A 48049-nucleotide genomic window follows, 5' to 3' on the forward strand; every position below is an offset into this window, starting at 1 on the left:
TGTCCCCCTGTCTCCTTGTCCCCCTGTCCCCCTGTCCCCCTGTCCCCCTGTCCCCCTGTCCCCCTGTCCCCCTGTCCCCCTGTCCCCCTGTCTTCTTTGTTAAGGTCGAGTGAGCAATTTTGTTAAAATGCCTTAATGCCAGAAAAACAACACTACTTAAAAACAAAACCTGGATGGTCTTTGGAACAAAAAGATCCTCGGTTCATCCAACTTATGATGCCGCTGTGGGAGTGGCTGTATCGCTACTATTTTCGAGTGGAAACTAGTGGTTGGGAAAATATCCCCCAGTCCAAGGTTTTAATTGTCGGTTCCCATAACGGGGGACTGGCATCTCCTGACATGTATATGGTAATGTATGACTGGTTTCTACGATTTGGTGTTGAGCGACCAGTTTACGGTTTAGCGCATCCTTACTTTTGGCAGGTTCCGCTAACAGCAGAACTGGCAGGGAGGTTGGGAGCAATCATCGCTCATCCGCGAATGGCGATCGCTGCTTTGCGTTCTGGAGCCAGCGTACTTGTATATCCTGGTGGAGCGCAAGACCTTTTTCGACCACACAATCTGCGCCATCAAATTCACTTTGCTGGCAATCAAGGATTTATCAAGTTAGCGCTGCGCGAACAAGTACCGATTGTGCCGATTATTTCCGTCGGTGCCCACGATACGCTGATTGTGCTGGCTGACTTATACAAAATTTTAGAGCAATTGCATGAATCGGGGATGCCTTGGCTATTTGGGCTAGATCCAGAGGTATTCCCGATTTATCTAGGGTTGCCTTGGGGATTGGCGATTGGTGCTTTACCTAATATACCATTGCCTGTAACTATACATACGCGAGTTTGTCCACCGATTGTCTTTGAACGTTACGGTCGGGATGCAGCAAGCGATCGCTCTTATGTTAACGCTTGTTATGAGTTAGTCAGAAGTCAAATGCAGCAAGAGTTAGATGATTTAGTCAAAGTCAGCACTGCCTTTTGATTGGCAAATTAACAGTATAAATATTTACTGTTAATTCCTAACTCTTAACTCCTAACTCCTAACTCCTAACTCCCGACCTTTTAAACTGACACACTTTGTCGCACCTCTATCGGTTCCCCTGTCAAGCTAAAGGCTCGAACTTCGGTAATTTTCACCTTGACTAACTGTCCTTTGAGTTCAGTAATATCACCAGCGAAGAAGGTGAGACGATTACCGCGTGTGCGTCCCATAACTTGAGTTTTATCTTTCAGGTTTTGGTCTTCTACTAACACTTCTTCGATGCGTCCGAAATAACGTTGCGATCGCTCGTAAGCTTTAGTGTTAACTAAATGATTTAGTCTTTGCAGGCGATCGCTTTTTACTTCTTCACTTAATTGATTTGTCCACAAAGCTGCTGGTGTCCCAGGACGTGGCGAATATGCGGCTGTATTCAACAAGTCAAAGCCAATATCTTCTACTAATTTCAGCGTATTTTCAAACTGTGCTTCTGTCTCTCCTGGGAAACCGACAATTGCATCCGCACTAATTGACGCATCCGGCATATATCGGCGAATTGTATCAATTATCCGGCGATATTTCTCTTGAGTGTAACCCCGCGACATCGCCTTTAACACGTCGTTATCCCCAGATTGAAAGGGGATGTGGAAATGTTCGCACACCTTGGGCAATTCAGCACAAGCTTTAATTAAACGCTCAGTGAAATAACGGGGATGACTGGTAGCAAATCGTAAACGCTCAACTCCCGGCACATCATGAATGTAATATAGTAAATCTGTCAACGTGTGTAAATGGCGACCTTCTGGCGTGGTTCCTGGCAAGTCTCTGCCGTAAGCGTCAATATTTTGACCGAGTAGAGTGACTTCTTTGTAACCAAGGCGTCCTAGTTCTTCGATTTCGGCGCGAATTGCTTCGGGTGTGCGCGATTGTTCGATACCGCGCACGTTAGGAACAACGCAGTAAGTACAGCGTTCGTTACAGCCATAAATTACATTCACCCAAGCTGTTACTTTGCTATCACGGCGCGGCTTGGTGATATCTTCGATAATGTGGACTGCCTCTGTTGCTACAACTTGATTGCCGTCAAATACCGACTCTAGCAACTCTTTGAGACGGTTAGCGTGTTGCGGTCCCATTACCAAGTCTAATTCTGGAACTCGTCGCAACAGGGTTTCGCCTTCTTGTTGAGCAACGCAACCGGCAACTATTAAAGTTAAATCCGCTTTTTCGTGCTTGCGTTTTGCTTGTCTACCGAGATATGAATATACTTTTTGTTCAGCATTATCGCGGATACTGCAAGTGTTGTAAAGAATTAAATCAGCATTATTTGGATCTTCAGACCACTCAAAGCCCATGTCTTCTAGGATGCCAGCCATGCGCTCTGAGTCGGCTTTGTTCATTTGGCAACCAAAGGTGGTGATGTGATAGCGGCGTTCAGATGTGGTCATAGGGAATTATCTAATCAGTTTAATAGTATATAGGCTTTATCTCAATTCTATTAAAGTATAGAAATAAGTGCGTGGAGTTGGGCGATCGCCCTCAGGCTGGATATTGCATTCAAGGCATCTGAGCAGATCGAGGACAAAGGCGTAAAGTTTTGTGAATAAATTCCGGGTTTTTGAGTAAAAGTCTGAGGGTTTGCCCGATATATAAATAGAAACTGATAACTTTTATTCCGTAAAGTTTTGACCATTTGATTAGTGTTGATTTTGATTGCTCAATTAGCTAAAAGTTAGCTTCACTCTTATTGCTTTGGAGCAAGGAAATTTTCATATGATTCCAAGTTGGAAAAGTTGGAGTTGGAAATTAGGGCTAGGAATAGCTGTAGTTACGAGTGCGATCGCCTCATGTGGATATTATGCTGTAGCTCAGGACACGGAAACACCCTTTGACATACAGATAAAAACACCGCCGTTGTTGCGGAAAGGGGGTTATCACCCCGACCCGGGGGGGCGGAAGGGAAACTTATTACAGTTAACATCTATAACATCAGATGCCCCTGTGAGCAATGTATATGTACGCATCAAAGAAACAGGAAAGATTTCAGATCCCTACACGATGAATCCGGGAAATCCAATTCCTCTGGATATGAAAACCTGTTTTAAGAATACAGTCAGCGTTCAACTTGTTGGCACGGTGAGCAACCCAATAGCTTCTGAAATTGGAATTATTGGTGAGCAAACAGTTGCAATTGCTCAGTATATTCCACCTCCGCAGGAGATGACCTTTACAGACGATGGCATAAACTACACAATTGAATACCAAATTGTACCGTCTGGTTGTGGCGCTGGCGATCGCTCATCAATGTAACATTTGAGGCAATGAACATCGTGAGACAGTACATTCTCGGCTTTTGGATTGTTAGCGTTAGTTTCTGTTGTCTGAGCGTCACAGAGCCTGCTGTGGCTCAACAACAAATAGTCCCAGATACAACTTTACCAATTAATTCCAACGTCAAATTAGAAGGCAATACCTTTAATATCACTGGTGGAACTCAAGCTGGAAGCAACTTGTTTCACAGTTTTAGGGAGTTTTCTGTCCCTACTGGTGGCACTGCTTTCTTCAACAACGCTCTTGACATTCAGAACATTATTAGTCGGGTAACGGGTGGGTCAATCTCTAACATTGATGGTTTTATTCGCGCTAATGGCACTAACGTATTTCTGATTAATCCTCAAGGAATCGTCTTTGGTCCGAATGCCAGTTTAAACGTTGGTGGTTCCTTTGTGGCGACAACAGCCAATGCCATCGGGTTTGGCAATCAAGGTTTTTTCAGTGCTTCTGCGCCGAATAATCCGGCATTATTGACGATAAATCCTTCTGCTCTTCTATTCAATCAAATAGGAAATCAGCCAATTAAGCCTATTGAACAAAGGGGTGTTTTATCTGTTAATAATCGTAATTTGTTGTTGGTGGGCGGTGATGTTACCTTGGATGGCAAAGGGTTAACTGCTCCGGGTGGTCGAGTCGAGTTGGGAGGAGTCGCGGGAACCGGAACGGTAGGACTCAATATGGATGACAATAATTTCCGTTTGAGTTTTCCTGATAGCGTGGCGCGAGCCAATGTATCCCTGACAAATAGAGCTACTGTTAATGTAACTGGACAGGGTGGGGGTAGTATTGCAGTCAATGCCCGGAATTTAGATATTTTGGGAGGAAGTAACCTTTTAGCTGGGATAAATTCAGCTGGTACTCGTGCCGGAGATATCACGCTCAATGCTACAGACAAAATCACAATTGCAAATAGCTCTATCTCTAATAATGTGGGTAATAGTTTTTCTCAACCTATTGGCAATAGCGGCACTATCAATATTAATACCGGGTCGTTGTCGTTAAATAATGCCCGCGTCAGTTCCAGCACCTATGGAGTGGGAAATGCTGGAGGGGTATTTGTACAAGCTAATAATTCTGTAGATATTGCCAATAATAGTTTTATCGCCAGCGATGTGAATCCTGAAGCCGAGGGCAATACTGGCGGCGTTAATATCAAAGCCGGGTCTTTTTCCTTAACTGATGGCGCTAACTTGAGTGCCAGCATTTTAGGAAAGGGAAACACCGGTGGAGTATCTTTGCAGGCTAATAATTCTGTAGATATTGCCAATAGTACTATTGACACCAAAGTAGGCGATAACGGAGCGGGCAGTGGTGGTGAAATCAACATCCAAGCCGGAAAAATCTCCTTAACTAATAGTACTCTCGACACCACTATTACTGGACAAGGGCGTGCTGGTAACGTGATATTTGATGCTGAAAATACTGTCTCTTTTGACAAAAGCTTTATTGCCAGCGATACCTTCAAACAGGGGAATAGTGGCATCATCAAGATTAATACGGGGTCGCTGTCCTTAATCAATGGTGCGGAAATATTGTCTAGAACCTTGGGAGAAAATAACGGGGGCAGTATTCAAATCAACGCTTCTGATGTGAACATTTCTGGTGTCAATCCAGAGCAAGGAAATTTGATTAGTGGGTTGATTACTAGTAGTGAAGAAAATGCTACTGGTAAGGGCGGTGATATCAGTATCAATGCTGATAACTTGAGCGTATCAGATGGAGGAGTTGTCAGTGCTAGAAGTGGAAGCGCTGGTTCTGGAGGCAATATTAAAGTTGACACTAATACTCTTGATTTGACTGGTGGGGGTCAACTTGTTACTAGTGCCTTTAGCAGTGGCAGTGCAGGTAACATCACCGTCAATGCCAATGAAAGAGTTAGTATCTCTGGCAGCAATCCTACCTTTCAAGCGCGGGTTGACCGATATGGTACACGATTAATTGATAATGATAGTCCTAACAGTGGCTTGTTTGCTCGCGTTACAGGTACAGGTAACGCAACAGCTAGCGGTGGCAACATTAATGTTACATCTCCCTCGATTTTTCTCGACAAACAGGGAACAATCACAACTGCAACTACATTCGGTGAAGGTGGAAATATCACTCTGAATGTGAGAGACATCCTACTACTGCGTAATAATAGCAGTATAACTACCAGCGCAGGTACTGACGAGGCTGGTGGAAATGCCGGTAACATTACTATCAATGCTCCTAATGGCTTTGTCGTTGCTGTCCCTAATGAAAATAGCGACATCACGGCAAATGCATTCACCGACAAAGCCGGTATTGTTAAGATTACATCCTCTGGGATTTTTGGGCTGGTGCCACGCACTCGTGCAGAATTAGTCAGGCTGCTGCAACCTAAGGAATCATCTGAATTAGACCCAGGTAAGCTGCAAACAAGCGACATCACGGCAATTTCTCAGCAAAATCCTTTATTAAGCAATACTGTAGAATTAAACACCGAAATAAACCCAAGCCTTGGTTTGGTTGTCTTGCCCACAAATCCAGTTGATGCCTCAAGTTTAATTGCTTCTGGCTGTGCTGCTGATGGGACACAAGACAATCAATTTATCGTTACCGGACGCGGGGGTTTACCTCCTAGTCCGGATGAATTTCTTACCAATGATGTGGTATGGCAAGATACGCGGCTTTCATCCGCAGTGGAGAAGGCAGGGAGCTTAGAAAATGGAAATATTAGCAAACAAAGGAGCGATCGCATCACCCAATCAATTAAGAAAGCTTCTAATGCTATGAAGATTATTCCTGCTACTGGTTGGGTATTTAACAATAGGACGGGTGAAGTTACTCTTATTTCTAATGCGTCGGTGGCTACTCCTGACAATTTGGTGTCTACTCCTGCTATGTGTCCTAAACAGTGAATACTCCTTTGAAAGTGGGAAGATTACCGATTAGACATCTCCATAAATTATGTAGAGACAATTCATGAATTGTCTCTTAGCTTGGGTTACGTCTGTGTCATAATTCATTTTCCAAGATGTCTATTGTAAAAATCGCCACAGAGATGTTTGAAAAAAAGGTTTCCTGCTTTTTAGAACTAACTTATAGAGTAAAAGCGATCGCCTTCGGGTTAAAATTGTAGTCTGCGCTTTAGCGCTAAAGCGCCAACTACAAAATTCATGCCTCAGGTTCAATACCTGCTGCTCGTAGTTGCGCTGCTAATCGTTCAGCGCGTTGTCGTTCTTGTTCAGCGCGTTGTCGTTCTTGTTCAGCCTTTTCTAAACCCCACAGCAGCAAATTCCCCTGCTCATCCCACCACCGCAACCAATAACCTGTGCGGTTTTCCCGTTCTCCCTGCCATATACCGAGAAATAGATTCATTTCTGCGATCGCGTAACGGTTATTATTATCAGGCTGTTGTAGTTGATACTTGCCATCGTCTAAGCGGTAAACTTCAAGTGTGCCTGTATCCGGTTCAAAAATGGCATAGTTCGGCACTTTGAGAACTTGTTCGTAAAATAACCATTTTCCCGGTGGATAAGTCGGTTTGACAGAATATTCTCCACCTTCTATATCTGAGAGAAATTCTATCACAATTACCGGAATATCTCCTTGTAATTGGGGAGTGTAGCTGCGTTTCACTTCTTCTCTAGAAACGCGGATATTCGCCACATATCCCCAATCTGGAGCTTTAATGACCATTTTGCCATTGACAGTAGCACAAATGCCGTAATTTGTTGTAATTAATGCTGTATTTGGCAGTCTTCCGGCTATTTCCAAGCTTTGTGTTAAAGCTGCCGCGAGAAGAGGTTGATTGATATTATCCACTGGTTCATTTGGTAATACAAAATCATCAGGTAATTTTTCCCAAGTAACTTGAAATTTGTCTGTAATGGCTATCATATCGATTTTGGATTGGGTAATAGGGAATGGGTAATGGGTAATAGGGAATGGGTAATGGGTAATAGAAAATAGGGAATCGGGAATAGAAAATCGGGAATCGGGAATGGAAATAACTACCAATGCCCAATTACCCAATTACCAATTACCCATTACCAATTTTCCTCTAAGCTGGTTTCCAAGTACCGTGGAAGCTGTGAGGAATGACGCTGGGTAATCTGAGTTTACAAATCGGTTCTTCGTCTAGTCTATCTGCATTAAATACCCAAACTTCACTATTATTAATATTGCCGTCGTAGACAACTGTTATCACCCAAGCTTGATTTGGATTTTCCGCATCTTCAACGTAAATCGGTTCACTCGGATAGCGATTTTCTCCACAATCGGAAGACGTTAATTTTTCGGCTTGATGGTCGAAACGAGCGATCGTGTTTAATATTTCTTGACTAATATCTGTTCCCTGCCGAAATGTGGAAAGATAAGTATAGCGAGAAGCTTGTCTCTCGTTTTGCGGTGGTACGCTCGGAAATTCGCAGTATCTATCTAATATTTGCTCAATTGCGGTAACTTTCCCAGTTTGGGGATTAAGTTGCAATCTTGATAATGAACTCTTTGCGGGTGTATGAGTTTCTCCTGTGGCTACTTCTTTGAGATACTGGTTAGTCTGAAAGTCTTCATAACGAGCGATATCTACATTCACCAAACCGCTATCATCAATATAGCCGTTGCTAAAATGCCATTGATACCAAGGTTCAGTTTCACTGCGACTGACTAAGCTTAATGTTTCGCGAGCAAAAACTAATATTTGAGTTCCTAATTGAGGTTTCCATTCCAAAGCATCGCTGTAGCTGCTTAATCCTATCAATACCGGAAGAGGATTCATCCGCACTGGGGGAATGCAAAATATTAAGTATTTCCCAGCTAAAACAAAATCATGCAGCAATGGTGTACCATCAAGTTGAAATTGCGATTTTTGAATTATTTTGCCAGTGCTTATGCTCTTATAAATATTCAGCGTCGCATTTAATCCGGGGGTAACACCAAAGTTAAAAATCTCCCCTGTTTGTAAATCGCGTTTGTAGTGTGCAGAATAACTTAAACCCTCAGTTAATCCACTTAAATTATCTTCGCCGAAAGTTTCCAGATTTTGCAAATCCAAAGCGTGAGGTTTACCACCTTCCCACAATGTTAAGAGTTTATCTGGCAGTGCTAATACTGAGGTGTTAGCAGCATTTTTAAATTGTTTCAACCATGTATTCCAAATTGCCCCAGGTGCAGTCATCCCATAGTTAGCGAAAAGCAGTTGATTTTTTGCTTCTTCTTCTTTGTAACCAGCAGTTTGCACGTAGCGATAAACACCTGTCGCACCTTCCGAGGTGAAATATACGGCAAGAATTGCCCCATCCCCATCAAACCAATGTCCCATGCGGATATTACCGCGTTCTAAGCGTGCAGGACCGTTACGGTAGAGTGTACCGCGCAATCCGGCGGGTATTTTTCCAGAAATAACTTGCAGTTGGGTGGGAGAAAATTCTTGTGCGGGTTGAGCGATCGCACCTGCCCAAGCTGGCTTTGTTGACTTAAAGTTAATTGTATGCATATGATTCAATGCTAAATACTATGTCGTACCTTACATTTAAGCAACGATATCGAGAATTTATGGCGAAAAACCTCACTCGTAAAGCCGAATTTTTAGGCTTTAAGAAATTTACTCAATTAAGTTTGAAACTAGGCTGAAGTGGATGTATTACTCAAATTTTTATATTGCAAAGCTTGACCAAGGAAGATTTATATAGTACAAATATACTATATAAGATTTAACACATTGTACCTCAACGTCAGTAGGAGAGTAAAATTAATGAAGCTATCTAAGGTGGACTTGAGCAGTTTAATAGCGATCGCTCATTCTGAAGGATACTTGCAATTATTACTTGACCGAGGCGATGAGTTAGAATTTGTAGAAATTCCTGCACCTATACAAGCTTACGACGGACTGCAAGATTTAAACGAAATTATCGCTGATTCTCCTGCACTGACCGCAGAAGAGGAATCAATTGCCATGTTAAGTGTGAATTCATCAATGGCTGCATCTATAGGATACGACAAAAACGAACAACTATTGCAAGTTGAGTTTCACAACGGCGCAGTTTATCAGTATTCGGGGGTAGAAGCGGATACTTGGCAAGATTTACATGACGCTGATTCAATTGGCAGATATTACAATCACGAGATTAAAGGCAGATATGAGTGCGATCGCATAGATAACACAGAATATTTTGATGATTGTTGCGATTGAACACTCTTATTGGGCATAGGGCATAGGGCATGGGGCATCGGGTATGGAAAAAATCTTTTATTCCCAGCCCATTGCCCATTGCCCATTGCCCATTGCCCCATGCCCCAGTTTAACTTAACTTAAATTTGTGCTTGAGCTTCTTGGATATCGTTTTCTGCTTGCTCCCAAATAGCTGAACGGACTTGATTTAATTGAACGAATTTTTGCGTAAATATATTAGAACTTTCTTTCAGCTTATATTTTTTAGTTAACGGAACATTTTTTATTTTAAAAGAATCAGGTATCCATAAGACATTTCTAAATTCTATAATCCCAGCAGATAAAGAATTCTGGCATTTTCCTTGCTGGCAATATTGCCAAACAATTAAAGCATCATTATATCTATTTAAAGCACTTTTCAACCCTTTAGCACTGGGATGATTTTTTGTAACTGGAGCTTCTTTGAGAATATCAGTAAATTTTTTATTTAAATTCTTAACTTTGTTTGCATAATCTTGATATTCAGTTCTACTATTAAGCGAATCAGCAAATGTAGAAAATAGCTTCACCAATGGCTCTAGAAATCTCGAACCAATTAGATAACGAATACCCTCTATTTTATCTTGATAGATTAATATAGTATCTTGACTTTTTTGGCTAACAGTTGTTCCTGGGGGAATAGTTTTTATAAGTTTAATAGCATCTTTAACTTTTGATTCTGCTTCATTTAAAGTTTCTAAACTTGGGGAATTCCGAGTCAGTTGATCGGCTTCATTCTTCAAATCTTCGGCAAGATTAAAAGCGTTAACGGCTGTTTGTTCTTGCTGAAGTCTTTGGTTCACTTTTGAAAATTGATTTTGATAAATTTTTAGCGCTTTTTGAGATTGAGGATAAGTATTTACATCATTGGGAATAGTTTTCAATAAATCGATAGAATTTTCCAAATCTGAGCGCATACCCTCCCATTCTTGAACCGAAAAAGTCATTTCATCATCAAACAAAAAAGCTTTTCTACTCAGCCTTTTTGCTTCAAAAAAGTTTTCTTTAGCATTAACGGTTTTTATACATGTAGAAAAATTATTCAATTTGGTTTGGGCTTGTTGATAACTTAAACCTGGTATATTTGGAACGCTGTATAAAAGTCTGGTTGCTTCATTAACTTTTTTTGAGGCATCTAAAAAATTACTATTTGCAGAAATATCAGTTTGACATGCCTGTGCCAACAAAGCTTGAGATTGCTGAATTTTTTTCTCTTGTTCTTGCTTAAATTTAATCCAGCCAAGCAAGCCACCTGTGAATATAAATATTGAAATAAATCCAACTAATACAAGCTTCTTATTTGGTATTTTATTGTTATTGTTTTCAGCAATATTCATAGTTTTTATTTTTCTTGCGAATGATGGGATAGAGAAGTTTGATCCGGAACGTCTCTACTTTTTTCTTGGGATTAGTGCAAAATATAAAAGTCTCTATTTTAGATTTAAGAGTAAATGGTGCGTAAGTTGTCAAAAAGTACACAAATGTATAAAAACTACCTCTTGCCAAGACTGCATCAAAAAATAACCTGTCAAAAATGCCCGAAACATCTTCTAGGTAAGGATTCTGAGGAGTGCCTAGGCGTAGCTCGTCGCAGACATCGCGGGATTTGTGAGAAATGCGGGGTAGGCGATCGCATAAGTCAATTTGTTGTGCTATATCTCAAAGATGCTTATTTCCTTACATGCAGCAACAATTCGGAAATGAAAGTACCCGTGCGGGAGCTTTGGCATTATTAAGGCTTATTGAATAATGAGTATCAAAATTACGCCAGCATGGTAATCTTATTCCGAAATAAAAAATGTTTCAATAAATCTAGTATTTACCCATAAGGAAAAGCAGTAATGTCTAATTCTGGCGTTAGAGTTATTGATTTTGAGTCAATAGAACCCACTGTTGTACCACCTTTTCAAAATCGTTCGGGTGGTTTAGGAGAACTGTTTGGAGGTAGGCTGACGCGGGTGGTAAGCCGTTTTGACATAATGGAAAATATTGGCGACCAAGCAAAACCGCTGGAATTTGGTCAACGTAGCCTCGATCCATAGATAATTATTTTGCCAATAATCCACTAACCCAAACATCTGAATTTAAGGGAATTGAAGGAACAGCAGAAGATGACAAACTTTTTGGCACAGCGTCGGATGACTTTCTACTAGGTAATGAAGGATGGGATGTGATAATTGGCGATGCAGGTAATGATTTACTTTTCGGTGGTGCTGGTTCGGATGTACTTAATGGTTATGGAGCAAGTTTTGTTTCTGGAGAAGTTGATGTTTTAATAGGTGAAGATGGCGTAGATATTTTTGTTTTGGGTGACCCCTATCGAAGTTACTATAACGACCAAAACTCAAGCACATCGGGAACTGGTGATTATGCCTTAATTGCAGATTTTAATTTTAATCAAGACTTTATGGTTCTAAAAGGTAAATTTAGCGATTACATCTTTAGACCAAATGAAAATAGTACAGGACTATCAATCTTTTTAGACAATGATGGCGTTGTTGGTTATAGTTTCAATGATGAACTAATCGCCAAAATGGATGGTGTAACAAGTATTAGCCCAGTTGACATTATGTTTGTTTGAGTCAATCGATAATTTTTACATCGTCATTTAATGTCTCAGGACAAGCCGCTTTCCTACGCACCTGACTTCACAAGCAAAAATTAAATGCAACAATCACATTAATCTGTGGCAAGCGAGGCAACTAATTCTTGAAAGCGTTTGTCTTGTGCAATCTCATCAAAATCTATGTCGGTTTCTGCATCTTGCTTATAACTTGGATTCAAGTCAATTGAGAAGTGCAGATTTTCTAAGGCTAATTCAACTTTTCTTTGCAGCGCGTAACAGGCTGCTTTGTTGTAATATGCATTAGCATAGTCAGGTTGAATTGAAAGCGCTTTATCGAAGCATAAAAGCGCTTCTTCATCACGTCCTAACCTAACTAAAGCATAACCTCGGTGATTCCAAGCTTTGTATGAATCTGGCTTTAACTCTATAACTTTATCAAAAGAAGCGATCGCTTGCTCATATTCTTCCAACTCTTCTAAAGCTAAACCTCGATTAAACCACGCTACTGCGTCATCTTTTTTAAATTGCGTGGCTTTATCAAACGAGATAAAAGCTTCTTTTGGCGATCGCAAATTTCCCAAAGCAACACCGCGATCGCGCCATGCTTGATGATAATCTGGTTTCAGTTCTATTGCTTTGTCATAACAGGCGATCGCGTCTTTGTATCGTTTCACCTTTGAATTAGCAATACCTAGCTTAAACCAAGCTACAGCTTTCTCAGGCTCGATTTTTATTGCTTTGTTGTAAGCTGAGATCGCGTCTTCATAGCGTTTTTCTGATAAGAGAACATCTCCTTTTTCCAGATAATCATCAGCAGTTAATTTCAGCCGAGGAGATACAGATTCTTCTAATACTTCTGGCTGTTTAGAAGAGTGTATTTTCTCTTCAACTGCACGATTTACGGCTTCTTGAATTAATGGAGGGGAACTTTCCGAAACTTGCTGTATAATTAACTCTTTTCTTTGTTCAGCATTTATCTGTAATTTAGAAAGTTTAGCTACATCTTTTTCTAATTTATCTAGCTTTTTCCTGATTATAGACTTTTCTTGTTCTGCATTTTGTAATTCAGAAATAAAATCTAAACCTGATTTTTCTAACTTATCTATAATTAACTCTTTTCGATGTTCAGCATTTTCTTGAAATTCTAAATACGTTTTTTCTAACCTTTCAACATATTTATTTTTTTGCTGTTGCGTTTCTGATTGCAATTCGTCTTCTAGTTTTTTCAGATTCTCCAGCGTTACATCTTTTTGCTGTTGCGTTTCTGACTGGATTCCTAATACTTGAGATTGCAATTCGGCTTCTAGTTTTTTCAGATTCTTTAACGTCAGTTCCTTTTGTTGTTGCGTTTCTGACTGGATTTTTGATATTTGAGATGTAAACGTTTGTAAATTCTCCAGCATCACATCTTTTTGCTGTTGCGTTTCTGACTGGATTTTTAATATTTGAGATTGCAATTCGGCTTCTAGCTTTTTCAGATTCTCCAGCGTTACATCTTTTTGTTGTTGCGTTTCTGAGTGGATTTTTGATACTTGTGATGTCAATGACTGTATGCTTTGTAAATTTTCCAGCGTTACATCTTTTTGCTGTTGCGTCTCTGACTGAAATCTTGATACTTGAGATGTAAACTCTAACCCGATGTTTTGTAGATTTTCCAGGATGCGAACTTGTTGTTTTTGAGCATCTAACTGTAATTCTGAAAGTTTATCTGTGCCCGCAGATTCTAACTTGACTAAATTCTCTAACGTTATATCTTTTTGTCTTTGAGCATTTGACTGTAACTTAGATAGTTGAGAAGCAAAATCAAATTCTAAATTTGCTACTTTTTGTTGAGTCGATTGAATTTGAGCTTCTAATTGTGCTAATAAGTTTTCTTTTGATACTAATAATTCTGATGTAAATCCAGAAAAAGTATCTTTTTCTAATTTTATATTTTCTTGTAATGCTGCGGCTTCGGCTTCTAAATCATCGGTAATATCTTTAACTTGTTGTATAATATTTTCAGCTGATTGTTTAACAGAGATTAACTGATTTTGTAATTGTTCAACTTGCTGTAGCTGTTTCATCGCTCGATCGACGATCGCACGAATTACAGCTTGACGAAATAGCCAAAGTGAAGCGATCGCACTCACTGGCAGTAAAGTTAATATAACTAGCCAGACGTTGCTTTGGATAGTTCTACGACTTAAAGCGCGATCGACTTCAGATTGCACTTGCTGTTGAATTCGCACCTCTTCTCGATTCGATATAGTCGTTGGCGTTTGCTGGGGAGACACCTGTGACGCAGGTTGACTTCTAGCAACACCAACAGACAGCACAAAAGTGGAAAAAATAACAGCGCTTCTCAAGACTAAAGCAGAAACGCGCCTAGAGCAACCTTGAGTTAATTTTTCTAAACGCGCTCCAGGCTGATTGCCGCAGGCTAGGTTAGAGTAGACGAGCTGCTTTTTGCTCTTCATACAAACCATCCGTATCCATCGGTGAGTTTTTTTAGTGGCGAACCTATCTCTAATCTAGCAGTCCTGATTGAAGCATCCCAATTTTGTCACCGACACCCGCGCATAGTGTGGCGTTGCGCGTACCAAGTCCGCCTGCGCGGACTAAAATCATGTTAGCCTGCCTCCGCAGGCTTTGTTTGTATAGCCCCAGGCTTCTAGCCTGTAGGGTCTTTTTCATTTTTGCGTATATTATCGTTCATCCTTTGAACCATAAAAAGTATCAAAAGCATCAAAAGCCAGTCCTAAACCCCAGCCCAAAATAGACCAATAAGCCCAATTTAAGTTACCATCTGTCATAAAATCGATCACAACTAAGAAAGTATTAATGATGAGATACAAAAAAAGATGTGTCTTAAATTTGCGGCGACGACTATTACTCATATTACTTAATGCCTGCGTTGCGAGTTGTTTTTCTGATTCCTGCATTAACTGTTTTTCTGCTGAAGCGATCGCTTCTTGAGATATTCCCAAATCTGCCGCCATTTCTAACAATTCCTGACGGGAAAAATCTCTACCTTCCGCCTTTTGTGTCATGGCTAGCTGGAGAATTTGTTGTACATCTTCTGAACGATACGAATTTGACATGTGGGGAGTGGGGAGTGGGGGGAGTGGAGGAGTGGGGGAGTGGGGGAGTGGGGGAGTGGGGGAGTGGGGGAGTGGGGGATTAATGACCAATGCCCTATGCCCTATGCCCTAATCCCTAACTCTTTTACCTTTTTTTGATTTAAAATTTTGTGCCTTATGCAGCCATCAGTTCTCAGATAAATAAAAATATGCAGCGCTTTCTATTCAACTGTTTTACTTTTTACCTTTTCTTGCACTTTGGCAATGATTTTACTAACCTTCTCTGCATCAGGAGATTTCAGCCGTTGTAATATTTCCAAAGATGGCTGTAAATAGTTTATTGCAGTCACAAAATCTCCTTGCTCTTGTGCTAAATATCCTAACGACCACAAAGTCATCGCCTTACCGTGAACATTACCAATGCGTTCATTAATTTCTAAAGATTTTTGGAAGAGTGCGATCGCTTCATCCACATCCCCCCGATTTGCGTAGATAATTGCAAGACAGTGTAACGTCGCTGCTTTCCCTTGAAGATTACCAATGCGCTCTTTTATTTCCAAAGACTGTTTATAAAGAGCGATCGCTTCATCCACATCCCCACGATTAGCGTAGATAATTGCAAGACAGTGTAACGTCGCTGCTTTCCCTTGAACATCACCAATGCGTTCAAATATTTCCAAAGACTGTTTATAAAGAGCGATCGCTTCATCCACATCCCCACGATTAGCGTAGATAATTGCAAGACAGTGTAACGTCGCTGCTTTCCCTTGAAGATTACCAATGCGTTCAGTTATTTCCAAAGACTGTTTATAAAGAGCGATCGCTTCATCTATTTTCCCCAAATCATCATAAAGATAACCTAAATTGTGGAGAATACTGGATTTTTCTTGAGCTAACTCTTGCTTCTCATCAACCAAATATAAAGCTTTTCTGAGAGAATCTTCTGCTTTTTTTACTTCTCCAATGCTGCGATAGACAATTCCTAGCTCTTCTAAAATATTAATGCACCCACGTATATTAGTTGATGCTTGATGATTATTATCCGGGCTGTATTCCATTAACAAGCGCTGAAGTAAATCAATGCGCTCTTGTCTCTCTGCTAATTCAAAACTTTCTCTTATTTTTTCAGAGTCAAGCGTTTGTTCAATAGCGTAATTTTTGGTATTTTCATCTGTTTGAAAATGAAAAACTCCTGCTCTCCAAGCCCAAAAATCTGGGGCGTATTTTGCCAAGCGAGTCAGGGCATAATTTGGTAAAAATAATAAAATAGGATGAGGAACGCTAGTTGTAAAAGCATCGCGGACAAAGTTTAGGTCTTGCAATACAGGGGGATATTCCCCAGACATTCCTATTGATTTTTCTAAGCCGATAAGAATTACAACTAACTTTTTATTATCTTCAATTTTTATTCCAGCTAATTCTTCAACAATTGCATCACGCAGAAACCGCAATTCTTTAGAAAAATTCAAGATTTTAAATTGTATGTCTTGACATTGCCGATGATTCTGTAGGATTTTAATTAAAGCATCTCTATCTTTAGCAAAGTTGATTTCTACAAAACCGATTGTTAACTTATCATCAGCAAAATCGATAAATGTCAGCAGTTCTGCTAAGGACTGCTGATTAAGCGTCAAAAACTTTTCTTTCTCTGAATTAAACTCAGGGATTTGCTCTAATGAATTGTAGGGCTTCTTGGAAGGCATTGCTTTGCCTCACAGTAGGGTTAATATAATTCCAGCGGGTTTTGCCGTTATATTCAAATACCCAAAGACTAAACAGCATCAACCGTCCAATTTCATCTTTAGGAACATCTTTAGTTAAACACACTTGGGCTAATTCAGAATAAAGTTCTGTCGGGATACTCCGCTCAAAGTTAAATTGCTCTTGCTTAATCGCATAAGTAACATCATCGGTAGTTACTTGATTATGTTTCCGAGTTGCTGCTGTGAGAAAAGCTTTTGCGGTTATTCGCATTAATTGACGTACATGACCACCGCTAGCTTTGACTAATTCGAGCAAATCTTGACGCGATTCAAATACAGCGTCTATGTCAACTCGTTGCTCTATCAAACTCGCAACCGCTTTTATGCCTACATCATTATATTCTAAATCGCAGCGTTGCCGCTCTAATTTATATATATTTACCATTGGCACAATGTTGGGTGTGTCGAAGGCGTTACTTAAATTTTTTTCGGAATAAACTACAGAAATTGGTGCTGTCAAAACAATCGTACAATGTAAGCTCTGCAATTGTTCCGAATAGTCAAAAAATAAATGATTGGCAACATTGGGCGGAACCCGATCCAAGTTATCAAATATAATTAGAAATCCCTTTTCATATTCCGGGTATTTTTGCCTTAGTTTAACGAAAGCATCACCCAATAATAAATTAATATCCGCTTGCAAACGCCCAATATCTTTTTGCAATAATTGGCGAATTATTTGCTTTTGTTTATCAGCTCCTTTAATTTGCGCTTGAATTTTTCCTAAAAGCTTAGAAATAAAGGGAATTTGTCCTCCGGCTTCACCACTGGCACTGATACTAACAGACCTTTCAACTGTTTGTTCTGTTTCTTGAGTAATTTCTTTAAACCAAGTTTCAAAGTTGTGTAAAAGTTGAGCGTCAAACTTTAAATTTAATTTATTTAGTTCATCAGCAACTTTTTTAAGAATTACCAAATATAAATCTGTGTATTCAGCATCCAAAATATCAATTTCCGCATCCGCTTCGATATAAATTACTTTGTATTTAACTTCCCAACGTTTCTGAATCTTCCTTAGTTCGGTACTTTTACCACATCCCCGATGCCCAGTAAACAATATGCTGCAAAATTCTGCGGGTTCGAGAAATTCTAACTGAGTGTTAACACTTTCAATTGCTTCTGTGTTGCGAACCTCTGACAAGTCTACATAATATCGCTCAATATCTGCACCAACCAAGGGTCCGACATCACAAGCGCGAAACGCTGCTTTCAAAGTAGTAGCACGGTTAGGAGGAAATGAAGCCATCGGTTAAACCTAGTTATATCCAGTCCGGGTAATTAGTTATATTATCCACGCTCAAGAAGCACCCCACCCCGCGCATCCCCTCCCCTAGTAGGCTATGCATTACCGGGATCTTTCTTAACAATCACAAAAGCAGGACAGTATAAGGATGATAAGGGTCGCTAGGTCAGGAGGGATTGACAAAGGGAAGAAAAAATGTGTAGGAGGAGAGAACTAGAGGCGATCGTTAAAAGGGGTGGATGATGCAAAGGTGGGCAGCAGAGGAACTCGAACAGGCACAGTTGGGAGACTCTCGTCGCAAACAGCGATTGATAAGGATAGTGGAAGACTTGGCCAGACAACCGGGTGAAAGTGTTCCGCAAGCATCACGAACAAAAGCAGCAACAAAAGCAACATATGATTTTTGGAATTCACCATATATAAAGCCCAGTGATATCCAGTTTGCCCATAGAGAAAAGACGATACAAAGAGTTAAACAACACAACGTCGTCTTGGCAATTCAAGACACCACAGACCTCAACTTTAGTCATCATCCAGCAACCAAAGGACTTGGTTTTCTAGATAACTCAACACAAATCGGTTTAAAAGTGCATTCAACATTGGTTACCAGCACACAAGGAGTACCATTAGGATTACTAGACCAACAAGTATGGGCACGACCAGTTGAAAGTAAAGGCATTGCTAAACAGCGACGTCATCGACAGACTAAAGATAAAGAGAGCCAACGTTGGCTTGATGCCTACTCTCAAACAGAGGAAGTAATACCACAAGAAATAAAGGTAGTTACAATTACTGACCGAGAAGGAGATATCTTTGACTTAATCGCTTTTAATCGTCGTGAAAACTCTGATTTATTGATTCGCGCCACCCATAATCGAAATGTGAATCATCAAACTAAATATTTACATCAAGCGATTGCTCAAACACAATGTTGTGGGGTTCTCACACTCGATATACACCGTAATCCAGAACACCAAGCCCGGACAGCAAAACTGACACTCAAGACAGCTTGCTTCGAGATTCAGCCACCACTACACCACAAACAACGCTCAAAACTAAAACCTGTAAGCTTACAAGTGATATTGGCAGTTGAAGAAAATCCGGAACCAGGAATAACTCCAATTAGCTGGTTACTATTGACGACCTTGGATATCAATGGTTTTGATGATGTTGTACGTTGTGTACGTTGGTACAGTTATCGTTGGTTAATTGAACGTTATCATTACACCTTAAAGAGCGGTTGTTCTATTGAGAAACTACAATTAGAGACAGCCCGGAGAATCCAGATGGCATTAGCCACATATTCCATCGTCGCTTGGCGTTTACTATGGTTGACCTATGAAGCCAGAATCAATCCTGAACAAGTTTGTAATACTGTTCTAGAAACACATGAATGGCAACGCCAGTCGCCTCAAGTCGGGAAACCCGCCCACGGCGCTGGCTCGTCATTGTGTGCAACAATCCACAAAACTCCACTACCACCGAAACAACCACCTTCTTTACGGGATGCTGTACGAATGATTGCTTCCCTTGGCGGTTTTTTGGGTCGCAAAGGTGATGGAGAACCTGGAGTTAAAACTATTTGGCGTGGGTTGCGACGATTACATGATATTGCCGCAACCTGGAAATTGCTTCACTCGAATTCCCTTGATTCAGTCTCTAGTTAGCGATCGCTCTTTTTATCTCATTTCATCCATCACTACATCTTTGTTATCTTGTCAAGTCTCCCCAATCATGGATATTTTGAGAGCCTTTGTCCTGTAACTGTTACAGCTTATGTTAAGAAAGATCCCGGTAATGCATAGCCGCAAGCGGGGAGGGGACTTTTGGCGGCAGCCAAAAGAAGGTGGGGTTCCGGAGTATTATGACGGCAGCAAACGGACTTAATATTAAATAGGACTTACGCAAAATACCTCTCAAACTCTCATTTCTTCTCCTTCGGAGACGCCAAGGGCGAACGTGTCCTTCGCGTCTTTGCGGTTCGTTTTTCCATGAAGGAGTGCGTAAGTCCTGTTAAAGTCTCCATGTGCCAATTTTAGGCGATCGCTCACACCATCACCAAACACATTTTTTTCCCAAAAAAGCTTGAGCGAACATTTGCTAAGTGGTAGCGTCTAAATGGTGACACAGGAGTTGAACGGATTTCTCGAAGTATGAAACGTTTTATCAGTCTTGGCTTAATATCTACCTTTTTCGCATCTTATGGTGCGATCGCTGCACCACCCAGAAACCCAGACAAAACCGTAAATTGTGACATCTTGGTTGTCGGTGGTGGATTATCTGGGGTTGCGACAGCTTATGAAGCTTTACTTGCGGGTAGAACAGTTTGTCACACAGAAATTACCGATTGGTTGGGAGGACAAATTTCTTCTCAAGGGACATCTGCGTTAGATGAACGTCCAACCCAACGCGCAAAACAATTCTACTCTCGCGGTTATCTAGAATTGCGAAGCCGGATTGAAAAGAAATATGGCAAACTTAACCCTGGTAACTGTTGGGTAAGCGAATCTTGCTTTCTTCCCCGCGATGGACATGAAATCCTCACCCAGATGCTCAAAGATGCGGAAAAACGCGGTAAAGGCAAGTTACAATTATACCCAAACACCGTAATTAAGGAGTTGGAACTTAGTAGTGATGGCAAAATAATTAATAGTGCGATCGCGATCGAACACAAACCAACTGCTTCTATACCGCTCAACACTTATACTTTATCTCAAAGCATCGAAGACGCTTATCGCTACGAAAATACATCTAAGTTCACTAAAAACATTATTCGCTTTGTCCCCAAACAAACAAGTAAAGCAGGTAGCAATGCCCCTAATTGGTACGTTATAGACACCAGCGAAACCGGCGAAATTATCGCTTTAGCTGATGTTCCCTACCGTTTGGGTATTGACGATCGCTCTTACTTAGAACCTTCTTCTTCTAGTGCCACAAATGACCAGTATTGTCCTCAAGGCTTTACCTACACCTTTGCAATGGAGGCAACCAAAGACCCGCAACCGCAAACAATGCCTTCATTTTACCAGCAATACTCGCCATATTACAGTTACGAATTAAAGCGGCTGGCAAGTTTCCCATTAGTTTTCACCTATCGTCGGATTTGGAGTCCCCAACCAGGACAGCCAGGACAATTTGGCGGTGTCAAGTTTACAAATCCTGCACCTGGGGACATTTCCATGCAAAACTGGACTTGGGGTAACGATTATCGCCCAGGAACCGCCCAAGATAATTTAATCTACTCGCGTCAACAGTTGCAAGCTAGCGGGCAATTGCAGCCAGGAGGATGGATGGGTGGATTGCGGACAGACGCTTTACGCAAAGCTGAAGAAAATGCCTTTGGATATTATTACTGGTTGGTAGCCGGGACGACAGATTCTCAATTGGGAGATGGTACAAAACAGCCACAACCCAATAACCGCTTTCTTTCCGGGCTAAATTCCCCAATGGGCACAGTGCATGGTTTATCGAAATATCCTTACATGCGCGAAGGACGAAGAATTATCGGGCGTCCCAGTTGGGGACAACCCGCAGGCTTTATGATTTGGGAAATCGATATTTCTCGCCGCGATTACAGCGATCCGTATTACGCAACAACACTGGGAGATAAAGAATATCGCAGGTTACGAGCAGCACTTTCAGGTTTAGAAGCCGCATCCGTACTTTCCGGACAAACCCCAGCACAAAACGCTATGCGCCGGACTCGTTCCACTATTTTCCCCGATGCTATAGGTATCGGTCACTACGCGATAGATTTCCATCCCTGCATGGTGAACAGCCCACCCGAAACACCTGGTAATAAAGAACGTCCAGGTGAAAGACGCGGCGCCGGACAAGCTTATCCCTTCCAAATTGCCCTGAGAGCGATGATTCCCCAGAAAATCGACAATTTGCTAGTTGGGGGTAAAAGTATTGCTACCAGCCACATTGCCGCCGCCGCATATCGAGTACACTCATTTGAATGGTCAGCTGGCGCCGCTGCGGGAACTATTACTGCATTTGCTTTGAAAAACGCGATCGCACCTTACCAACTAGTAGACAATTTACCGCAACCAGAACCGCAACTCGAAGCCGTCAAACGTCTGTTAGAACAAAATGGCAATCCCACTGCCTTCCCCGATACCTCGATTTTTAATCAAAATTGGGAAGATTGGAAATAGGAGAATTGGGCATCGGGCATCGGGAATTGGTAATTGTTTAATGGGCAATGGGAATAAGAGATTCTTTCCAGTTTCCATGCCCCATGCCCTATGCCCAATGCCCCATGCCCAATGCCCGACTATGAACTAAACTAGTAATTTGTAGTGTAGTTTTGTAAAATCCTCTTGTATGATTACCAGACTTTCAGCAGCTGTTTACGGGATGGCGACAGCACCAACTGTAGCTCCTGAACGGTCTAGTCAAGCTACTCAAAAGCTTTATCCAAACTTTAAAGTCATTGTTTTAAATGATGATTTTAATACATTTCAGCATGTGGCTGAGTGTTTGGTAAAGTATATACCAGGGATGACACCCGATCGCGCTTGGGATTTGACTAACCAGGTGCATTATGAAGGTCAAGCGATCGTTTGGGTAGGTCCACAAGAACCAGCGGAACTGTATCATCAACAGTTGCGTCGAGCTGGCTTAACAATGGCTCCTTTAGAAGCAGCATAATCACAATGGGCAAACCTACTGATGCCAGATTAGTTTGGAATCACTCAACCCACATTCCCGGTCTTATCCCCATTTTAGAACGTCTCTGCCAGCACGAGGGACTGCAAACTGTCACACCGGGAGTGATTGGACGGGTGAAAGGTCACTGCCCAAAAATGCAATTGCGCGTGTCTGTACCGATTCGCGGAGGTTTTAAAGTAATCGCACGTCACGGTAAAACGGTGCAAGAGGTGTTTATCCTGACCACTTTGGATCAGGATAAACTCGAACAAGCGATCGCTCAAGCCATGAGAAAGTAATAGTAATTTGTCTCCAGTCACAAATAACGCTCTAACTATTCTTCAACCTGATGCACTGCAAATTTGTGTAGCGGCAGACTGAGAATGCAAGAAAATGTTAATAAATATGACAATGCTGTTGTCACTTTCAACGACATCACTACTGCTGACCATTCCGGTAAAATTACTTTCTCAATACCAAAAGCAACGCAGTAAACTAACCAGTAAGTAAAGCTCATTCTCAACAGAATTCTTTCTGTTTCTTCCCATTCATCTTTTTGTTGCTTGCGATCCCACAGAAGCAACAAACCAGCAATACAAGCCACAAAAGAAACAGCAACGACAAACTCGTGACAAATTAAGTTTACTGAATGCATGTTTGGATGTCCCAACTTTTCCGATTGTTGATCAGTCTAAAGGAATAGTCCTTTGGGATACAAAAAACTTTAACAAACTGCAATATCAACAGAGAAAAGTGTAAATAATTGAAACAAATTATGAAGCTGGGTAATGGGGAGTGGGGAGTGGGGAGTGGGGGAGGGGGAGAGGGGGGGAGTGGGGCATGGGGCATGGGGCATGGGAACTGGAAAGAATCTCTTATTCCCATTGCCCATTAAACAATTACCAATTCCCGATGCTTGATGCCCATTGCCCAATGCCCATTGCCCAATGCCCAATGCCCAATTACCAATTCCCAATTCCCCATTTTCTTTATTCACAATCTTGAGTTTCACAAGCACCAATGCTTACCCAGCTACTCGAACCGTCTTGCCAATGTTCTTTTTTCCATATCGGTGCGGTATGTTTGAGGGTATCAATCGCATAACGGCAAGCTTCAAAAGCCTCACGGCGATGAGGACAACCCACCGCTACTAAAACGCTGATTTCGCCGATTTTTAAGTGCCCAACGCGATGATAAATCACAACTCGACTCACATCAGACCAAGACGAACGAATATCAGCCGCAATTTGATAAAATACCCGCAGCGCCATCGGTTCGTAAGCTTGGTACTCCAGTGACATCACAGCTTTACCATCTGTTTGATTGCGAACCATTCCACTCATCAGCACGATCGCACCATTGGCTTGATCGTCAGCTTTAGCATAGGCTTCCTCAACAGACAACGGCGCAAAAGTAATCGCAAAGCTATCTTTAGCACTTGGTTTAATCGCAGAGGCAGGTGTTGTTGTCTTAACTGAGTTCATTTTATTTTGCATCAGTATCTACTCTTAAGTTTAAGCTTTGCTTACCTGCTGCTTAATTTAAACAGACAAGGGGAAGGGGGAGAGGGGGGCAGGGGGGCAGGGGGCAGGGGAGGCTAGGGAGGCAGGGGAGGCAGGGGAGGCTAGGGAGGCAGGGGAGGCTAGGGAGGAAACATAGTTGTTAATTGTTACTTCTTCGCTCCCCCAGCTCCCCCTGCCCCCCTCTCCCCCTCCTCCCCATCTCCCCCTCCCCCCCTCTCCCCTTATTACTTCATCTACGCTATAAATACTAAGTAGTTCAACGTAAAGCTCTAGTTTTAACAGCCTTTTTCTCAAAAAAAAAGCCAATAAATACGTAATTGATGTATCTATTAGGTGCATTTGCGGAAATTTTCCAAGAAATCTGTCATCCTCCTAAAGACATATTACTATAGGGACAGTGACGAACTTAGCTGCTGACTGTTTTAGATATCTGGATAGTGACTTGTTTGAAGCTCTTAAGCACAGTGCGATCGCCCTACTAGCTATGTCGGCAAATTAAGCGCAAGGCAAGTTTTTGGCAGATGTGTATGGCTGGAAGGAAAAATTTGAGGTTTGCAGCATTCTCAAGCCATGATTACAGCTTCCCTGCTTGTTGAAGCGAGCAACAACCATAAATAAGACAAGGGCAAGTTGTAATTAAGCAATTGTTAGGAAAATTTTATGAATACTTTAACTGTTAAAAACGAAGCAAGAAGGCTTGAGGCTCTGCATCAATATCAAATTCTCGACACTCCACCAGAAGAGGTATTTGACGATCTGGTATTTTTAGCCGCGCAAATTTGTGGTACAGCGATCGCTTTAATTAATTTCACAGACAACAAGCGTCACTGGTTCAAAGCTAAAGTTGGGCTGGATGTACAACAAATGCCTAGAGATATCGGGTTTTGTCCGTTTTGCATTGAACAAGGCGAAACTTTGGTTATTCCGGACACCTTGGCTGATGAACGATATGCTTCAGATCCTGTAGTCACCAGTGAACCCTACGTCAGATTTTACGTTGGTGTACCTTTGATAACACCAGGTGGAGAAGTGATAGGGACTGTGTGTATAGTTGATAGCCAACCACGCCAAATTAATGACGAACAGTTAGAAGCACTCAAAACTATTAGCCGTCTGATAGTTAGACAATTAGAATCCCGACGAAATTTAACTGAATTAGCAAGCATTAAAACTGACTACAAGCAAGCAAAAGAAGCACTACACGAAAGTGAATCTACCCTAGTTAGCTTTTTTGACAGCGCACCAATGATGATGGGAACTGTGGAGCTAAGGTATGATGACATCAAACATATTTCTGATAATGCCGCTAGCGCCAAATTTTTTGGAGTCACTCCCGAAGCGATAAAAAATCGCTTTGCTAGCAATATGGGTGTACCTCAAAAGTATGTACGTGAGTGGATTAATCACTTGCGTCAAGCAGCAAAAAGGCGATCGCCTGTCAGCTTTGAATATTTTCACGATGGGGATGCTAAAAAATGGCTTAGAGCAACTGTCTCTTCAATTGCTGTATGTTGCGATAGCCCCCAAAGATTTGCTTATGTAGTTGAGGATATCACAGAACGCAAACAAGCAGAACAGCAAATCCGCGAGCAAGCAGCATTACTTGATATCTCTACAGATGCAATTGTTGTGCGAGATTTATCCAACAAAATTTTATTATGGAACAAAACCGCCGAAAAGCTTTATGGTTGGAAAGCAGAAGAAGCTATGGGCGGAAATATTAATCAATTAGATAATAATTCTTTGCTGCAACAAGAAATTTATCAGGCTGTTTTGTCAAATGGAACTTGGCAGGGTGAGTTACAAAAGCATAGCAAATCAGGTAAACAAATCATCGTTGAAAGTCGTTGGACTTTAGTTCGCGATGAGCATCAAAAAGCTAAATCCATTTTGGTTGTAGATACTGACATAACACAGAAAAAACAAATAGAGGCGCAATTTTTACGGGCACAGCGGATGGAGAGTCTCGGCACACTTGCTAGTGGTATTGCTCATGATTTAAATAATATGCTGTCACCGGTTTTGATGTCAGTACCACTGTTAAAAGCAAAACTTTCAGACGAGCGCAGTCATGCAGTTCTATCGATAGTAGAAAACAACGCCAAACGCGGTGCAAGTTTGGTTAAACAAGTGCTTTCTTTTGCGCGGGGAATCGAAGGCGATTCTCCAAAGGAGACGCTGCGCGATCGCACTGTGCTTCAGCTAAAACATCAGATTTGGGAAATGAAGCAAATTATCGAGCAAACATTTCCCAAATCAATTAAAGTTCATACAGAAATTCAATCAGACTTATGGCATATTTGTGCCGATAGCACCCAAATACATCAGGTATTGATAAATTTGTGTGTAAATGCTCGTGATGCTATGCCCAATGGCGGCACATTAAACATTTCTGCAAAGAATATTTTCATTGATGAAAACTTTGCCAAAATGCAACTTGATGCGAAAGTTGGATCTTATATACTGTTGAGCGTTGCAGATACAGGAATTGGCATTAGTCAAGAAACCTTAGAAAGAATTTTTGAGCCATTTTTCACCACAAAAGAGTTTGGTAAAGGTACAGGTTTAGGACTTTCAACAGTAATGGGCATTGTTAAAGGTCACGGAGGCTTTATCACCACATCAAGTGCACTCAACATTGGCGCAAAATTTCAAGTTTATTTGCCAGCGGTGAATACAGACGCAATCCGGCAAGAAGAAAATCAAGAAATATTCACCGGACAGAAAGAATTGATTTTGATTGTCGATGACGAAGCCTCGATTCGCGAGATTACCACAACCTCTTTAGAAAAATATAACTACAAAGCAATTACTGCCAGTGATGGCATTGAGGCGATCGCACTCTACGCCCAGCACAAAAACGAAATTAAAGCCGCAATTATTGATATGATGATGCCCAACATGGATGGAGCCACCACCATTAACACTTTGAAAAAAATGAATCCCCTACTGCCTATTATTGCAGTCAGTGGATTGCCAATAAGCGAGCAAGTCTTATTAAATAAGACATATAAACACGCAGCCTTTTTGCCAAAACCCTATACGACACAACAATTATTACAAAGTTTACATCAAGTCCTTGGTTATGGGGCATAGGGCATGGGGCATAGGGCATGGGGCATTGGGCATGGGGCATTGGGCATTGGGCATTGGGCATGGGGCATGGGGCATTGGGCATGGGGCATTGGGCATTGGGCATGGGGCATGGGGCATTGGGCATGGGGCATGGGGCATTGGGCATGGGGCATGGGGCATTGGTTAGAGTTTATAATCCATAATGTTAAGGTTTTGAGCCTTAGAGGATGTCTCTTGAAGTATTTTATGAAACATCAAAAGCCTCGGAACCTAACCCACGCGGCTGTGCCTCAAGTCGGGAGACCCGCCCACGGCACTGGCTCCCCTGCCCCCCAACACTCGGAGGGAAGGAGGGTTTCAAAGCCTCTCCCCCACGGGGGAGCGGAAAGTTTGAGCGGAGGTTTCCTCCGATCAAAGCTTTCCAAGACAGAGGTTTGGAGAGGGGTTTTTGGTATATTTTAGGACTTTTCAGACATCCTCTTAGAAGCTCTTATGTTGAGCCTCGGAACACGAAACTTGATGTTCCAAACTCGAAAGTTGATGTTCCGAACTCGAAAGTTGATGTTCCGAACTCGAAAGTTGATGTTCCGAACTCGAAAGTTGATGTTCCGAACTCGAAAGTTGATGTTCCGAACTCGAAACTTCGTGTTCCGAACTCGAAACTTCGTGTTCCGAACTCGAAACTTCGTGTTCCGAACTCGAAACTTCGTGTTCCGAACTCGAAACTTGATGTTCCAAACTCGAAAGTTGATGTTCCGAACTCGAAACTTCTCCTTTTTATCGTTACAAGACTCTGCCTTGTAGTGTAACTACCGAGTCTGAAGCTCGTGTTAAATTTGGAGACAGCAGCCAGTAGTGAAGCATTCCCAGTCAGAGACTGGCAACAAGTTATCAATGCCCGATGCCCCATGCCCCCTGCCCAATGCCCAATGCCCAATGCCCAATGCCCAATCCCCAATGACTAATCTAATTCTGGTTGTAGAGGACAACGATTTAATAAGAATGCAGCTGTGCGACTTGATGCAAGAAGCAGGATATCAGGTGGCAGAAGCAAGTAATGGTTCGGAAGCGCTAGCTGCTTATACTCGGCTACAGCCAGAAATTGTGCTGATTGATGCTATCATGCCCGTGATGGATGGATTTACCTGCTGCACCGAATTACAAAAACTTCCTGGTGGGGCAAACACACCCATTTTAATGATTACCGCTCTTTACGATCAAACATCTGTAGAGCGAGCTTTTGCAGCTGGTGCGAGTGATTATATTAGCAAACCAATTCAATGGGAAGTATTGCGGCAACGAGTCAATCGTTTGGTCAAAGCTAGCCTTCATGTGAAAGCATTACGACAGCAAACAGAGGAAGCGCAACTGCGAGAAGCGCAATTGCGGATGGCATTAGATGCAGCTCGCATGGGTACTTGGGATTGGGATGTCCTGAGCAATCAAATAACTTGGTCAGATAATTTAGAAGTGCTATTTGGCTTGGAACCAGGTAGTTTTGAGAGTACTTATGCAGCTTTTATTGAATGCGTACATCCCGAAGATCGCAATTTTATCAGCCGCTCGATAATCCAAGCAATTCGGGAAGAGGCAGAATACGACATTGAATATCGCTTTGTTGCCCGCGATGGTAGCCTGCGTTGGGCAGCAAGTAAAGGAGTTGTTTTTCGCGACTCCTCCGGAATGGCACAGCGGATGTCTGGAGTGACAATCGACATCACCAAGCGCAAGCAAGCGGAAGAAAGGCTGGAAGTTTACGCTAATCGCCAAGCGTTAGTGGCAGAACTGAGCCAAAGCGCTTTAGCTGGCACAGATTTAACTGCATTAATGAATTCAGCCGTAACGCTGCTTACCCAATCGCTGAAAGTTGAGTATTGCAAAGTTTTGGAACTACTGCCTGACGGTAAGGCATTATTGTTACGGGCGGGTGTAGGCTGGCAACCAGGGTTGGTAGGAAAGGCGACCATCAGCACCGGCATTGATTCGCAAGCTGGCTACACTTTGCTCGCATCTGAACCAGTTATTGTCAATGATTTGCGTACAGAAACTAGGTTCAACAGACCCAACCTGCTGCACGACCATCAGGTAGTTAGCGGTATGAGTGTTATTATTCATGGTAAAGAGCGTCCTTTTGGCGTTTTGGGCGCACATACAACACAAACACGCAACTTTAGCCGAGACGAAGTTTATTTTCTCCAAGCTGTTGCCAATATTTTGGCTACAGCCATTGACCGTCAAAAGATGGAAGATGCACTCAGGGAAAGCGAGCAACGTTGGCAGTTAGCCGTGCAGGGTACTAATGATGGTATCTGGGACTGGAATATTAAAACTAATCAAATGTTCGTTTCAACTCGTTGGAAAGAAATGCTCGGTTTTGAACAGGAGGAGATTTCCAATTATTTAGATGAATGGTCAACACGAGTGCATCCAGATGATATCGTTCGAGTGAGACAACTTATTCAAGACCACTTTGCCAAAAAAACTCCGTTTTACATCAGCGAGCATCGAATGCGGTGTAAACATAATAATTACAAATGGATTTTGGATCGCGGTCAGGCACAGTGGGATGAAGATAGTAATGTAATAAGAATGGTTGGTTCTTATACGGATATTACTGAGCGCAAACTCGCAGAAGAACAACTGCGCCAAAGTGAAGAGCGTTTCCAGATAGTTGTCCGTGCTACTAATGATGTTGTCTGGGATTGGGATTTATTGACAAATCAGGTCTGGTGGAATCAAAATGTGCAGGCACTTGGTTATTCGACAGAAAATATCAGTTTAGATACTAGATGGTGGCACGAACACTTACACCCAGAGGATAGGCTGAGGGTTGTTTCTAATATAAACACGGCGATCGCTAGCAAAAAACAATTCTGGTCGAATGAATACCGCTTTTTGCGTAGCAATAATACTTATGCTGACATTTTAGATCGCGGTTATGTAGTTTATGACGATACAGGCAAGGCAGTGCGGATGATTGGGGCGATGATGGACATGAGCGATCGCAAGCGAGTAGAAGAAGAATTAGTCAAACAAAACATGCGATCGCAATTGTTCAGCGATGTGACTGTAAAAATTCGCGAGTCTTTAGATATTGACGAAGTTCTCCACACCAGCGTCACCGAAGTGCAACAACTGCTACACGCAGACCGTGTAGTTATCTTTCGGCTGTGGTCGGATGGTTCGGGAACGATAGTCAAAGAAGCTGTAGTTCCCGGTTTCCCGGTGCTTCAGGCACGAGATATGATTGACCCTTGCTTTAATGAACATTACGTCGAAAAATACCGCCACGGCAGAATAGGTTCTATTCACGACGTAGACAAAGCTAACATCGATCCTTGCTACTATGAACTGCTGCAATCGTTTGCTGCTAAAGCTAATTTAGTTGTGCCGATTCTCTTTAAAAATCAACTTTGGGGACTGCTAATTACCCATCAGTGCGCTCATCCCCGCAACTGGACTACCTGGGAAACAGAACTTTTACGACAACTAGCAGACCAAATCGGTATTGCTGTTGCCCAAGCACAACTTTTAGAACAAGAAACTCGCCAACGTCAAGAATTAGCTCGTTCTAATGATGAACTGCAACAATTTGCTTTTGTCGCTTCCCACGATTTACAAGAACCACTGCGGAAAATTAAAACATTTGGCGATCGCTTAAAAGCTACTTGCGGTGATGCATTCACCGCACAAGGACGCGATTATTTAGAACGAATGCAAAACGCCGCTCAACGAATGCAAAGTTTGATTGAAGACTTGCTGACACTATCACGAGTTACCACCAGAGCGCAACCTTTTGTATCTGTAAATTTAGCACAAGTAACACAAGAGGTATTGTCTGATTTAGAAGTAATTATCCAGCAAACCAGCGCATGTGTGGAAGTCGGCGAGTTAGCCACCGTTACCGCCGATCCGTTCCAGATGCGCCAATTGTTACAAAACTTAATCGGCAACGCTTTAAAATTTCATCGCCCAGAAGAAGTGCCTTTTGTCAAAATCTACACTGAAGCTGCTAGAGCGATTAACGGTTCAGAATTTTGTCAGATAGTCGTCGAAGATCGAGGTATTGGATTTGAGGAAAAGTATATAGATCGCATCTTTAACGTTTTTCAACGTCTCCACGGTCGCAGCGAATATCAAGGCACCGGCATCGGTTTAGCTATCTGCCGCAAAATTGCCGAACGTCATAACGGAAGCATCACCGCACAAAGTCAACCCGGACACGGAGCAAAATTTATTGTTACTTTACCGATGTAATTTGCTTTGCCCATTTTTTATTGCTCGCCACGGTTTATCATACCTCCATAGAGATATTTAATCATACAACACTACTTCATAATTTGTTGCGATTTAATACCAACTAGATAAAATCACCAGCGCTAAGGGGAAAATTCATAGTGAAAGGTCGGCAAACAACCGTCACAATTTTGATGGCGGATGATGATGAAGACGACTGTTTGTTAGCTCGTGAAGCATTGGCAGAAAGCCGATTGTCAAATGAGCTACGCATCGTAAGTGATGGTGAAGAGTTGATGGATTATCTGTACCACCGTGGTCAGTATACCAACGCTAAACTTGCACCGCGTCCGGGTTTGATTTTGCTCGATTTAAACATGCCAAAAAAAGACGGTCGGGAAGCACTCAGAGAAATTAAAGCTGATGTTAATCTGAGAAAAATTCCGATTGTTGTGCTGACTACTTCTAGAGCAGAAGAAGATATTTACCGTACTTACGATTTGGGTGCAAACTCGTTCATCATTAAGCCTGTCACCTTCGCCTCTTTAGTTGAGGTAATGAAAACGATAGGCAAATACTGGTTTGAAATTGTGGAACTACCACTAGAAGCAGTAGGAGGCAGAAATGAACAACAGTCCAATCAAAGTTCTTCTAATTGACGATGACGAAGATGATTATATTTTGACTCGTGATTGGTTCGATGAATTTCAGGTAGCTGATAGCGAACTCGAATGGGTAAGTAGTTATGCAAAAGCTAGAGAAGCGATCGCTCAAAATCGCCACGATATCTATCTGGTTGATTATCGTTTGGGTGAGGGGGATGGACTGGAGTTATTGAGCGAAGCGATCGCTAATGGTTCCACCGCTCCGATAATTTTACTCACCGGTAAAGGAGATAGAGAAATAGATATCGAGGCAATGAAAGCAGGTGCAGCAGATTATTTAGAAAAAAGTCAGCTGTCAGCACCTTTGTTAGAGCGTTCGATTCGCTACGCGATTGAGCGCAAACAAACAGAACAGAAAATTCGCGAACAAGCTGCTTTACTTGATGTCGCTACCGATGCGATTTATGTGCGCGATTTAGACAATAAAATTTTATTTTGGAACAAAGCAGCCGAACGTTTATATGGTTGTAGAAAAGAAGAAGCGATCGGCAAAAGAATACAAGATATTTGGCAAACAAAAAATCAACTGCAACTGCAAGAAGCCCTCAACATTTTGATGAAAAATGGCTCTTGGGAGGGAGAGTTACATCAAACAACCAAATACGACAAAGAAATCATCGTCGAAAGCCGCTGGACATTAGTACCATTTGATAACAAGTCACAATCTATTCTAGTAGTTAACACTGATATAACGCAGAAAAAACAACTGGAAGCGCAATTTTTACGCGCCCAGCGATTAGAAAGTATTGGCACTTTAGCTAGCGGTATCGCCCACGACCTAAACAACGTCCTCGCGCCGATTTTAATGACCGCACAGCTATTGGAAACACAACTGCATGATGCGCGAAGTAAGCGATTGCTGCCGATATTAGTAAGCAACGCCAAACGTGGAGCGAATTTAGTCAAGCAAGTATTATCTTTTACTCGCGGTGTTGAAGGCGATCGCACAATTTTACAATTAAAGCACTTAATATTAGAAATTCGTCAAGTTATTAAAGAAACATTTCCTAAATCAATAGAAGTTGACTGCGAAACCTCACGAAATCTTTGGACTGTTTCTGGAGATGCTACCCAGTTGCATCAAGTATTAATGAATTTGTGTGTCAATGCTCGTGATGCTATGCCCAATGGCGGAATTTTAACAATCTCTGCCGAAAATTTTATCGTAGATGAGCATTATGCTAAAATGCATCTTGACGCAAAAATTGGTTCTTATATCGTCGCTACAGTTGCTGATACAGGAATTGGCATTACACATGAAGTATTAGACCGAATTTTTGAGCCATTTTTTACCACTAAAGAACTCGGTAAAGGCACAGGTTTAGGACTTTCCACAGTACTTGGTATAGTCAAAAGCCACGGTGGTTTCATCAATGTATACAGCGAGGTAGGGAAAGGCAGCAAATTTGAAATATATTTACCTGCCCAAGAAACAGCAGAATCCCCTGAAGAAAAAGAACTAGAATTGCCACATGGCAGCGGAGAATTGGTTTTGATCATCGATGATGAACCCTCGATTCGAGAAATTACCAAAACATCCCTAGAAGCCTATAACTACAAAGCGATAACCGCTAGTGATGGCATAGAAGCGATCGCCCTTTATGCAGAATATCGCGATAAAATATCTATAGTCTTAACAGATATGCTAATGCCCTCAATGGATGGCATTACAACCATTCGCACCTTGCACAAAATTAACCCTAACGTCAAGATTATTGTCATCAGCGGACTTGCTACTAGCGATAAAATGAATGCAGCATACGATTTAGGAATCAAAGCTTTCTTATCCAAACCTTACACCGCGAAGCAATTATTGGAAACAATTAATACAGTGAAAAATAGTTAGTTGTTAGTGGTTAGTTGATAGTTGATAGTTGTTGGTTGTTAGTTATTAGTTGATAGTTGTTGGTTGTCTCCCTTGTCCCCCTTGTCCCCTTGTCTCCCTTGTCCCCCTTGTCTCCTTGTCTCCTTGTCTCCCCCACTCCCCCACTCCCCATGACACTTGAAGTTTTAGCCGCTAACACAGCTTTTTATCGAGCTTTTGAAAAGAAAGACATCGAAGCAATGAGTGTAGTATGGTCGCAGGGAACTGGTAGTCTTTGTATTCACCCCGGATGGAATGTACTGCGGGGTTGGAAGGAAGTTCGCACCTCTTGGGAACAGATATTTAAAAATACTGCCTACATTGAAATAAACACAGACATAATTACTACAGAAGTTCGCGATAATATTGCCTGCATCGTACTTGTAGAAAACGTCTTTCAAGTCATTCAGGGTAGACGAATTCAAGCACAATCAATCGCTACCAACGTATTTGAACTTCTCGGTGGAAAGTGGTATTTAATTCATCATCATGGTAGCCCGATTATGCGGTAGTGGGGTTCGGGGGTTGGGGGAGAGGGGGGGAGGGGGGGACAGGGGGAGATGAGCAAATAATTCTTTTTTCCCATTACCCATTACCCATTACCCATTCCCCATTCCCCAATTACCGAAAAACTGGGTCTAAAGCCTCGCCCTAGAAGGGCGACTTTTATTGTGTTATAATATTTTGCGTAGGGGTTTTCCACGTAAAATGATAGTTTTAGAATTCAAGGCTGAGGGGAAAACAACTCAATACGCAGCGATTGATGAGGCAATTAGGACGGCTCAATTTGTTCGCAACAAGAGTATCCGTTTTTGGATGGATAACCGAGGCGTTGGACAGAAAGAGTTGTACCGTCTTAGTAAATCTCTTAGAGATGAGTTTCCCTTTGTGAAAGCTTTGAATTCCAGTGCTTGCCAAGCTTCTATTGAACGGGCTTATAGTTCCATTGCTCGTTTCTACACGGCACATGCTTCAAGTCGGGGAACCCGCCCAACGCAGTGCCTTGACAATTGCAAGAAGTCTGTTCCCGGCAAAAAAGGATATCCAAGGTTCAAAAAAAATTCTCGCTCAGTGGAGTACAAAATTTCTGGGTGGAAATTATCTGAAACTAGGAAACAAGTTACTTTCACTGATAAAAAAGGTATTGGTGAGTTAAAACTAAAAGGGACATGGGACTTAAACTTTTACCAACTAGAACAGATAAAACGGGTTAGGCTAGTTTGTCGTGCTGATGGCTACTATGTTCAATTCTTGATTGGCGTGGATAACAAAGTAGACGCGCATCCAACAGCTTATACCATTGGTTTAGATGTTGGGTTGAAAGAATTCTACACAGACAGTAATGGGCATAGTGAACCTAACCCTAGATTTTATCGAACAGGAGAAAGACGACTAAAGTTTTATCAACGTCGTGTTTCTCGCAAAAGAAAAGGCTCTATCAACCGCAAGAAAGCTGTTAATAAATTAGGGCGAGTACACCTCAAAATAAGTAGGCAACGTGAAGAACACGCCAAGAGAATGGCGCGTTGCGTAATCCAATCTAACGATTTGGTAGCCTATGAAGATTTGAGGATTAAGAACTTAGTTAAAAATCATTGTCTCGCTAAATCTATTAATGATGCTGGTTGGTATCAATTCAGAAAATGGTTAGAGTATTTCGGGGTTAAATTTGGCAGGATAACTGTAGCAATCAATCCTGCCTACACTTCGCAAGAATGCTCTAACTGTGGCGCAGTAGTCAAAAAATCTCTATCAACAAGAACCCATGTTTGTGAATGCGGATTTGTGATAGATAGAGATTGGAATGCTGCTATCAACATTCTGAAAACAGCCTTGAGTACCGTAGGGCATACGGGAACTTGGATCTTAGATCCGAACGCTTCAGGAGATTCGACCTCTACTCATGCTGGAGAAGTCTTGTATGAGCAAGTTGGGTCTATGAATGAAGAATCCTCAGCATGACGGCTGAGGAGTGTCAATAATCCCCAATTAACTCTACCCCATCTCGTCCATCCCAATCTTGCAGGTAAACTTTGACAACCTCCTCCTTAGCAGTGGGCAGTTGCTTACCGATAAAATCAGGATGAATTGGTAACTCACGATGACCTCTGTCTACCAGCACAGCTAAACGAACCACTTCTGGTCTGCCATACTCTTGTATTGCATTCAAAGCAGCACGAATTGTCCGTCCTTTAAAAATTACATCATCGACAAGGACAACCGTTTTTCCTGTCAGGTCAATAGAAATATCACTTTTTGCCGGAGTTCGCAAGCCAATTTGGTCAAGGTCATCCCGATATAATGTAATATCTAATGCTCCTACTGACACGGATACGTTTTCGAGTGTCTCAATCTGACGTGCTAGCAATTCAGCTAACAATGCACCTCTAGAATAAATACCCAATAGTACTAAGTCAGATAAGTCGCGTGTCCTTTCGACGATTTGAGAGGCAAGACGGGTTACGGTACGACGTATTTCTTCTGCTGAGAGAATTTCAACGACTTTGGCAGACATAATCATAAACAATACCCTGAGTTGTTGATTATACCGTTTTTTGAGAGTGGGGGAGTGGGGAAGAGTTATTTAGATCATTACCTTATTAGGAGTAAAAAGAATAGAGATGTAGTTAGGAACAACCATAGTAAAAAGCAATATCGAGTTAATTGCAAAGCTTTTTGGATGTGAGTTGGTGCGATCGCATAAATCGCATCTCCTAGCAGTGGTTTATATGTAGCTATACCGCAATAGTAGTTTGTACCTCCCATTTGCACACCCAAAATAGCAGCGTAACAGCATTCACTCCAACCCGAATTAGGACTGGAGTCTTTAATCGCATCTCGCTGGCAAATCCTGAAAACATGCAATGGTTTACCTGATAAAAGCGCTAATGTTATCACTGTTAACCGACAAGGAAGCCAAGTTAAACAATCTTCTAACCGCGCACTGAACCAACCCAAATAAGTATAGGGTGGCGATCGATAGCCCACCATTGAATCAAGTGTACTACTAGCTTTGTATGCTAGAGCTAGGGGCGCTGCCCCCACAAATGGCAAAAATGCTCCCACAATTGCATAAAAAAGAGGAGCCATGACCCCATCGGTAGCATTTTCCGTAACTGTTTCCAGAACAGCTCGCAAAATTTCGGCTTCGGTGAGGTTTTCTGTATCTCGTCCTACATAATTACTTAAAATAGACCGAGCCGAAGCGATTTGTCCTGTACCTAAAGGTAGTAAAACTGATGAAGCTGCTGTTCTTAAACTCCTCAAAGCAAAACAGCTGGCAAGAAGAATACTTTCTAATATTATTCCCAATAGGGGATGCAGCCATCTCGCAGTTTGAATTATAAAAGCGCCAACAATGCCGCTACCTATTATGAGAATTGTGCCTAGTAAAATTCCCGCTATTCGCTGTGTTATGGAATTGTGACAAAATTGAAATGCGAATTTGCTCAAACGAAAAATTACCCATCCCATAACTTGCACTGGATGAGGAAAACCCGAAGGATCGCCGATTAAGTAATCTAAAGTGGCGGCAATGATTAAAATAACAGATGGTGTCATTGGTTAAGAGTCAAAGGTCACGCAGTCAACAGTTAAGAATTTTGGACTATCGACTATCGACTATCGACTATCAACTATCGACTATCGACTATCGACTAAACAATAAAACTAGCTTCTTCCCCTTGAGCTGCTTGCCAACTACGAGCATCATAATAGAGGTCTGCGAGGGTAATACTATATAAAGCTTCTTTAAGTTTTTGCTGTAGTCTTTGCCATAAAGTATATGTTACCCAATCTTCAGCAAGTGTAGTTTTGATGTCAGAATGAGGTAATTGGGTAATGCTTTCACCGACAGCTTCTAAAATTTGTCCTACAGAGATTAGTTCGGGCGATCGCGCTAATTGATATCCACCAACACTGCCGCGAATTGATTTTACCAAACCAGATCGACGCATTTCTATAAGTAATTTTTCTAAATAAGGAGCGGGGATATCTTGACGAAGCGCGATCGCTCTGACAGATACAGGGCCAATACCTGTCTGTAAGCTCAAATCTAGCAACGCTTTTACACTATAGTGTCCTTTGGTCGTTAGTTTCATTCAGCAACGCAAGAGTCAGCTTGTAAGTTGTTGGTTATTTAAGTTAGATTACAGCCACGCTCCCACGCTCCCACGCTTCCATCAAACACTAGCTATTGACACAAAGGATCGGTTTTGCTTATCATTTGCGCGTCTTGTATTATCGCACGATTGGCAAGTGAACAACTTGTCAATCGCAACAAAGGCAAAGAAACTTCAACACATATAGTGTAGCAGTGTTTCACAAACTATAGATATATCCATAACAATCTTCTTTAAGATATATTGCCCGGAAAAATATTGGAGAAATCGTAAAAATTCTGTCTATTCGTGTAATATACTTGGCTAGGCTGAGATAAAAACTAAATAATTCCCACTCTTGATTTTGAGCGTGTGAGCTATTTGTCAGCTAAAATAAAATCGATTCAAAAAGTTCAACCATTCATTTTCGATCTAAGTTGATGGCTAAACAGAAAAAAATTGAACCCCTAGTCGGTGAAGATCTGCTCCATAAAGTCAAAGAGCTAGAAAACGTTAGCAAAGAAGACAAAGCTAAGAAGTGTGGCTACTACACCGTTACCAAAAACGGTATAGAGCGCGTCAATATGATGAAGTTCTTAAATGCCCTAATTGATGCTGAAGGCATTCAGTTGGACAGCGCTCCCAGTGCCAATGGGCGTGGTGGACGTAGTGCTAGTTATAGAATTAGCGTGCAGTCTAATGGTAACTTGCTGATAGGATCGGCGTACACAAAACAGATGGGTCTGAAAGCCGGAGATGAGTTTCTAATTACTTTAGGCAAAAAGCACATTCGTCTGCGACAGGTAGACGCAGACGAAAAAGAAGATGCTGATGTACTCGAAGAAGCTACAGCTTAATAACTAGTCAAGAGTCACGCATTCCATAGTCCATAGTCCATAGTCAAAAATTCTTAACTGAAGACTTGTGACTATTAACTGCGTGACTACTGACGAATAGCTAGACCAGTTTTTTGGATTACTGGTAAATAGTGGTGAATTGCTTTGCGTGTTACTGCTAAATTGCAGGTTAAAGCAATTTGCTCTTTTTGTAGTAAACCTAAAATGCGCTCGTGGTTGTCTCGTGCTACCACGGGTAACTGTCGCAAACCTCGAACAGACATGCGGTCTAAAGCCTCAGATAAAAGTTCATCCCAGTAAGCATAAACAATTTCTCTGGTACAAATTTCCATGAGGCTTAGATTGGATATTTGCGCCTGCATTTCGCCCTGTGAATTTGGATATTCCGAAACAGAAAGGGCGCGGTTAATATTTTCTAAAGAAAGGATACCCACTAATCGCTCTTTTTCATCAACTACTAAAGCACTAGAAGCGCGATCGCGTGTCATTTCCAAAGCTGCCTCGAACACCTTCATGGTTGCCAGCAGCTTTTTTGGAGATGAAAGCATAGCATCTTCTACCAAAATTGAAGAAAGAATTTCTACTTTTTCATCTTTTAATTCCGCAAGACCGATTTGCTGTAATTTGGAGTTAGAGTTAAAAGTTGGCTTCATCCGCTCCACCAGCCAAAAACTCAAACCCACCGCCGCCATCAACGGTAAAACAATCCGATAGTCTCGCGTTAATTCAAACAATAATAAAATTGATGTTAACGGCGCTCTGACACTTGCAGCCAAAATTGCCGCCATTCCCACCATCGCGTATGCTGGGGGAGCCGCCATTTGTGCGGCGATTCCCGGAGTTAGCAAAGCCAAAATTTTGGCGTAAGCGCTTCCAAAAGAAGCACCTAAAAACATTGCTGGGGCAAACACCCCACCAACCAAACCGCTACCAGCGCTAATTGCTGTCATCACCAGCTTGACTATTAGCAGTACAACCAAAAGTGAAAGCGAAAACTTCACATCTTGAAGCATCGCTTCCACAGTTCCATAACCGATACCCAAAATTTGCGGGAATTTTAAAGCTACAGTACCTACTATTGCACCGCCAATAATCGGATGAACTGGCTGCGGAATTCGTCCCAAAAATTCAAAACCGGGAACTTTCCCCGCAAAACAGGCTTTCGCTAGAGAAATCGACTGGGTATAAGTCAAAGAAACTAAACTTGCTCCCAAACCCAAGCCAAGATAAAGTGGTAATTCCAGCGGACTGATGACTTGATAAACAGGTAAATCAAAAGCGGGTTGTGTTCCCAAACCAATTTGAGCAACCAACCCCGCTACCACCGCCGCTAACAGCACCACACTGACAGCAGAACTAGCGAAAGATGTCGCACCTAATACCACCTCTAAAGCAAAAAACACACCAGCGATCGGCGCATTGAAGCCCGCAGCCAAGCCAGCCGCAGCCCCAGCACCCAAAAGCAAACGCTGTCGCTCTTGAGATACTTGCATCACTTTAGACATCAACATACCCAAATTTGCGCCAACTTCCACACTCGGTCCTTCGGGTCCGAGGGAAGCACCACTTCCTAAAGAAACAGAAGCCGCTAACATTTTGGTTACTGGTCGTAGTTGTCGCGTGACTTCTGTTCCTTGGGAGGCGATGAGAGTTGAAAGCCCAGGTCCAAAATCTTGAGTGCGCCAGCGCATCAAGCCGACAATTAAGCCGCCAAGGGTGGGGACACAAGCTAAAGTCCAAGCACCCCTATGAGCGATCGCGCCCATGAAATTTTCTAGCATTAAGCGGTGAATTAGCTCAATCAAATAGTGAAACGTGACGACACCCATACCCGTGCCGCCACCAATTAGCACCGCTAAAAAGAGCACAACAGTTTCTGGAGATGGTTGAAAACGATTAACCAAGCGAGTTAAGCGCACGGAAAAAGTAGGAAAGGCAGGTTGTTCCGTTACCTTCCTAAGTTCGGCGGGAGGCAGGAGAGTCATTGATAGGCGGGGTAAATGTAAGAAAAAAATTAAATTTTTATGTGTTAATTCTTATTGTGAAGCATGATTTGGCATCTAGACAAGTAAAGAGTTTGTGTGTTAATTATTTAGCTTTTTTGCTTGCTTTACAAAGCTTTCGTAAAAACTTGCCACTACTTCATACTTTTATAGGGATAATGGTTGAATGGGAGAGAATTAATGGTCAATAGTGAGCAGTAGGGTGCTTTTTTAGCGCAGACTCTATTCTCTGCAAGCAGAAAATATAGTACCTGTAAGCTCACAGACGCACACCCACAGCAAAAGCAACTAGGAGTCATAACTACGCCAAATGTAGCTATACTCGTGTTGCAGCCAGAAGTTTCCAGCGGCAACTGCTCAAAACTTGGGAACTTAAGTGATGCTTAGTAAGATAAGCATCCCCCTTGTCGTAGAAATACTTGATGTGTGATTCATGACTTATGTCAAACCACACTCAGTAATTTACGAGGGTGTTCGGAAATTGAATATAGTTATTGTTATAGAGCGAGTGAGTGGACTAAGCGGACAAGGTAGATGAATACACACACCTTTGATAATCATTATGTTACTTGCCCAATTTGCCGGAGAAATGCAACGCCAAAGCCAGTTAAGACGTGCATTGGTTTATTTAGCTGTCCGTATTGCCAGGAACGCCTAGTAGTTTCTCAAAGTGGTCACTACGTCCGCGATCCGTTTATCTTGAGACAGATGATAATCTCATCATCGCTACGTCGTCAAAGCAGTCCTTTAGCTAGAATTATAAGAGATTTTATCGTCCTCAAGCGTCCTTTGCTAGCTTTAGCTGTAGTAAGTGCTATTCTTTTAGGGATGATTGGTGTCACTCAGCAAAAGACTTCCGATTCCCAAACTCTTCCAGGAACGGAGAAGGTGGAGAATAGGGAATAGGGCATGGGGGAGGCAGTGCGGTCTTGGGGTCTCCCCAAGTGGAGCACCTGCCGTCATGGGGCATGGGGCATGGGGGAGGCAGTGCGGTCTTGGGGTCTCCCCAAGTGGAGCACCTGCCGTCATGGGGCATGGGGCATAGGAAAAAGATTTGACTTTATTCTCACATTCCCATTGCCCATTGCCCATTGCCCATTGCCCATTGCCCAATTCCCCAATTCAATATGTGTCTTTTGTAATCAGTGTGAAACCTTCGGTTTCGTCAATTCGCTTCACTGATTCTAAATGGAGATTTTTCAGAGCAGATGCATCGAGTAAAAAGTAGGGTTGCTCGTTGTATTGCCAATAATATTTTAGTTCAGCACCAGAAGCGGGAATAATGTTGCGATCGCTATAAAAATTCAATGACGGGCGATTATACGGAAAAGATGTATAAATCTTTCTGACTGTGGGTTTTGCCCGCTGAATCATCACAGCGACTGGTTTAACAGGATAAGCTTCTTCTAATTCCCAAACCCAATAGTTTGATTTCATCAACAGCAGCAACGAAATATAACTTCCCCAAAACAAAATTTTCAGGAATTGTCCGTCACCTCGCTCTGCTAAAATAGCGGCTAAAGCCATAGTTATAGCTACAGCAGCAAAAATCATCTGTAAGTCAGATTTACCTGTTGTGCCCCAACTGTAATAAATGCTGCCAGCAGAAGCTACTACAGCTAGTAATGAAAAACTAGCTATCCAAGCGCGGGGATAAGATGACTGTAAAGATGGATTTTCTGTCTCTGCCAGCAGCGCACCAAAAGCTAAAGCTAAACTGGGGTAAATCGGAAAGACGTACCAGGGTAGTTTGGTTCCCATAAGGGAAATCGCTAGCAGGTAAACACCACTCCACACCAGTACGAGTTTTGCCCAGCTAAGATTGCGATTTTCCCAAGTTAAGCGTAACGCTTGCGGCAAAAACATCAGCCAGGGCCATGCGTACTTGAAAATTTCTAACAGATAGTACCAGGGTGGTCCGGAATGATTCTCAACATTTGTGTTGATGCGGTTGAGGGATTGACCCATAATACCAATGCGGGCGAAACTTTCACCATAATGTATCCACTGGGAACCAGACCAGAAAACTATCGGTATAGTGCCAATGATGATGGCTATCCACATATACCAACTGGTGAGAAGTCGTGGGGTATCCCACAGAAGAAATAAAAATGCGATCGCTCCTAATAATATGCCTAACATACCTTTAGTTAGACAAATTAAGCCAAAACCGATGCCAATGCCCAAACAGTATCGCAAATCTCGACGCGATCGCAATACACACAACATCATCACCATAAAAAAGCAGATTACCGCACCATCTAACATCGCCAAGCGTCCATGACGCACTACCGGCAACATCGTTAGATAAATCAAAGCACTGTAAATCGCTGCCCAACGTTGGCGAAATATCTCTCTACCAATACAATACAACAAAGGTACAGAAATAGCTGTTAACATTGCTCCTGGTAAGCGCGTAGTCCATTCATTTACGCCCAACAACGAATAAGTCCAAGCAATTAGCAAATGCATCAGCGGCGGTTTGTTGTGATATGGTTGACCTCCTAGCATCGGGTAAAGCCAACGCATTGAACCAGCCGGCGCACGCCAAATTTCACGGGCAACTTGTGCCACAGTACCTTCATCCCAATCTCGCAGTGGCAATTCCCCAAGATTTATGCTAAAGAGTAACATCGCTGCCAACAACAGCACTATTACCCATCCCCAATCAATCCTTTTCTCAACCACGCGATATTGTTTTTCTAGACGACTCCAGGTAAAGCTTCCTTCTTGCATAATCTAGGATAATCATTTGAAAAGCACACTTCGATTACACTCCAGACGTTTTGGAGTCTCCAATGTTGCCAACTACTTAACAACCACAGCCTTTATGAATAATTCCTAGATTTTAAATTAGCTCAAATTTGCGCGATCGTGAATAATTTTTTTTAAGAATTTCTTCTCCTTATTTTTTAAAATTATTTAACAAATATTTCCCGGAAAAAACTGATACACATAATACAATACACAATATTCTACCGAAGAACGAGGGTCAATCAATGAATATACCTGTTATTTTCGATTTGGCGTTAGGTTTAGTATTTACTTACTTAATTTTAAGTTTATTAGCCTCAGAAATTCAGGAATTGATTGCCACTGTGTTGCAATGGCGAGCCGAACACCTCAAAAAATCAGTTGAAATCTTTTTAGCTGGTGATACTGACAAATCAGAAGATGCTCATGTCATCCAACTAGCTAATGATATTTATTCTCATCCTTTAGTGAAAAATATTAACCAAGAAGCTAAAGGATTTCTTGTAACTTTACCGCGCAGACTTACTTGGGGAATTGGCTCATTATATCGTTCAGTAAAAACAGCGCGACCCGGAGGTGATAAAGATGAAACTATTTTTGGAGAGAATAAACGTAGTGGTCCTTCTTACATTCCCTCAGATATATTTGCGACTACGTTAATGGAAACCTTGCAATTACCGACAATGGTTCAAACATTAACTCAATCCAGGTTGGAAAAATTTAAAAATGCTCAATTAGCTAAAATAGAACAAGTTTTAATCGAATTGCAACAACAGACAAATAATGATGAAACCTCAGCTAATTTCATCAATACTATGTTTCAGCAATATGCAGAAACTCAAGCCGACTTTGAACAAATAAGTTGGAATTTTCAAAATCAAAAAGCTGATTTGAATACTAGCGTTACTCGTTTGGGAGAAAGTCTGGATAGATATATAGAAACTTTTCAGACAAATATGCCGAAACAGGATTTATTTGAGAAAGCACTGCGAAGAGTAAATTTTATCAAAAAAAATATTTTTGAAGATATCGAACAGGCAATTTTGTCAGGAGGTTTAAGACCTAATCTCAATGAAGTTGTCGAAACTCTTGATAAAGATAGTGCTGTTCATAATGAAATTAAAGAAGCAGCAGTTCAACAGGCAATTTCCTTAGGAGTGCTACCAAAACCTAATCTCAATGAAGCTGTCGAATCTCTTAGACGAGATAATGCGATTTTTCAGGAAATTAAAGAAGCTGTAAAAGATAAAGAAAGCGCTACAAATCAAGGAATTAGAAATGTAGTTCAAAGTATAGATTTAATTGATAAACTCCCGAAACCTGTTGTAGAAAATATTACTATTTTAGGAAAACGTGCCCAGTCAAGGATTCAAACCACAGAAGAAGGTATTCATACATTACGAAAAGAAATTGAACGCACGTTTGATACTTCAATGGAACGAGCTTCTGGTGTTTACAAGCGCAATGCTAAAGGTGTAGCGATTATGCTGGGCTTGGGTCTTGCTATTATCGCTAATGCGGATGCGTTTCACATGATTAGTAGATTATCAAAAGATTCGGCTTTGCGAGAAACAATTACTAATAATGCTGGGGAAATATTACTGAGAAATCAAAATAATCAGGCGATCGCCAATCCAGATTCTCAAGAAGACCAAGTTAATTATGCTTTAAATCAGTTGACAAGACAAGCTGATGGTGCTTTAGAAAACGTTGCTTTACCGATTGGTTGGTCTGATGTTAACTTAGACCAGCAGATTGCCTGGACACCTAAGAAAAATCAGAGTTTCCCTTTCTTGAGAATTTTATATATGATTCCTGGTTGGATTTTCAGTGGTATTGCTATTGCGATGGGTGCGCCTTTTTGGTTCGATTTACTTGGTAAATTTATTAATGTGCGTAATGCGGGGAGACGACCTGCATCTTATTCTAGAAGTCAAGTTGAGAACGATGAAAATGGGGGAGGGTGAGAAAAAGTTAGGTGTTAAAAGTTAGGAGGGGCGGGGTAACCCCGCCCGTACAGGAGGCGCGGAGTCTCCTGAATTGTTTGTTAAAAAATAAATATGATTTGCAGTTGCCAATTTTGATTTTCGCGAATAATCTCAATTTGGCGAATGAATTCTCGCAGGTAAAATCGTCGCTCTGCTTCTGATAAGTCTAACCAAAATTGGGGAATGGAAACAGCTTGAGCAACAGAACGCAAGTTGACTGGTGGGAGTGTTGCTAGCTTTGCTTGGAGTGCAGAAATTTCTGTACGGAGTTTGTATGCTCTTAGTTTTGCTGTTTCTGCATCCAAAATCCCGCTTTCTACTAAGGTGGGTAGCTGTTCGAGTATTTGTTGCTGGCGATCGCTCTTTTCTCCTAAACTATTTTTAACGGCATCTAATTGAGGAAAATTCATCTTAGCTACTGCACTCGGTAAGTCACGACAAACCGCTTCAATTGTCTTTTCTAAAATTTGTGCGTAGGGAATAGCTCGACATTTTGGGCTTTTGGTGCAGCTAATCGGACGTAAATAAAGATACTCTTTATCTGAGTTACGCTGAGTTACACGGGTAACTGTCATATGCGATTTACACTCGCCACAGATAACCAAACCCGCTAAAGAACGCGGTGCGCTTGCAGTTCGAGATGGCAAACGGCTGTTACGGCGTAAAAGTCGGTCAATTTGTGCTGCTTCTTGTTTAGTAATAATTGGCACATGTGTATCAGAAATAATTTCCCCGTTCTGATAAGCCGTATCGCCGCGATATACTGGATTTGTCAGCCAGCGTCGTCCAGTGGTGACAGAGATTTTCTTCGCATATTTTTTCGCCAGATAACGCACTGCTCCCCGCAAAGAACCGTAAAGTAGAAAGTTCTCAAAAAAATCTTTGACTACCGGGGAAGTACTACGGTCAATAATGTATTTTGCATTACCTCTGCGGTAGCCATAAGGTGCTTTACCTGGTGGTGGTGCAGCCTCCAAACGATTGCGGGCGTGTCCAATGCGGATGCGATCGCTGCGTTGCTGCCGCTGAATTTCGTGTAACAATTTGAATAAGTCAGCGCGGAGATCGATTTCCGTGGCAATTATTGCTATCCCTAGCGCTTCGAGTTGCGTAAGGCGATCGCTCACTTCTTCTACAGTATCTCCCAATTCCGCCAACCGATGAATCAGGAGATAATTTGCTCTTTCGGTTTGACAATCAGTGAGTAATTCTTGTAATTGCGATCGCTTACCCAAATCCTCATAAACTCGATCCACCTCCCATCCCCAACTATGAGGATCGGGTGAGGGTTCTAGTAAAGGGTCAGTGTAAGTGTAAGCGATAATTTTCATGGAATTTCGAGTTAAGAGTCAACAGTCAACAGTCAACAGTCAACAGTCAATAGTCATTGCTTGTTGTCCTCCTTGTCCCCCCATCCCCCCATCCCCCCCTCCCCCACTCCCCCACTCACCCCTGACTCAACTCGATAACATTCCCATCTGGATCTTGGGTAAAAAGAGCGGGGCGACCGGATGCGCTGGGTTGAAGAAGGCAATTATGATCTAATAGCTGCTGTTTTGCTGCGTCCAAGTCGGTGACAGAGAAAGCGATGTGAGGATTGCGTCCCCATTTTTCGTATTTGTTGTCTGTGGGGACGGTGGGTGCGACTATTAGGTGAAGTTGATATTCGCCGATTTGATACCACGCACCAGCGTATTTTAGCGATCGCTCAATTTTGGGCAATCCTAATACTTTGCCATAAAAGTGTTCTGATTGTTCGAGATTCGTGACGAGAATGGCTGTATGTAGACTTTGTATGATTTGCATTGTCGGTGATATGCGATCGCTTTTATTTAAATTGTGACAAGGAATGAGGATAAATATGGATGCTCAATTAACAAGTAACGAAATCAATCTTGCACGCGAGATTTTACACGATTACGACCCCGCACAGCAGGCATTAAATAACTTAGAAAAGCACAATGGCAATTTAGAGCGCTCTTTTGAGGATTTATGGACAGAAAAAAATGGTCCACCACCGACGATGAGGGGTAATAAATCACTTTGGCAAGTGACGCTGAAAGCACTGCGTAAAGAACTTTGCGGAGATGATGGTTTTCGCGGTCAACTTAGAGGATGTCTGAAAAGTAAGGAAGCTCACGTCACGGTATTCTGTCAGTAGAAAAAACACTTAAGTAGACAGCGTGACGAAAGCAATGAATCCATCTTACCCA

The 48049-nt window shown here is 41.9% G+C and carries 45 protein-coding genes; 23 read left to right on the forward strand and 22 right to left on the reverse strand.

Features of this window, described 5'->3' with window-relative positions; genetic code table 11:
- Positions 1–135 precede the first annotated feature (135 nt).
- The gene (locus tag AABK37_RS17015; RefSeq protein ID WP_432552741.1) at positions 136–978 is read left to right on the forward strand and encodes a lysophospholipid acyltransferase family protein; all 843 of its coding nucleotides are present in this window, start codon (positions 136–138) and stop codon (positions 976–978) included.
- An 80-nt stretch (positions 979–1058) separates the two neighbouring features.
- Here AABK37_RS17015 and miaB read toward each other — a convergent pair whose 3' ends face one another.
- Positions 1059–2423, reverse strand: coding sequence for a tRNA (N6-isopentenyl adenosine(37)-C2)-methylthiotransferase MiaB (miaB, locus tag AABK37_RS17020; protein WP_432552742.1), 1365 nt, complete (start codon positions 2421–2423; stop codon positions 1059–1061).
- 325 nt (positions 2424–2748) lie between these two features.
- On the opposite strand from miaB, the gene AABK37_RS17025 reads away from it, so the two are divergent.
- The gene (locus tag AABK37_RS17025) at positions 2749–3285 is read left to right on the forward strand and encodes a hypothetical protein (protein WP_432552743.1); all 537 of its coding nucleotides are present in this window, start codon (positions 2749–2751) and stop codon (positions 3283–3285) included.
- Between the two features lie 11 nt (positions 3286–3296).
- A complete protein-coding gene (locus AABK37_RS17030; RefSeq protein ID WP_432552744.1) occupies positions 3297–6188 on the forward strand; it encodes a filamentous hemagglutinin N-terminal domain-containing protein in 2892 nt (963 codons plus the stop codon).
- A 256-nt stretch (positions 6189–6444) separates the two neighbouring features.
- Here AABK37_RS17030 and AABK37_RS17035 read toward each other — a convergent pair whose 3' ends face one another.
- Both AABK37_RS17035 and AABK37_RS17040 read right to left on the reverse strand, forming a co-directional pair.
- Positions 6445–7170: a Uma2 family endonuclease gene (locus AABK37_RS17035; protein WP_432552781.1), complete on the reverse strand. Its 726-nt coding sequence runs from the start codon at positions 7168–7170 to the stop codon at positions 6445–6447.
- Positions 7171–7333: 163 nt separating this feature from the next.
- On the reverse strand, positions 7334–8767 hold the full coding sequence (locus tag AABK37_RS17040) for a carotenoid oxygenase family protein (RefSeq protein WP_432552745.1): 1434 nt from the start codon (positions 8765–8767) through the stop codon (positions 7334–7336).
- Positions 8768–9025: 258 nt separating this feature from the next.
- Between AABK37_RS17040 and AABK37_RS17045 the strand changes: the two genes are divergently transcribed.
- Entirely contained in the window at positions 9026–9463 is a 438-nt protein-coding gene (locus AABK37_RS17045; RefSeq protein ID WP_432552746.1) for a KTSC domain-containing protein, read from the forward strand.
- Positions 9464–9582: 119 nt separating this feature from the next.
- Here the strand turns inward: AABK37_RS17045 and AABK37_RS17050 are convergent, their stop codons facing one another.
- Entirely contained in the window at positions 9583–10818 is a 1236-nt protein-coding gene (locus AABK37_RS17050; protein ID WP_432552747.1) for a hypothetical protein, read from the reverse strand.
- A gap of 504 nt (positions 10819–11322) precedes the next feature.
- On the opposite strand from AABK37_RS17050, the gene AABK37_RS17055 reads away from it, so the two are divergent.
- Together AABK37_RS17055 and AABK37_RS17060 are read left to right on the forward strand one after the other, a co-directional pair.
- Positions 11323–11523 (forward strand): hypothetical protein, encoded by a 201-nt coding sequence (locus AABK37_RS17055; RefSeq protein ID WP_432552748.1) that lies wholly within the window; start codon positions 11323–11325, stop codon positions 11521–11523.
- 50 nt (positions 11524–11573) lie between these two features.
- Complete coding sequence (locus tag AABK37_RS17060) at positions 11574–12062, forward strand: calcium-binding protein (RefSeq protein ID WP_432552782.1); 489 nt, start codon at positions 11574–11576, stop codon at positions 12060–12062.
- A 98-nt stretch (positions 12063–12160) separates the two neighbouring features.
- Here the strand turns inward: AABK37_RS17060 and AABK37_RS17065 are convergent, their stop codons facing one another.
- From AABK37_RS17065 to AABK37_RS17085, 5 genes are all read right to left on the reverse strand, one after another.
- The gene (locus AABK37_RS17065) at positions 12161–14506 is read right to left on the reverse strand and encodes a tetratricopeptide repeat protein (protein ID WP_432552749.1); all 2346 of its coding nucleotides are present in this window, start codon (positions 14504–14506) and stop codon (positions 12161–12163) included.
- Positions 14507–14555: 49 nt separating this feature from the next.
- Positions 14556–14723, reverse strand: coding sequence for a hypothetical protein (locus AABK37_RS17070; RefSeq protein WP_432552750.1), 168 nt, complete (start codon positions 14721–14723; stop codon positions 14556–14558).
- A gap of 11 nt (positions 14724–14734) precedes the next feature.
- A complete protein-coding gene (locus tag AABK37_RS17075) occupies positions 14735–15220 on the reverse strand; it encodes a 2TM domain-containing protein (protein WP_432552751.1) in 486 nt (161 codons plus the stop codon).
- A gap of 110 nt (positions 15221–15330) precedes the next feature.
- Entirely contained in the window at positions 15331–16812 is a 1482-nt protein-coding gene (locus AABK37_RS17080; protein ID WP_432552752.1) for a tetratricopeptide repeat protein, read from the reverse strand.
- Positions 16769–18118 (reverse strand): ATP-binding protein, encoded by a 1350-nt coding sequence (locus tag AABK37_RS17085; RefSeq protein WP_432552753.1) that lies wholly within the window; start codon positions 18116–18118, stop codon positions 16769–16771. Before AABK37_RS17085 ends, AABK37_RS17080 begins: the two co-directional genes overlap by 44 nt.
- Positions 18119–18357: 239 nt before the next feature.
- Between AABK37_RS17085 and AABK37_RS17090 the strand changes: the two genes are divergently transcribed.
- The 4 genes from AABK37_RS17090 (at position 18358) to AABK37_RS17105 (ending at position 23070) form a co-directional block, all read left to right on the forward strand.
- The gene (locus tag AABK37_RS17090; protein WP_432552754.1) at positions 18358–19782 is read left to right on the forward strand and encodes an IS4 family transposase; all 1425 of its coding nucleotides are present in this window, start codon (positions 18358–18360) and stop codon (positions 19780–19782) included.
- A gap of 486 nt (positions 19783–20268) precedes the next feature.
- Entirely contained in the window at positions 20269–22275 is a 2007-nt protein-coding gene (locus tag AABK37_RS17095) for an FAD-dependent oxidoreductase (protein ID WP_432552755.1), read from the forward strand.
- Positions 22276–22444: 169 nt separating this feature from the next.
- Positions 22445–22771 carry an ATP-dependent Clp protease adapter ClpS gene (clpS, locus tag AABK37_RS17100; RefSeq protein WP_089129289.1) on the forward strand — a complete coding sequence of 109 codons (327 nt, stop codon included), beginning with the start codon at positions 22445–22447 and terminating at the stop codon, positions 22769–22771.
- A 5-nt stretch (positions 22772–22776) separates the two neighbouring features.
- Positions 22777–23070 carry a DUF2103 domain-containing protein gene (locus AABK37_RS17105; protein WP_432552756.1) on the forward strand — a complete coding sequence of 98 codons (294 nt, stop codon included), beginning with the start codon at positions 22777–22779 and terminating at the stop codon, positions 23068–23070.
- A 35-nt stretch (positions 23071–23105) separates the two neighbouring features.
- Here the strand turns inward: AABK37_RS17105 and AABK37_RS17110 are convergent, their stop codons facing one another.
- Both AABK37_RS17110 and AABK37_RS17115 read right to left on the reverse strand, forming a co-directional pair.
- Positions 23106–23426 carry a hypothetical protein gene (locus tag AABK37_RS17110; protein WP_432552757.1) on the reverse strand — a complete coding sequence of 107 codons (321 nt, stop codon included), beginning with the start codon at positions 23424–23426 and terminating at the stop codon, positions 23106–23108.
- A 69-nt stretch (positions 23427–23495) separates the two neighbouring features.
- Positions 23496–23627 (reverse strand): hypothetical protein, encoded by a 132-nt coding sequence (locus tag AABK37_RS17115; protein ID WP_432552758.1) that lies wholly within the window; start codon positions 23625–23627, stop codon positions 23496–23498.
- On the opposite strand from AABK37_RS17115, the gene AABK37_RS17120 reads away from it, so the two are divergent.
- Positions 23612–23776 carry a hypothetical protein gene (locus AABK37_RS17120; protein WP_432552759.1) on the forward strand — a complete coding sequence of 55 codons (165 nt, stop codon included), beginning with the start codon at positions 23612–23614 and terminating at the stop codon, positions 23774–23776. The two genes, AABK37_RS17115 and AABK37_RS17120, sit on opposite strands and share 16 nt — an antisense overlap.
- Here AABK37_RS17120 and AABK37_RS17125 read toward each other — a convergent pair.
- Positions 23761–24255, reverse strand: a complete 495-nt coding sequence (locus AABK37_RS17125; protein ID WP_432552760.1) for a molybdenum cofactor biosynthesis protein MoaE — start codon at positions 24253–24255, stop codon at positions 23761–23763. The two genes, AABK37_RS17120 and AABK37_RS17125, sit on opposite strands and share 16 nt — an antisense overlap.
- A 699-nt stretch (positions 24256–24954) precedes the next feature.
- On the opposite strand from AABK37_RS17125, the gene AABK37_RS17130 reads away from it, so the two are divergent.
- Positions 24955–27390 carry a hybrid sensor histidine kinase/response regulator gene (locus tag AABK37_RS17130; RefSeq protein WP_432552761.1) on the forward strand — a complete coding sequence of 812 codons (2436 nt, stop codon included), beginning with the start codon at positions 24955–24957 and terminating at the stop codon, positions 27388–27390.
- Here AABK37_RS17130 and AABK37_RS17135 read toward each other — a convergent pair.
- Positions 27378–27542, reverse strand: a complete 165-nt coding sequence (locus AABK37_RS17135; protein ID WP_432552762.1) for a hypothetical protein — start codon at positions 27540–27542, stop codon at positions 27378–27380. The genes AABK37_RS17130 and AABK37_RS17135 overlap by 13 nt on opposite strands.
- 307 nt (positions 27543–27849) lie before the next feature.
- Positions 27850–28107 carry a hypothetical protein gene (locus tag AABK37_RS17140; RefSeq protein WP_432552763.1) on the reverse strand — a complete coding sequence of 86 codons (258 nt, stop codon included), beginning with the start codon at positions 28105–28107 and terminating at the stop codon, positions 27850–27852.
- 89 nt (positions 28108–28196) lie between these two features.
- Between AABK37_RS17140 and AABK37_RS17145 the strand changes: the two genes are divergently transcribed.
- The 4 genes from AABK37_RS17145 to AABK37_RS17160 all read left to right on the forward strand — a co-directional run bounded on the left by AABK37_RS17145 (position 28197) and on the right by AABK37_RS17160 (position 34116).
- A complete protein-coding gene (locus AABK37_RS17145) occupies positions 28197–28334 on the forward strand; it encodes a hypothetical protein (protein ID WP_432552764.1) in 138 nt (45 codons plus the stop codon).
- Positions 28327–31626 carry a PAS domain-containing protein gene (locus AABK37_RS17150; RefSeq protein ID WP_432552783.1) on the forward strand — a complete coding sequence of 1100 codons (3300 nt, stop codon included), beginning with the start codon at positions 28327–28329 and terminating at the stop codon, positions 31624–31626. Before AABK37_RS17145 ends, AABK37_RS17150 begins: the two co-directional genes overlap by 8 nt.
- Before the next feature lie 140 nt (positions 31627–31766).
- A complete protein-coding gene (locus tag AABK37_RS17155; RefSeq protein WP_432552765.1) occupies positions 31767–32264 on the forward strand; it encodes a response regulator in 498 nt (165 codons plus the stop codon).
- Complete coding sequence (locus AABK37_RS17160) at positions 32230–34116, forward strand: response regulator (protein ID WP_432552766.1); 1887 nt, start codon at positions 32230–32232, stop codon at positions 34114–34116. The genes AABK37_RS17155 and AABK37_RS17160 overlap by 35 nt, the downstream gene beginning before the upstream one ends.
- A gap of 10 nt (positions 34117–34126) precedes the next feature.
- On the opposite strand, the gene AABK37_RS17165 is transcribed toward AABK37_RS17160, so the two are convergent.
- Complete coding sequence (locus AABK37_RS17165; RefSeq protein ID WP_432552767.1) at positions 34127–34267, reverse strand: hypothetical protein; 141 nt, start codon at positions 34265–34267, stop codon at positions 34127–34129.
- On the opposite strand from AABK37_RS17165, the gene AABK37_RS17170 reads away from it, so the two are divergent.
- Both AABK37_RS17170 and AABK37_RS17175 read left to right on the forward strand, forming a co-directional pair.
- Complete coding sequence (locus AABK37_RS17170; RefSeq protein ID WP_432552768.1) at positions 34266–34646, forward strand: nuclear transport factor 2 family protein; 381 nt, start codon at positions 34266–34268, stop codon at positions 34644–34646. The genes AABK37_RS17165 and AABK37_RS17170 overlap by 2 nt on opposite strands.
- A gap of 196 nt (positions 34647–34842) precedes the next feature.
- Entirely contained in the window at positions 34843–36096 is a 1254-nt protein-coding gene (locus AABK37_RS17175; protein ID WP_432552769.1) for an RNA-guided endonuclease InsQ/TnpB family protein, read from the forward strand.
- Between the two features lie 13 nt (positions 36097–36109).
- Here the strand turns inward: AABK37_RS17175 and pyrR are convergent, their stop codons facing one another.
- From pyrR to AABK37_RS17190, 3 genes are all read right to left on the reverse strand, one after another.
- Positions 36110–36655 carry a bifunctional pyr operon transcriptional regulator/uracil phosphoribosyltransferase PyrR gene (gene pyrR, locus AABK37_RS17180; RefSeq protein ID WP_432552770.1) on the reverse strand — a complete coding sequence of 182 codons (546 nt, stop codon included), beginning with the start codon at positions 36653–36655 and terminating at the stop codon, positions 36110–36112.
- Between the two features lie 71 nt (positions 36656–36726).
- Positions 36727–37695 (reverse strand): adenosylcobinamide-phosphate synthase CbiB, encoded by a 969-nt coding sequence (gene cbiB / locus AABK37_RS17185; RefSeq protein ID WP_432552771.1) that lies wholly within the window; start codon positions 37693–37695, stop codon positions 36727–36729.
- Between the two features lie 95 nt (positions 37696–37790).
- Positions 37791–38234: an Rrf2 family transcriptional regulator gene (locus AABK37_RS17190; RefSeq protein ID WP_432552772.1), complete on the reverse strand. Its 444-nt coding sequence runs from the start codon at positions 38232–38234 to the stop codon at positions 37791–37793.
- 440 nt (positions 38235–38674) lie between these two features.
- On the opposite strand from AABK37_RS17190, the gene AABK37_RS17195 reads away from it, so the two are divergent.
- Entirely contained in the window at positions 38675–39091 is a 417-nt protein-coding gene (locus AABK37_RS17195; protein WP_039739488.1) for an AbrB family transcriptional regulator, read from the forward strand.
- A gap of 86 nt (positions 39092–39177) precedes the next feature.
- Here AABK37_RS17195 and AABK37_RS17200 read toward each other — a convergent pair whose 3' ends face one another.
- A complete protein-coding gene (locus AABK37_RS17200) occupies positions 39178–41076 on the reverse strand; it encodes a chloride channel protein (RefSeq protein WP_432552773.1) in 1899 nt (632 codons plus the stop codon).
- A 552-nt stretch (positions 41077–41628) separates the two neighbouring features.
- Here AABK37_RS17200 and AABK37_RS17205 point away from each other — a divergent pair.
- Complete coding sequence (locus AABK37_RS17205) at positions 41629–42000, forward strand: hypothetical protein (protein ID WP_432552774.1); 372 nt, start codon at positions 41629–41631, stop codon at positions 41998–42000.
- Between the two features lie 3 nt (positions 42001–42003).
- Positions 42004–42276 carry a hypothetical protein gene (locus AABK37_RS17210; protein ID WP_432552775.1) on the forward strand — a complete coding sequence of 91 codons (273 nt, stop codon included), beginning with the start codon at positions 42004–42006 and terminating at the stop codon, positions 42274–42276.
- Here the strand turns inward: AABK37_RS17210 and AABK37_RS17215 are convergent.
- Entirely contained in the window at positions 42217–43830 is a 1614-nt protein-coding gene (locus tag AABK37_RS17215; RefSeq protein WP_432552776.1) for an ArnT family glycosyltransferase, read from the reverse strand. The genes AABK37_RS17210 and AABK37_RS17215 overlap by 60 nt on opposite strands.
- 263 nt (positions 43831–44093) lie before the next feature.
- Between AABK37_RS17215 and AABK37_RS17220 the strand changes: the two genes are divergently transcribed.
- On the forward strand, positions 44094–45815 hold the full coding sequence (locus AABK37_RS17220; protein ID WP_432552777.1) for a hypothetical protein: 1722 nt from the start codon (positions 44094–44096) through the stop codon (positions 45813–45815).
- Positions 45816–45895: 80 nt separating this feature from the next.
- Here AABK37_RS17220 and AABK37_RS17225 read toward each other — a convergent pair whose 3' ends face one another.
- Both AABK37_RS17225 and AABK37_RS17230 read right to left on the reverse strand, forming a co-directional pair.
- On the reverse strand, positions 45896–47167 hold the full coding sequence (locus tag AABK37_RS17225; protein WP_432552778.1) for a recombinase family protein: 1272 nt from the start codon (positions 47165–47167) through the stop codon (positions 45896–45898).
- A gap of 115 nt (positions 47168–47282) precedes the next feature.
- Complete coding sequence (locus AABK37_RS17230; RefSeq protein WP_432552779.1) at positions 47283–47642, reverse strand: VOC family protein; 360 nt, start codon at positions 47640–47642, stop codon at positions 47283–47285.
- Between the two features lie 55 nt (positions 47643–47697).
- Between AABK37_RS17230 and AABK37_RS17235 the strand changes: the two genes are divergently transcribed.
- Positions 47698–47997, forward strand: a complete 300-nt coding sequence (locus tag AABK37_RS17235) for a hypothetical protein (protein WP_432552780.1) — start codon at positions 47698–47700, stop codon at positions 47995–47997.
- Positions 47998–48049: the final 52 nt, after the last annotated feature.

Source organism: Tolypothrix sp. VBCCA 56010, assembly GCF_050875635.1.
In the GTDB taxonomy this organism is placed as follows: Bacteria; Cyanobacteriota; Cyanobacteriia; order Cyanobacteriales; family Nostocaceae; genus Hassallia.

Coding starts and splice junctions, on each gene's coding strand:
- AABK37_RS17050 (WP_432552747.1), bottom strand. CDS start 10,818: ATGAATATTGCTGAAAACAATAACAATAAAATACCAAATAAGAAGCTT.
- AABK37_RS17165 (WP_432552767.1), bottom strand. CDS start 34,267: ATGGGGAGTGGGGGAGTGGGGGAGACAAGGAGACAAGGAGACAAGGGG.
- AABK37_RS17230 (WP_432552779.1), bottom strand. CDS start 47,642: ATGCAAATCATACAAAGTCTACATACAGCCATTCTCGTCACGAATCTC.
- AABK37_RS17235 (WP_432552780.1), top strand. CDS start 47,698: ATGGATGCTCAATTAACAAGTAACGAAATCAATCTTGCACGCGAGATT.
- AABK37_RS17045 (WP_432552746.1), top strand. CDS start 9,026: ATGAAGCTATCTAAGGTGGACTTGAGCAGTTTAATAGCGATCGCTCAT.
- AABK37_RS17015 (WP_432552741.1), top strand. CDS start 136: ATGCCAGAAAAACAACACTACTTAAAAACAAAACCTGGATGGTCTTTG.
- AABK37_RS17195 (WP_039739488.1), top strand. CDS start 38,675: ATGGCTAAACAGAAAAAAATTGAACCCCTAGTCGGTGAAGATCTGCTC.
- miaB (WP_432552742.1), bottom strand. CDS start 2,423: ATGACCACATCTGAACGCCGCTATCACATCACCACCTTTGGTTGCCAA.
- AABK37_RS17110 (WP_432552757.1), bottom strand. CDS start 23,426: ATGCATTCAGTAAACTTAATTTGTCACGAGTTTGTCGTTGCTGTTTCT.
- AABK37_RS17125 (WP_432552760.1), bottom strand. CDS start 24,255: ATGAACTCAGTTAAGACAACAACACCTGCCTCTGCGATTAAACCAAGT.
- AABK37_RS17205 (WP_432552774.1), top strand. CDS start 41,629: ATGAATACACACACCTTTGATAATCATTATGTTACTTGCCCAATTTGC.
- AABK37_RS17130 (WP_432552761.1), top strand. CDS start 24,955: ATGAATACTTTAACTGTTAAAAACGAAGCAAGAAGGCTTGAGGCTCTG.
- AABK37_RS17095 (WP_432552755.1), top strand. CDS start 20,269: ATGAAACGTTTTATCAGTCTTGGCTTAATATCTACCTTTTTCGCATCT.
- AABK37_RS17200 (WP_432552773.1), bottom strand. CDS start 41,076: ATGACTCTCCTGCCTCCCGCCGAACTTAGGAAGGTAACGGAACAACCT.
- AABK37_RS17080 (WP_432552752.1), bottom strand. CDS start 16,812: ATGCCTTCCAAGAAGCCCTACAATTCATTAGAGCAAATCCCTGAGTTT.
- pyrR (WP_432552770.1), bottom strand. CDS start 36,655: ATGATTATGTCTGCCAAAGTCGTTGAAATTCTCTCAGCAGAAGAAATA.
- cbiB (WP_432552771.1), bottom strand. CDS start 37,695: ATGACACCATCTGTTATTTTAATCATTGCCGCCACTTTAGATTACTTA.
- AABK37_RS17090 (WP_432552754.1), top strand. CDS start 18,358: ATGCAAAGGTGGGCAGCAGAGGAACTCGAACAGGCACAGTTGGGAGAC.
- AABK37_RS17160 (WP_432552766.1), top strand. CDS start 32,230: ATGAACAACAGTCCAATCAAAGTTCTTCTAATTGACGATGACGAAGAT.
- AABK37_RS17055 (WP_432552748.1), top strand. CDS start 11,323: ATGTCTAATTCTGGCGTTAGAGTTATTGATTTTGAGTCAATAGAACCC.
- AABK37_RS17210 (WP_432552775.1), top strand. CDS start 42,004: ATGGGGGAGGCAGTGCGGTCTTGGGGTCTCCCCAAGTGGAGCACCTGC.
- AABK37_RS17085 (WP_432552753.1), bottom strand. CDS start 18,118: ATGGCTTCATTTCCTCCTAACCGTGCTACTACTTTGAAAGCAGCGTTT.
- AABK37_RS17120 (WP_432552759.1), top strand. CDS start 23,612: ATGGGGCATGGGGCATGGGAACTGGAAAGAATCTCTTATTCCCATTGC.
- AABK37_RS17025 (WP_432552743.1), top strand. CDS start 2,749: ATGATTCCAAGTTGGAAAAGTTGGAGTTGGAAATTAGGGCTAGGAATA.
- AABK37_RS17170 (WP_432552768.1), top strand. CDS start 34,266: ATGACACTTGAAGTTTTAGCCGCTAACACAGCTTTTTATCGAGCTTTT.
- AABK37_RS17190 (WP_432552772.1), bottom strand. CDS start 38,234: ATGAAACTAACGACCAAAGGACACTATAGTGTAAAAGCGTTGCTAGAT.
- AABK37_RS17065 (WP_432552749.1), bottom strand. CDS start 14,506: ATGAAGAGCAAAAAGCAGCTCGTCTACTCTAACCTAGCCTGCGGCAAT.
- AABK37_RS17135 (WP_432552762.1), bottom strand. CDS start 27,542: ATGCCCCATGCCCAATGCCCCATGCCCCATGCCCAATGCCCCATGCCC.
- AABK37_RS17175 (WP_432552769.1), top strand. CDS start 34,843: ATGATAGTTTTAGAATTCAAGGCTGAGGGGAAAACAACTCAATACGCA.
- AABK37_RS17035 (WP_432552781.1), bottom strand. CDS start 7,170: ATGATAGCCATTACAGACAAATTTCAAGTTACTTGGGAAAAATTACCT.
- AABK37_RS17115 (WP_432552758.1), bottom strand. CDS start 23,627: ATGCCCCATGCCCCATGCCCCACTCCCCCCCTCTCCCCCTCCCCCACT.
- AABK37_RS17070 (WP_432552750.1), bottom strand. CDS start 14,723: ATGAAAAAGACCCTACAGGCTAGAAGCCTGGGGCTATACAAACAAAGC.
- AABK37_RS17225 (WP_432552778.1), bottom strand. CDS start 47,167: ATGAAAATTATCGCTTACACTTACACTGACCCTTTACTAGAACCCTCA.
- AABK37_RS17030 (WP_432552744.1), top strand. CDS start 3,297: ATGAACATCGTGAGACAGTACATTCTCGGCTTTTGGATTGTTAGCGTT.
- clpS (WP_089129289.1), top strand. CDS start 22,445: ATGATTACCAGACTTTCAGCAGCTGTTTACGGGATGGCGACAGCACCA.
- AABK37_RS17105 (WP_432552756.1), top strand. CDS start 22,777: ATGGGCAAACCTACTGATGCCAGATTAGTTTGGAATCACTCAACCCAC.
- AABK37_RS17040 (WP_432552745.1), bottom strand. CDS start 8,767: ATGCATACAATTAACTTTAAGTCAACAAAGCCAGCTTGGGCAGGTGCG.
- AABK37_RS17215 (WP_432552776.1), bottom strand. CDS start 43,830: ATGCAAGAAGGAAGCTTTACCTGGAGTCGTCTAGAAAAACAATATCGC.
- AABK37_RS17220 (WP_432552777.1), top strand. CDS start 44,094: ATGAATATACCTGTTATTTTCGATTTGGCGTTAGGTTTAGTATTTACT.
- AABK37_RS17150 (WP_432552783.1), top strand. CDS start 28,327: ATGACTAATCTAATTCTGGTTGTAGAGGACAACGATTTAATAAGAATG.